Raw genomic sequence first — 56540 nt, forward strand, 5'->3', positions numbered from 1 at the left:
CACCCAGCGGGGCGCGCGGGGTTCTCCGGGGGTGCTGGGTGCCGCCGCCCCCGACTGCCCAGCGTGTGGGGTGGGTTGCGGGGGGGCGGGGGGGGTTTACCCCATCGGCGGGTTCTAAACCCGGCCCTCTTTCCGTCTCCAGCCTTCCGGTCGGCTTACGAGGACCTTCCACGGTGGAAATCCTCTCGTAATGCCAGCCGTGTCTACTGACATGCAACGATGATTCATCACAATGGACATCCTGTTGTGACCAGGGCGGGCCCCATGACGACCGAACCCGAAGCAGGCGCCCCCGATCTCGCCGAACTGGTGCGGGCCGACGGCGTCGACTTCGTCCTCGCCGTCTTCGTCGACCTGACCGGCAAACCCTGAGCCAAGCTCGTCCCCGCCCAGGCCGTCGGCGAACTGCGCGACGAGGGCGTGGGCTTCGCCGGATACGCGGCCGGCGCGCTCGGCCGACAGCCCAGCGACCCTGACGTCATCGCCCGCCCCGACGCCTCCTCGTACACCCCGCTCCCCTTCGTGAAGCCCGGCCTTGCGCTGGTCCACTGCGACCCGTACGTCGAGGGTGAGCCCTGGCCGTACGCCCCGCGGGTCATCCTGCGCACGCAGCTGGAGCGGGCCGCCGCGCAGGGGCTCTCCCTGGCCGTCGGTGCGGAGGTCGAGTACTTCCTGGTCAACCGCGACGAGCACGGTGTGCTAAGGGTCGCCGACGGCAAGGACACCGCGTCGCAGCGGTGTTACGACGCGCGTGGCCTGACCCGGATGTACGACCACCTCACCGCCGTCTCCAGCGCGATGAACGCCCTCGGCTGGGGCAACTACGCCAACGACCACGAGGACGGCAACGGCCAGTTCGAGCAGAACTTCAGGCACGCCGACGCCCTCACCACCGCAGACCGTGTCATCACCATGCGCTACCTGGTGTCGGTACTGGCCGAACAGCGTGGCATGACGGCCACGTTCATGCCGAAGCCGTTCACCGACCGCACCGGCACGGGCATGCATCTGCACATGTCGTTGTGGCGAGGGAGCGAGCCGGCCTTCCCGGACGCGGCGGACGGGCGCGGGCTCGGACTCTCCCCGCTCGCCTACTCCTTCGTCGCCGGGATCGTCGAGCACGCGCGGGCCCTCCAGGCCGTCATCGCGCCCACCGTCAACTCCTACAAGCGGACCGGCGCCGTCTCCACCCGCTCCGGGGCCACCTGGTCGCCGCGCGTGGCGAGTTACGGCGGCAACGACCGCACCCACTTCGTCCGCGTCCCCGACGGCAACCGCATCGAACTGCGCGGCGGGGACGGCGCGGCCAACCCGTACCTCGCCGCCGCGGCGGCGCTCGCCGCCGGGCTCGACGGCATCGAGCGCGGCCTCGACCCGGGGGAGCCGGGCGGCGCGGGCAAGGGCCCGGAACTCCCGCCGACCCTGCTGCACGCCGTCGAAGCCCTCCAGGCCGACGACGTGATCAGCGGCACCCTCGACGCGGCCGGACCGGGAGTGAGCCGGTACTTCGCCGACCTCAAGCGCGAGGAGTTCTTCGACTGGCACTCCACGGTCGGCGCCTGGGAGCTGGACCGCTATCTGACCGCCTTCTGACGGGACTTGGGAAGGGAGGACCTGCCATGTGCGGAATCGTCGGGCTCCATCTGCGCGAGCCCTCACTGGAACCACGCCTCGGGGAACTGCTCACCGCGATGCTCGGCCAGGTCGTCGAGCGGGGCCCGGACTCGGCGGGGGTCGCCGTCTACGGGGATCCCCGGCTGTCCCCGCCGGGACGGGCCGTCGTCTCGCTGCTCGGGGTCACGCCGGCCGAGGCGGAGGCCGCGCTGCCGGGCGCGGTGGCCGTCGCCGCCGACGTCACGACGGTCGTGCACGCGCACGGCTCCGTCGTCGCGCTGCTCGCGGCCGTCGCCGACGCGCTGCCGCACGCCACCGTGATCGGCTCCGGCACGGACATGGCCGTGCTCAAGGGCACCGGGAATCCGGTGGAGTTGGCGGACTCCTTCGGGCTTGCCGGCGTGACCGGCTGGCAGGGCGTCGGACACACCCGGATGGCCACCGAGTCGGCGGTCACCCCCGAGGGCGCGCACCCCTTCTCCGTGGGGCCCGGTCAGTGCCTGGTGCACAACGGCTCCTTCGCCAACCACGCCACCATCCGCCGCGAACTGCGCGCCCAGGGCGTGGAGTTCGACAGCGAGAACGACTCCGAGGTCGGCGCCCGCTTCGTCGCCCACCAACTCGCCCAGGGTGCCGACCCGGAGAAGGCGCTGAAGCTGCTGTGCGAGCGGTTCGACGGCTTCTACACGCTGCTGGTGTCCACCGGCGACTCCTTCGCGGTCGTCCGGGACGCGATCGCCTGCAAGCCCGCGATGGTCGCGGAGACCGCCGACTGGGTGGCGATGGCCTCCGAGTACCGGGCGCTGGACGTCCTGCCGGGCATCGAGAACGCCCGCATCTTCGAACCCGAGCCGGAAGAGGTGTACGTATGGCGACGCTGATCGACCTGGCCGAGACGCCGGTCCGGGATCTGAACGCGGCGCTGCACGCGCCGGTCGTCTCCGCCGACACGTGGCGGGTGCTGAACCCGCGCGGTGCGCATGCCGTCGCCTGCGGTATCCGGGACGACCTCAGCGTCGACATCGAGGGCCACGTCGGCTACTACTGCGCCGGCATGAACCAGCACGCCACGGTCACCGTGCACGGCAACGCGGGGACCGGGGTCGCCGAGAACATGATGTCCGGCACGGTCCGGGTGCGGGGCAACGCCTCCCAGTCGGCGGGGGCCACCGCCCACGGCGGGCTGCTGGTGATCGACGGGGACGCGTCGGCGCGGTGCGGGATCTCCATGAAGGGGGTGGACATCGTGGTGGGCGGCAACGTAGGTCACATGAGTGCGTTCATGGGGCAGGCCGGGCGGCTGGTCGTCTGCGGTGACGCCGGGGACGCGCTGGGGGACTCGTTGTACGAGGCGCGGATCTATGTGCGGGGAGCGGTGAGGTCGCTGGGGGCGGACTGCGTGGAGAAGGAGATGCGGGGTGAGCATCTCGCGGAGCTGGCCGAGCTGTTGAAGGCGGCGGAACGGGACGAGGATCCGGGGGAGTTCCGGCGGTACGGATCGGCGCGGACGCTTTATCACTTCAAGGTCGACAATTCGACGGCCTACTAGCGCCGTTGTCGACTGCGGGCCGTCGTGGCCGGTCGCGCAGTTCCCCGCGCCCCTGACGGGGCGCTACAACCCTGCCTTGTTTAGGAGCTGAACCTTGGAACCCGCATCCCACGGCCTCCGTGAGTCCGCCACCTTCGACCGTGCCACCATCCATGCCATCCAGCGCGCCGCCGACACCGGCATCTACGACATCCGGGGATGGGGCGCCAAGCGCAGACTCCCCCACTTCGACGACCTCTTGCTGCTCGGCGCCTCCATGTCCCGCTATCCCTTGGAGGGTTATCGCGAGCGGTGTGACACGGACGTCGTCCTCGGTACCCGGCACGCGAGGAACCCGCTCCGGCTGGCCACCCCCGTGACCATCGCCGGCATGAGCTTCGGCGCCCTCTCCGCGCAGGCCAAGGAGGCCCTCGGGCGGGGGGCCAGCGAGGTCGGTACCTCCACGACCACCGGCGACGGCGGGATGACCCCCGAGGAACGCGGGCACTCCAAGCACCTCGTGTACCAGTACCTGCCGTCCCGGTACGGCATGAACCCCGACGACCTGCGGGCCGCCGACGCCATCGAGGTCGTTCTCGGGCAGGGTGCCAAGCCCGGTGGCGGTGGCATGCTGCTCGGGCAGAAGGTCACCGAACGGGTCGCCGGCATGCGGACGCTGCCCGTCGGCATCGACCAGCGCAGCGCCTGCCGGCACCCCGACTGGACCGGGCCCGACGACCTCGCCATCAAGATCCTCGAACTGCGGGAGATCACCGACTGGGAGAAGCCGGTCTATGTGAAGGTCGGCGCGACCCGGACGTACTACGACGTGAAACTGGCCGTGCACGCGGGCGCGGACGTCGTCGTGGTCGACGGCATGCAGGGCGGCACGGCGGCCACCCAGGACGTCTTCATCGAGCACGTCGGCATCCCGACCCTCGCGGCCCTGCCCCAGGCGGTCCGGGCGCTCCAGGAGCTGGGCGTCCACCGCGAGGTCCAGCTGGTCGTCTCCGGCGGCATCCGCTCCGGCGCCGACATGGCCAAGGCCCTGGCGCTGGGAGCGGACGCGGTCGCCATCGGTACGGCGGCGCTCGTCGCGCTCGGCGACAACCACCCCCGGTACGACGCCGAGTACCGGCAACTGGGCTCCGCCGCGGGCTACTTCGACGACTACCAGGACGGGCGCGACCCGGCCGGGATCTCCACCCAGGACCCGGAACTCGCCGCCCGGCTCGATCCCGTCGAGGGCGGCCGGCGGCTCGCCAACTTCCTGCGGGTGATGACCATGGAGGCCCAGACCCTCGCCCGCGCCTGCGGCAAGGCCCACCTTCTGCACCTCGAACCCGAGGACCTGGTCGCCCTCACCATCGAGTCCGCCGCCATGGCCCGCGTCCCGCTCGCCGGCACGGACTGGATCCCGGGAGCCGGGCTGTGATCGCGGTCGTCGGCGCCGGACTCATGGGCGCCGCCACGGCCTGGCAGCTCGCCCGGCGCGGCCACCCGGTCACCCTGGTCGAGGCGTACGGCATCGGCCACAGGCGGGGCAGCTCGCACGGCAGTTCGCGGATCTTCCGGCGGGCGTACGCCGACCCCTTGTACGTCGGGCTCACGGGCCGTGCGTACGAGGAGTGGCGGGCGCTGGAGGAGGACGCCTCGACTTCCCTGCTGCGGACGACCGGTGGGCTCGACCTGGGGGAGGGGCGGGGCCCCGAGGGGCTCGCCGAGGTGCTGGCGGCGGCCGGAGTGCCGTACGAACTCCTCGGTGCCGAAGCGGCCGGCGAGCGCTGGCCGTACATCCGCTTCACCGGACCGGCCCTCCACCACCCGGGCGCCGGTGTGATCGACGCCGACGCGACGGTCGCGGCCTGTGTGCGGCGAGCCGCCGAGCACGGGGCGGAGGTATGGAGCGGGGTGCGGGTCACCGGCTTCGACGTACGGCAGAAGGTGCTGCTGCGCACCGCCGACGGCCGCGAGCTGACCGCCGACACGGCCGTGATCGCCGCCGGCGCCTGGCTGCCGGAACTCGGGCTGCCCGTCGCCCTCCCGTCGTTGACGGTGACCCAGCAGCAGGTCTTCCACTTCCGGCAGCACGATCCGTCCGTCGCATGGCCGATCCTGGTCTTCAAGGACCAGACGATGCAGACGTACGGCCTGCCCTCCGGCACGGACGGCGGCCCGCTCCCCGCGATGAAGGTCGCCGAACACGACCGCGGCACCCCCACCACGGCCACCACCCGCACCGGTGTCGTCGACCCGTCCTCACGCACCCGCGTGGGCGGGTTCGTCCGTGACCGGCTCCCGGGACTCGACCCCGAACCGGTCGCCGAGGCGACCTGCCTCTACACCACCACGTCCGACGAGGACTTCGTCCTCGACCGGCACGGCCCGCTCGTCATCGCCTCCCCGTGCTCCGGACACGGCGCCAAGTTCGCCCCGCTCATCGGCGCGATGGCCGCCGACCTCGCGACCGGCCGGGCCGAACCCCACCCCCGCTTCCGCCTGGACCGCTCGGCATAGGATGCGCCGGTGACCGAGCACCCCGAACCCGCAGCGGACACCGGCGACACCGGCGACACCGGTGACACCGACGACAGGGCGCTGGAGCGCGTCATCGCGGTCCGCACCCGTGAGTACCGGCAGGCGGCCGGGCTCTCGGTCGGTGAGATGGCGCAGCGCGTCGGCATCTCCAAGGCCATGCTGTCGAAGATCGAGAACGCCCAGACGGCGTGCAGCCTCACCACCCTCTCGCGCCTCGCGCGCGGCCTCGACGTCCCGGTCACGGCCCTGTTCCGGGGTCTGGACGACGAGCGCGAAGCGGTCTTCGTCCCCGCCGGGCACGGCGCCCGGATCGTGCGGCGCGGTACCCGGGTCGGCCACGAGTACGCCCAGCTCGGCTCGTTGCGGGGCGCCCACAAGCGGATGGACGCCCTGCTGGTCACCCTCACCGAACAGAGCGAGGTGTTCCCGCTCTTCCAGCACGCCGGCACCGAACTCCTCTACATGCTGGAGGGCGTCATGGTCTACGGCCACGGCAAGTCCAGCTACACCCTGCGCCCCGGCGACGCCCTCCAGTTCGACGGCGAGGCCCCGCACGGCCCCGAGAGCCTCGTCGAGTTGCCGATCCGCTTCCTCACGGTGACGGCCTTCGGGGACAGCCCCCAGCACTGAAACCCGGCCTTAATCGGACACGGACGGGTCTTGTAACGCACACCAAGTCTACTGAGATGAAACGAAGTTTCTCCCTGTTGGACTTCTCCGCGGAGTGTGCGCATGGACACCGGAAGCACCGCCTGGATGCTCGCGAGCACAGCGCTCGTCTGTCTGATGGTGCCGGGACTGGCCCTCTTCTACGGCGGCATGGTCGCCGCCAAGAGCGTGCTCAACATGATCATGATGACCTTCGGCGCCGTCGCCCTGGTCGGCTGCATCTGGGTCGTCTACGGCTTCTCGGCCTCGTTCGGCGACTCGATCGGCGGCGCCGGCCTGCTCGGTGACGTCACCGAGTACTTCGGGATGAGCGGTGTCATGAAGGACGACCCGAAGGCCGTCATCCCGCTCTCGGTCTTCGCCGCCTTCCAGGCGTTGTTCGCCGCCCTCACCGCCGCCCTCATCTGCGGCGCGATCTCGGACCGTATCAAGTTCGGCTCCTGGATGACCTTCACGGGCATCTGGGTGACCCTGGTCTACCTGCCCGTCGCGCACTGGGTGTTCGCCTTCGACGGCAAGGGCGTGGTCGGCGGCTGGATCGTCAACAGACTCGGCGCCATCGACTTCGCGGGCGGCACCGCCGTCCACATCAACTCCGGCGCGGCGGCCCTGGCCGTGATCCTCGTCCTCGGCAAGCGCATCGGCTGGCAGAAGGACGGCGGCACCGAACGCCCCCACAACCTGCCGCTCGTCATGCTCGGTGCGGGCCTGCTGTGGTTCGGCTGGTTCGGCTTCAACGGCGGATCGGCACTGACGTCGAGCAACGCCGCCTCCGTCGTCGTCCTCAACACCTTCGTCGCCACCTGCTCCGCGATGCTCGGCTGGCTGCTGGTCGAGAAGCTCCGCGACGGCCACTCCACCAGCCTCGGCGCCGCCTCCGGAGCGATCGCCGGCCTCGTGGCCATCACCCCCGCCTGCGGTGCCGTCTCCCCGTCCGGCGCCCTCCTCCTCGGCGCCATCGGCGGAGCCGTCTGCGCCCTCGCCGTGGGCCTCAAGTACCGGCTCGGCTACGACGACTCGCTCGACGTGGTCGGCATCCACCTCGTCGGAGGCCTCACCGGCACCCTGCTGGTCGGCGTCCTCGCCACCTCCGAGGCGCCGAACGGAGTCGACGGCCTCCTCTACGGCGGCGGTCTCTCCCTCCTCGGCAAGCAGGCCGTCGGTGCCTTCGCCGTCCTGGCGTACTCCTTCGGCGTGACCTGGCTGATCGCCAAGGCACTCGACAAGACGATGGGCCTCCGGGTCCGCCCCGAGGTCGAACAGGAGGGCGTGGACGCCCACCTGCACGCGGAGAGCGCCTACGACCTCACCCACGCGCCGATCACCGGCGCCCCGGCCCCGCAGCCCGCCGCCGCGGGATAGGTTCCGGCACCGGTCGGGCCCGCCCGCGGGCACCGGCCGTGCCGTGCGGTCAGCCGGCCGGGGTGCGCCGCACCACCGTGCCGTGCTGGTCCGCCTCCAGCGACGCCGTGCCCTCGCGGCCGGTCACCGTGACCCTGATGGTCAGGGGGCCGGTGAGGCGCTCGGCGGTGAGCTGCCAGGTCTGCGGGGAGCCGGCCCCGAGGGTGGTGCGGGCCTTCTCGACGAGGGCGGGGATCCGGTCGTAGGGCAGGGAGCGCGGGTCGAACCGTCCCGCCTGTATGCCGGTGGGGGCGAACACGACGGACAGCTGGCGCTCCTGTACGACGACGGTGAGCGCCTGGCGCCCGGTCTCGTCCCGGGTGAGCGAGGCGACGGCCCGGCGCAGTTCGCCCTTGTCGAGCATCGACTGGCCCGGGCCCAGGGTGACCGTGCCGGTCGCGGAGGTCACGACGGTGGTGGACGACGAGGACGTGGTGGAGACGGACGGGTGCGACGAGGGCGGCCGCGCGTCGTCGTCCGCGGCGGACAGGTCGGCGCGGAAGAGCAGGACCACGACGGCCGCGCCGAGCAGCAGACCGAGGAGGGCGAGGAAGCCACCGGCACCGCCCTCGGACGGCTTGCTCACCAGAGCCGACCCGGGAGCCGAGTCGAGGCTCGCCCCCGCCACCCGCTCCTTCCACTCCGGCGTCGGCCGCTGCAGGATCCGCGAGCGCCACGGCCGGTCCGGAGGGTACTCGACCACCAGGACGCCGCGCGGCCGGTAGTCGGGCAGGTCGACGAGATTGATGCTCTCCGCGACCACGACGCGGAACGCCGGTCCGTCGTCCGGCGCGACGGTGAGGTCGAACCGCACCGACACGTCGCTCGACCCGTCCCCGACGGCACGCAGGCTCTCGATCATCGCGAGTGCCGTGACGGGTACGACGGCCGCCTCCCGGGCACGCCGGGGCGCACCGGCGAGGAGGACCAGCAGGCCGTACCCGACGGGCAGTGCCATGCCCGTGACGAGCAGCGGCACGCTCTCGATGACGACGGCGACCACGAAGGCGGCCAGGGACGCCCCGATCACACCGCCCGTCAGGAATCTCCGGGCAAGGACCAGGGGAGCGCTGCGCGTGGGCAGCGGTGCGCCCTCGATGATCGTCATGACGCCGATTGTGCCCGTTCGGGGTGACGACCGGCAGATCGGGACGGTATCGCCTTGATCTTCTGCCAACTGCCCCGACGAGGAACAGGGTTCGCCCGGTACGACAAGCGATACCACCACATGTCCGGGAGCGGCCGCGGACCCGACCCGGAGGCCTCCGAGGACCACGCGCGGGAAGATCTCCGGAAAACGGTGACGCCTTCTGTCACCTTTGGCGGGCACCGTGGTGCCATGGACAAGGACATCAACACCCGGGACGCCGGCCGGGAAGACCCGCTCGCCGGCCGGATCGCCCTCGTCGCCGGGGCCACCCGCGGCGCCGGACGTGCCCTCGCCGTCGAACTCGGCCGGGCCGGCGCCACCGTCTACGTCACCGGCCGCACCACCCGCGGGCACGCCAGCGAGGTCGGCCGGACCACGGAGACGATCGAGGAGACCGCGGAACTGGTCACAGCGGCCGGCGGCACCGGCATCGCCGTACCCACCGACCATCTGGACGCGGACCAGGTCCGAGTCCTCGTCGAGCGGATCGACCGCGAACAGGGGCGGCTCGACATCCTCGTCAACGACCTCTGGGGCGGCGAACACCTGCTCGTCGGCTCCGTCTTCGGCAAGAAGAGCTGGGAGACACCGCTCGCCGACGGCCTGCGCATCCTGGACCTCGGCGTGCGCTCGCACGTGATCACCGCGGCACTCGCCCTCCCGCTCCTGATCCGCTCGGACGCACCGCTGCACGTGGAGGTCACCGACGGCACGGCGGCCTTCAACCGCCGTTACCGCGAGAACCTCTACTACGACCTCGCGAAGAACGCCCCGATCCGCATCGCCTTCGGACTGGGCGAGGAACTGGCGGAGTACGGGGGCACGGCGGTCGCCGTCACGCCGGGCTTCCTGCGCTCGGAGCAGATGCTCGCCCACTTCGGCGTGGCCGAGGAGAACTGGCGCGACGCCGTCGCCGGGGAACCCGACTTCGCCATCGCCGAGTCGCCGCACTACCTCGCCCGCGGGGTCGCCGCGCTCGCCGCCGACCCGGACCGGGCCGCCCGCTGGAACGGCAGGTCCGCTTCCAGCGCGGAGCTCGCCAGGGCCTATGGCGTACGGGACGTGGACGGCAGCCGGCCGGACGCCCTGGCGTACTTCGAGGAGGTCACCTACGGCGGGAAGAAGGGCACGCCGGACGACTACCGCTGATCCTCCGGCTCCGCGCCGTACACGGCGGCAAGGGCCTTTGCATGCTCGCGGAAGCGGGCGCGCAGGCCCGCCGGGGCCAGCACCTCCACCTCCGCGCCCAGCCCGGTCAGCTGCCCGAAGGCGACGTCCTGCGACTCCACCGGCAGGTCGAGCACGACCTTCCCGGCGGCGTCCGGCGCGGTCGCGGACGCCAGTGCCCCGGCCACGCCGGCCGGGTCCGCCACGGACGGCAGACGCCGCAGACCGCGCTCGGTCAGCCGCACGGTGACGGTCTCGCGCAGCAGCGCGCGGGCGAAACCGGCGGCCTGGGCCTGCCAGTGCCCGGCCAGGTCGAAGGACGGGTCACGGACGAAGGACTCGCCGGCGCCGGGAGCAGGGCGGAGCGCCGTGACACGGTCGACGCGGTAGGTACGCCAGGCGCCGTCCCGGCCCGCCGTCCGCTCGGCGGGGACGCGGCCCACGACGTACCAGACGCCCGCCTTCAGGACGAGCCCGTACGGTTCCAGCAGGCGCGTCACCGCGCGGGACGGCGCGCCGTCCCGGCCCGGCCGCGCGTAGTCCAGCTCGACGGTGCGGTCGGACCACACGGCGCGGGCCAGCGCCGGGAGCAGCTCCGGCGCCGCCGGCTCACGGAACCAGGCCGGGGCGTCCAGGTGGAAGCGGCGCACCGACGACTCGGCCGCCGCACGCAGCGAGGGCAGCAGGGTGGCCGACAGCTTCAGCCGGGCCGTGTCGGCCGCGGCCGACAGCCCCAGGTCGCGCAGGGCGGTGGGCAGACCGGAGAGGTAGAGCGTCTCCGCCTCGGTGGGGTGGAGCGTGGTGAGCCGGGTCCGGTGGCCCGGCGCCAGGTGATAGCCGCCCGCACGGCCGCGCTCCGACCGGATGGGAACGCCTGCCTCCTGCAGAGCCTGGGCATCGCGGATCACCGTACGCCGGGAGACGTCCAGCTCGCGGGCGAGGGCGAGGGCGACGGCGGTCAGGCCGGGGCTCGACTGGACGAGGAGCGCCATGCGGATCAGACGGGCGGCACGCATGGCTCAAGGATCGAGGACCGCCACACCGGCGTCACCTCGCTGTACGAGAGCCCCCTGCACGTCAGGACCGTCACCACTCGTAGGGGTTCGAGGGGGCGCCGTACGGGTCCTGCGGGGCGGACCTGGGGCGACGGGCGGTGCCCGGCCGGCCGGTGGCGCCGGGTGCCGGCTGGGTGGGGATGCCGAACTGGCCGGTCCCGCCGGGTGCCGGGTGGTTCCGGGTGCCGTACCGGTCCGTCGCGGACGGTGCGGTGTGCGGCGCCGTGCCGTACCGGTCCGCACCGCCGGGTACCGGGCGGCCGTGGCGGCTCCGGGGTGTGCGCCCGCTGCTCCGGCCCGGTGGGCGTGAGCGCGCCTTCCGGGCCGACGCCGCAGGCGGACCGTTTCTCCCCGGTGCCCGGCGGTTCCAGTCCCCTTCGCCCAGGACCAGCAGCGGGTCGAACATCACCACCACCCCGGCCAGCAGCAGGAAGACGACCGGGCCGAGCAGCATGGGCAGCAGCAGCGAGGTCGGTGACGTGCTCGACCAGGACGTGGCGGACGCCGCGTGCACGTCGACGCTCACGGCCGCCATGGCGGTGAAGTGCATGCCCGACACCGCCAGGCCCATCACCAGACTCGCGCCCAGACTCGCCGTGAAGCCCCGCACCGACACGGCCGCCCACAGCGCCGCCGTCGCCGCGGCGATCGCGATCAGGACGGAGAGGGCGACCGTCGCCCGGTCGTAGTGAATCGTTCCGTCAAGGCGGAGCGCGGCCATGCCCAGGTAGTGCATGGCGGCCACGCCCAGACCGGTGATGACACCCGCCGTCCAGAGCGTTCCGGTGGTCGCGCCCCGGTAGCCGACCGCGAAGACGCCGATGCCGACGACCAGGACCGCCACCGCGAGACTGAGCAGGGTCAGTCCCACGTCGTAGCGGATCGTGGTCTCCCGGACATGGAAGCCGATCATCGCGATGAAGTGCATCGTCCAGATGCCGCAGCCGATCGAGGCCGCCCCCAGGGCGAGCCAGCCGGGCCGCCACGACTCCCCGTGGTGGTACAGCGACCTGACGATGCAGCGCAGCCCCAGTGCCCCGCCCAGACAGGCCATCAGATAGGCCGCGACCGGAGTCACCGCGCCGTAGTGGAAACCGTCCGTCGTGCCGTGCATGTGTGCAACTCCCCCCAGAGTCACGGCTGTTGTGGGGGAAGGTACTACGCGCCGGGGGCGTTCGCCGGGACTTCGCCCGGCTCTGGGGTACTACGCGTCGACACAACTGCCGCAGAGGCATCCCCCGGCAGGGGCACAGGCGGGGCTCAGGGTGCGACGATTTTGATCGCGCTCATCCAGCCGTGCCCCTCGGGCCGCGTCTGCAGGGCCATGTGCAGCAGCTGGATGCCCTCCAGCTCCCGGGCGTGTCGCAGGCCGCCGACGACCACCGGGTTGAGTCCGCCGGAGGCGACCAGCTCGGCCACCTGGTCGCGGGCCGCCGCGTCGTCGCCGGCGATGAACACGTCCAGCGGCAGACCGCCCACCTCGCCTGCGACCAGCGAGCCCGCGAACGTGGTGTTGAACGCCTTCACCATGCGCGTGCCCGGCGCGGCGGCCTCGGCCAGCTGCTGGGCGCCGGAGCTGTCCGCGGGCACCGTGAGCGAGTCGAAGGTCGAGAAGTCCACCGGGTTCGAGATGTCGACGACCGTCTTCCCGGCGAGCTGGTCCCCGTACTCGGTGACGACCTGTCTGGCCGCGTCGAACGGCACGGCGAGCACCACCACGTCGGCCGACCCGACCGCGTCCGGCACGGCGGGCGCCACGTCCGCCCCCGGTGTCCGCTCGCCCAGGGCGTCGGCGAGTGTGGCGGCCTTGGCGGGATCCGTGCCGACCAGCCGGACCGTGTGCCCGCCCGCCAGGGCCCGGGTGGCGATACCGCCCGCCATGTTGCCTGTGCCGACGATGAAGACCCGCATGGGTGAGTCCCTTCCGTGGGGTGGGAGCTGCCGACGCCCGGTCCGGGGCGCGAAGCCGCCTCACTCCGGCTGAACAAGGATAAATCGGTCGTCTTCGGCTGTCCTCGGCTGTCCCCGGTCCGTCGGCCGGGCCGGGTTCCTCACCCCGGTCCTTCGGCGGCCGGCCGCCGCGGATAGCGTGGCGATCATGGCGGACTGGAAGACACGTCCGGCGTCGGACGCGGACGTCGAGGCGGTGGCCGAACTGCGTGCCGTCGTGCTGCGGGAGGACCTGGAGCGGCTCGGCCGGTACGACGCGCGGCGGGTCCGGCAACGGCTGCGGGACGGGTTCGACGCGGCCCACACCCGGGTGATCGAGGTGGGCGGCGCCTTCGCCGGCTGTGTGGCGCTCAGGCCGGCCGAGGGCGTCCGCCGGCTGGAGCACTTCTACCTGGCCCCGCACGTCCAGGGCGGCGGCATCGGCTCGGCCGTGCTGCGCGAGCTGCTGGAGCGGTGCGACCGCGACGGCGTCCCCGTCCGGCTGAACGTCCTGCGGGGCAGCGCGGCCCGGCGGCTGTACGAGCGGCACGGATTCCTGGTCGAGACCGAGGGCCCGGTGGACGTGTTCATGGTCCGCCCGCCCTCCCCTCGTCCGCCCTCCCCGTGCCCGCCCTCCCCCTGATCGCCGGTCCTTCCCGGCCGCCCCGCCCTGCATAGGGAAAACCCTCGACTGGCCTCGACGTGAATGACATGCGCGGGTCAAATCTGGAATCCTCGCTCAGCACACGCTTTCTCCGTTTCTCCATGGCGTGTCCACGGATCACGGACCACGCACGCCGGTCCCGGATCCCGGTTTCCCGCACAGCTCAGCTCTTCCCGGACAGCACATCCCCGTCTGCCCGGTCTGTCACCGGCCGCGACCCGGCGGCCGCAGCAGGAGGAGTACGAGTGAGACGTCTTCCCCACAGACGGGCCACGGTAGGAGCCGCACTGGTCTCCACCGCCGCCTTCCTCGCCGTCGGCATCCAGTCGGTCCCGGCGAACGCCAAGCCCGCCACCCCCCACCCCAGCCCCGTCCGCACCGGCGGCCTGGAGGCGAAGCTCACCCCCGCCCAGCACACCGCGCTGATCAAGGGCGCCCAGCAGAAGACCACCACGACCGCCCGCACCCTCGGCCTCGGCGCCAAGGAGAAGCTGGTCGTCAAGGACGTCACCAAGGACAACGACGGCACCCTGCACACTCGTTACGAGCGCACCTACGACGGCCTCCCCGTCCTCGGCGGCGACCTGATCGTGCACACCCCGCCCGCCTCCCTCGCGGCCGGAACGGTGAGCACCACCTTCAACAACAAGCACACCATCACCGTCCCCACGGTCAGCGCGGCCTACAGCAAGTCCGCCGCCCAGACCAAGGCGCTCAAGGCGGCCAAGGCCCTCGACGCGCAGAAGCCGGTCGCCGACAGCGCCCGCAAGGTGATCTGGGCCGGCAACGGCACCCCGAAGCTCGCCTGGGAGACCGTGATCGGCGGCTTCCAGGACGACGGCACGCCCAGCAAGCTGCACGTCGTCACGGACGCCACCACCGGCAAGGAGCTCTACCGGTACCAGGCCGTCCAGACCGGCACCGGCAACACCCAGTACAGCGGCACGGTCACCCTGAACACCACGCTGTCGGGTTCGACGTACCAGCTGTACGACACCACGCGCGGCGGCCACAAGACGTACAGCCTCAACAACGGCACGTCGGGCACCGGCACCCTGATGACCGACAGCGACGACGTCTGGGGCACCGGATCCGGCTCCAACACCCAGACCGCCGGCGCCGACGCCGCCTACGGCGCCCAGATGACCTGGGACTTCTACAAGAACACCTTCGGCCGCAGCGGCATCAAGAACGACGGTGTCGCCGCCTACAGCCGCGTCCACTACAGCACGGCGTACGTCAACGCCTTCTGGGACGACGACTGCTTCTGCATGACCTACGGCGACGGCACGAGCAGCACCCACGCCCTCACCTCCCTCGACGTGGCCGGCCACGAGATGAGCCACGGCGTCACGTCGAACACGGCCGGGCTCAACTACACCGGTGAGTCCGGCGGGTTGAACGAGGCGACCTCAGACATCTTCGGCACCGGCGTGGAGTTCTACGCGGCCAACTCCTCCGACGTCGGCGACTACCTCATCGGCGAGAAGATCGACATCAACGGCGACGGCACGCCGCTGCGTTACATGGACGAGCCGGACAAGGACGGCGCGTCGGCCGACAGCTGGTACTCCGGGGTCGGCAACCTCGACGTGCACTACTCCTCGGGTCCCGCGAACCACATGTTCTACCTGCTGTCCGAGGGCAGCGGCAGCAAGACCATCAACGGCGTCACGTACAACAGCCCGACCTCCGACGGCGTCGCCGTCGCCGGCATCGGCCGGGCCGCGGCCCTGCAGATCTGGTACAAGGCGCTGACGACGTACATGACGTCCAGCACCAACTACGCCGCCGCCCGCACCGCCGCCCTGAACGCGGCAGCGGCGCTGTACGGCACCAGCTCCACCCAGTACGCGGGTGTCGGCAACGCCTTCGCCGGCATCAACGTCGGCAGCCACATCACCGTGCCCACCTCGGGCGTCACGGTCACCAACCCGGGCAGCCAGTCCTCGACCGTCGGTACCGCGGTGAGCCTGCAGATATCGGCGAGCAGCACCAACAGCGGCTCGCTGACCTACGCGGCGACCGGCCTGCCGACCGGCCTGTCGATCAGCAGCTCCACCGGCGCCATCACCGGCACCCCGACGACGGCGGGCACCTACAGCACCACCGTCACGGTGACCGACTCGACGGGCGCCACCGGCACGGCCTCCTTCACCTGGACCGTCAGTTCCAGCGGAGGCGGCGGCACCTGCACCTCCTCGCAACTGCTCGGCAACCCGGGCTTCGAGTCGGGCAACACCACCTGGACGGCGACCAGCGGTGTGATCACCAACTCCAGCAGTGAGGCGGCCCGTACCGGTTCCTACAAGGCGTGGCTCGACGGCTACGGATCGACCCACACCGACACGCTGTCCCAGTCGGTGACGATCCCGTCCGGCTGCACCGCCACCACGTTCACCTTCTACCTGCACATCGACACGGCCGAGACCACCACCAGCACCCAGTACGACAAGCTGACGGTCACCGCCGGTTCGACCACCCTGGCCACGTACTCCAACCTCAACGCGGCCTCCGGATACGTGCAGAAGTCCTTCAGCCTCGGGTCCTACGCGGGCTCGACCGTCACCCTGAAGTTCAGCGGTGTCGAGGACTCCTCGCTCCAGACCAGCTTCGTCGTCGACGACACCGCCGTCACGACCGGCTGACACAGCGCGGACAGGAGTCCCGCACCCGCGAGCCGGGTGCGGGACTCTCACGCGGGGTCAGCTCAGCGGGTCCAGCGTGAGGTACGCCTGCTGCGGGCTGCCGTCGTTGACCAGCGACTCCTGGTTGCCGACGTCGTCGAAGGCGAAGGCGTACGCCTTGCCGTCGGCCATCTGGGCGTGGACGGCGCGCGCGTACTGGTTGGTCACCGAATCCTTGTAGAAATCGGCCGGGTTGGTGTCGGGCTGGCTCGAACTCGTCAGCAGCGTCGACCGGTTGAAGCCCGCGCACAGGGTGCGCGATATCGGGCCGCGTACCAGGTCGTTGGGTGCGTCGAGCAGGTTGTGGCAGCCGAAGATGCTGCCCGCGTCGGGCTTCTGGAAGCTCGTCACCACCGCTCCGGCGGAGTTGGTGAAGTTCATGACGTTCCCCGAGACCCGGCCGTAGTACTTGGTGTTCGGCTGGTCGGCGAACGGTGTGACGGTCAGGGTCGACGTCGAGTACTTCGACCAGACCCGGTTCACGTAGTCGCTCATGACGGTCGACGCCAGCGCCCCGGTCTCCACCCCGTACAGCGGGGACAGTACCCGCAGCACGGTGCCGTCGGAGCGGGTCTGGACCAGGTTCGCCCAGCCGCCCGACTGTCCGCGCAGGGCGGTGAAGACACCGTTGTAGCCGCCCGACTTGAGGTGCCCGGTGCTGCTCACGCTGCCGTCGGCGCGCTGCACCCCGACCGCGTACGGCGCCGAGAACATGTCCACCTGGGTGCTGTTGAGCCACAGACCCGAGTCGTTGAGCGTGTACTCGGACCAGTTGAAGAGGATGTTGCGGTTGGGGTCGGTCGGGTTCTGCACCGCGGGCTGCACCAGACCGCCGGTGGTCAGTCGGAAGTCCAGCTTCTGGCCGTAGGAGAAGTAGATCCGGCCGGAGAACTTCGGGATCCGGATCGTCTTCGGCTGGCCCGCCGCCGGGCCCGTGATCGAGGCGTCCGGCGCCGGGGTCGGCGGGTTGCCGCCGGCCGGCCAGGCGTGGAAGGTGCCGTTGGCGTCGGCCCAGCCCTGCTGTCCCGTGGAGAGCTGGGTGCCGAGGTCGTAGACGTACACCTGGTCGGCGCGGCCCGAGTTGTTGGTGATCTTCAGCGGGATCGTGTCCGGTACGGCCGCGTCGGCCGGGTGCGGGGTGCCCAGGGTGAGCACTCCGCCGATCAGCGCCGCCGCGGCCGTCAGGAGCAGCGTCCGGCGTGCGAGTCCTGTGCGCACTCTCCACCTCCGTGTGGGGTCGGGGTCGTCGTACGGACATTGGTCCGTACCAGTTTGAGAGCGCTCTCAGGGTCTCGATGGGGCGGGTTCATGTCAATGAGTCGGACGAAAACGGGGCCCGTCGCTCGACGCGACGGGCCCCGGACTCACGGAGGTGTACGGATCAGAACGCGCGCTTGAGCAGATCCAGCAGCGCCGCCCAGTGCCGCTCGGCGGCCTCGGCGGAGTAGGCCGGGGTGTCGGCCTGTGTGTAGCCGTGGTCGGCGCCCCGGTAGATCTCGCAGGTGTTGCGGACCCCGGCGGCGTCGAGCGCCTCCTGGAAGGTGCGGATCTGGTCCTCGGTCATCGACTGGTCCTGGTCGGCGAAGCCGAAGTAGAGCTCCGCGGTGATGGGCCCGACTGTCAGGTGCGGGCTGTCCGGGGCGTCGGTGACGAGTCGGCCGCCGTGGAAACCGCCTGCGGCGGCGACCCGGTCCGGGAAGGTGGCGGCGGTCCCCACGGCCAGCCGGGCGCCCATGCAGTAACCGGTGACGCCGACCGGTCCGTCGGCCACCAGCGGGCTGTCGGCCAGCCAGTCCAGGTAGGCGCGGACGTCCCGCTCGACCCGCTCGGGCGTCAGCGACTGCATGGCCGGACCGATCCGCTGCCAGATGGTCGGGTCCGCGGCCGGGTCGATGAACTCGGGCAGGTCCACGACCGGGGCGTGGCCGTTGCGGTAGAAGACGTTCGGGATCAGCACCGTGTAGCCCGCACCCGCGAGCCGGTCCGCCATCGACTTCAGGTGCGGGCGGATCCCGTAGGCGTCCTGGAAGAACAGCACGCCCGGGTGGGGGAGTCCGTCGGCGGGGTGGGCCAGGTAGGCGTCGGCGACACCGTCCTCGGTGGTGATGTCGACGTCGGTTCCCTGTACGGCGGTCATGGCGCAAGTGCCTCTCTGTGGAGTCGGCGTCGGGGTGTGGGACACCCGGCGCGGCATGTCGTGATCATCGTGGCACGCCGGGGTGGGGGCGCCGTGGACGGGGGACCGTCGAGTTCACTCGAAGCGGGAGGTGTCGCCCGCGCCCCGGCGGACGATCTCAGCCTCACCGCTGGAGAAGTCGATGACCGTGGTCGGCTCGGTGCCGCACTCCCCGGAGTCGACCACCGCGTCCACCTGGTGGTCCAGCCGGTCCTTGATCTCCCAGCCCTGGGTCAGCGGCTCCTTCTCGTCCGGGAGCAGCAGGGTGCTGGAGAGCAGGGGCTCGCCGAGCTCCGCCAGCAGTGCCTGGGTGACCACGTGGTCGGGGATGCGGACGCCGACGGTCTTCTTCTTCGGGTGCAGCAGCTTGCGCGGCACCTCGCGGGTCGCCGGGAGGATGAAGGTGTAGCTGCCGGGCGTCGACGCCTTCACGGCCCGGAACACGTCGTTGTCCACGCGCACGAACTGGCCGAGCTGCGCGAAGTCCCGGCACATCAGGGTGAAGTGGTGCCGGTCGTCCAGGTGCCGGATGGAGCGGATCCGGTCGATGCCGTCCCGGCTGCCGAGCTGGCAGCCCAGCGCGTAGCAGGAGTCGGTCGGGTATGCGATGAGCGACCCCGACCGCACCGAGTCGGCGATCTGGGAGATGCTGCGCGGCTGCGGGTTGTCGGGGTGCACGTCGAAGTACTTCGCCATCCGCCGAGCTTATGCCGTACGGCGGGTATCGGCCGAGCGGGCCGGGCACACACCGGACGGCACCGGGTCGTACCTGCTTCGACATTCCGTTCACTGAATGGGCAATAAAAGGCATCGGCGGTCATCGACCGGCACTCCCATTTCAGAAATGTCAGTTTTACGAAATTCTTACTTATTTGTTCGGTTGGCCCCTAGAATCTCGGAACAGTCGCGTCGCAGTTGCCTGGAATCGGGGGAGTCATGGCATCTCATGTCGTTGCCGTTTCGGTGTCTCCGGGGGACGACGAGTCGGACGAGTTGCAGTCGCTGCGTTCCTGGATCGAGGACGAGGCGGAGCTCGCCGCGGCCGTTCGGGCAGGTGCGGGCAGTGAGGTCGCGGGCACGCTCGGCACGGTGACCGATGTCCTGCTCATCACGCTCGGGCCGGGCGGTGCGGCAGGGGCGCTCGCAGCGGTCCTGGTGACCTGGATCCGCTCGCGCAGGAAGGGCACGGTGATCGTCCGGGTCCGCAGACCGGACGGCGCGGAGTGGGAACTGGAGGCCGGTGGCCTGAGCGCGATGGGTGCGCAAGAGGTGCAGCAGATGACCCGGGCGCTGGCCGACTGGACCGGGACGCACGAGGGCACGGGGGCTACCGGTGGAACGCCGCGGCCCTGACCGAGGCCCCCGGGCGGCACTCGGGCACGGGGCGCAGGTGCTGCTGGCGGGAACGAGCCTTCACGTCGGAGGCTCCGCCCTGGTGGACGTACCTGCGGTGGCGCACACGCTCACCGGGATCCGGGACGTGCTCCTGGAACGGTGCGAGGTGCCCCGCACCTCGATCCGCACGGTGCTGGACGCCCCGAGCCCCGTGGACCTGGGCGATGCCCTGGCCGAGGTCACCGGTCAGGCGGCCGAGGACGGTGCCCTTCTGGTCTGCTTCGCCGGACACGGCCTCAAGAACGCCTCCGGAGAGCTGTACCTGGCCACGAGTGCCAGTCTCGGCGACGCCGCCGCGGGCCCCGTCGACCACCGTGCCCTGCCCTACTCGATGGTCCGTTCCTACGTCAGCCGAAGCCGGGCCCGCACCAGGGTCGTCATTCTGGACTGCTGCTACTCCGGCCGTGCTGCCGGGCGATTCGAGAACGCCGCCGAGTTCGCCGGCCTCACCGAGATCGCAGGCAGTTACGTCCTCACCTCCGCCGGGCACAACACGCTGGCCGTGGCCTCCGACGAGGCCGGGCACACGGCGTTCCTCGGCGCGCTGATCGACTGGATACGCGAGGGTGAGCCCGGAGGCTCGCAGGAACTGACCCTCGACGGCGCTTTCCGGCACCTCGCCGGGAGGCTGCCCGCCCTCGGCTGCCCCCGGCCCCAGCGCAGTGTGACCGGGCTGGCCGGAGACCTGGTCCTGGCCGCCAACCCGCTGTGGCGCCCGGCCCCCGAGACCCCGTCGACCAGCCCGCCACCGGCTCCCCGGGCGCCCGGGACCCGCTGCCCCTACCCGGGTCTTGCCGCGTTCACCGAGCGCGACATCGGAACCTTCTTCGGCCGTCAGCCCGTCGTCGCAGCGCTGCTGCGCCGGCTCGCCCTGCGCTGGGCCCAGCCTGCGGCCCTGGTGATGTACGGCGCCTCAGGGTGCGGCAAGACCTCGCTGCTGCGGGCCGGGCTGCTGCCCGCCGTGGCCCGCGGCGAGCTGGATCTCCCCGGATCGGCCGACTGGCCCCGGCTCGTGTTCACTCCGGCCACCGACCCGGTCCGGTCCGTCGCGACCGCGCTCGTCCCACTGCTGGCCACCACCGGTCGACCGGCGGACGTGGACACCCTGACCGAGGATCTGGAACGGGACCCGCGACGGCTGGCCGAACTGCTGGCGCGCGCGACCGATACCGATGGCAGGGTCCTCCTGGTGGCCGACCAGTTCGAGGAGGTCTTCACCCAGTGCACCGACGAGACGGCGCGCGACTGGCTGATCACCGCGCTCGATCACGCCGCCACCGGGAGCGGAGGTGCCCCGGCCGCCCTCGTCGTCCTGAGCGTCCGCGCCGACTTCAACGACCGTTTCGCGGACTACCCGCTCCTCCGTGCCGCCATGTCCGCGTCGCCTTTCATCGTCGGCCCCATGACGGCCGATCAGATCACCGAAGCCATCAGGTGTCCCGCCGATGCGGAGGGACTAGCCCTGCAGCCGGGCCTGGTGGACCTGATGCTCGACGACCTCGAAGTGGGCCGCGCAGGCAACGAAGCGGGCCGGCTGCCCCTGCTCGCGCACGCCCTGCGCGCCACCTGGCACCAACGCGACAACGGCGTGCTCACCCTCGACGGCTACCAGAGCACCGGACGGATCACCGGAGCGCTCGGGGCGACCGCCGACCGCGCCCTCGCCGCGCTCGGACCCCAGGCTGCCGATGACGCCCGACTGCTGCTGCTCCGGCTGGTGCGCATCGGCGACCACACCCGTGACACCCGCCGACACGTTCCCGAGGGCCAGCTCCTTGCCGAGCTTCCCGACCCCGACCTCGCCCACTCCATCCTCGACGCCTTCAGCGCGGAGGACACCCGCCTCGTCACCCGCGACGACGCCCGCGTCCAGATCACCCACGAAGCACTGCTGGACGCCTGGCCCCGGTTACGTGCCTGGCTGGACGAGGACCGCGCCGGCGAACTGCTCCGCCAGCACCTCGTGGACGCCGCCCACCAGTGGGACCAGGCCGGACGACGCGCCACCGACCTGCACCGCGGCAGCCGGCTGGACCTGGAACGCCGGTGGGCGGGCAACCCGGACCACCACCGCGCGCTCGACCCGGTCAGCCGCGCCTTTCTCGAGGCCGGCACAGAGCAGGAGGAGGCCGAACGGCGCACTGCTCGACGGCGCGTTCGTGTCCTGGCCGCCGGATCCCTCGTTCTGGCCGGTCTCCTGGTGTTCGCCCTCATCCAGTGGCGCAGCGCCGTCCACGAACGCGGGATCACCGCACAGCAGCGGCGCACAGCCGTGGCCCGCAGCCTCGTCTCCCGCGCCGACGTGATCCGAGCCGACACCCCGACCGCGGCCCTCCGCCTGGATCTCGCCGCCCAGCGCATCTGGCCCTCCGACGAAACACGGGCCGCGCTGTCCAGGGCCGTGGCCGGGTTCGGCGCCCAGCGAACCCTCGTCGGCCACGACGACGCCATTCGCAAGATCGCCGTCAGCCCCGATGGCACACTGCTGGCCTCCGGGGACAACGGCGGCAACATCCTGCTGTGGAACACGGCCCGTCCCGAGCGCCCGGCCCGCACTGCCGTCCTGCACGTCGGCAACACCCGGGTCAACGGCCTGTCGATCAGCCCGGACGGCCGGCTGCTGGCCGCCGTCGGACCCGACGGCGCGGTCGACCTGTGGTCCCTCGCCCGCCCCGCCCACCCCACCCGGGTCGCCGTACTGCATGGCCCCTTCGGGCCCGGCGGAGTCGTGACGTTCAACCCGCGCCACAACGTCCTGGCCGTCGATGGCGCTCGCGCCGACGGCAGCGGCACTGTGGAGCTCTGGGACGTGGCCCGCCCCACCGCCCCGCGCCGCCTGTCCTCCCTCACGGTCAGCCGACGCCAACAGGGCGTCTACACCGCAGCTTTCAGCCGGGACGGACGCACCCTCGCGGCCGGCAGCCGCGACGGCACCGTCAAACTGTGGGATGTCGCCGACCCGGCCCACCCCACCCGGACCGCCGAGTTCGACGCCCACAGCATCGTCACCTCGCTCGCGCTGAGCCCCGACGGTCGGCTGCTGGCCTCCGAGACCGGTGCGGCGACCAAGCCACAGCTATGGTCTCTGTCCGCCGGCCACGAGCCTCGACCGGTGGCCTCCCTGCCCGGGCACACCCAGGTGTCCACCGGCCTCGCCTTCAGCCCCGACGGCCGTGTCCTGGGCGCGACCGGGGCCGACCGGACCACCCTCCTGTGGGATGTCTCGAGCCCCTCGACACCGCGGCGACTGGCCACCCTCACCGGTCACGACCAGCCGGTCACCGACCTCGCGTTCACCCCCGACGGGCGGTGGTTGTTCACCGGCTCCTACGACCGCACCCTACGGATCTGGCCCTTGCGCGAGCGGTACAACCCTCATGCCGAGACCTCCCTCGTGGCCGGTCCGGCGAAGTCGACGACGGCCGAGGCCGTCGCACAGACGCCGGACGGTCACACACTCGTCGTCGGCGGCTACTCAGGGGATCTGACGCTGTGGACACGCGGCCGCACGGGCTCGGCGCCGCAGCTGAGCGCGACCTGGCCGTCCGGGCAGCAGGGCGTCGTCTCGGCCGCGTTCAGCCCCGACGGACAGATCCTGGCCACAGCCGGGCTGGATGCCACCGCACGGCTGTGGCGCATGACCCCCACCGGAGCCCCACGCCTGCTCGCTCGCGTCACCGGCCACACCGACTACGTCCAGGGCGTTGCATTCAGCCCCGACGGCCGCACCCTTGCGACCGCCGGCCACGACCGCAGGCTCACGCTGTGGGACCTGACCCGGCCCGGCCGCCCCGCCCGGCTCACCGACCTGTCGTTCTCCGCAGCCGTCGGATTCGCCGAATTCAGCCCGGACCGCCGCACCCTGCTGATCGGTACCGCCGACAACAAATACCCCCTGACGGCCTGGGACGTCACCACCAGGAGTACCCCCCGGCTCCTGTCGCGGTTCTCCGGCTTCTCCGGAAGCGTGTTCTCCGTCGCCCTCGACAAGCGGGGCCGCACCGTGGCCGCGGCCTCCGGCGACGGGAACGTCCTGTTGTGGAACCTGTCCGATCCACGCCGCCCGCAGCGCATCGCCACCGTTCAAGCCCACCATGGCATCGCCACCGCGGTCGCTCTGAGCCCGGACGGCCACCTGCTCTACAGCGGCGGCTACGAGGACGCCTCGGTCAAGGTGTGGAACCTCATGACCGCGGTCTCTCCCCGGCCGCTCACCACACTCCCGGCCCACGGAAACGTGACCGGCATGGCCATGAGCGCCGACGGGCTCTCCATCGCCACCGGGACAGAATCCGGACAGGCCGACTGGTGGAAGACCGGTGACTTCGCCGACTATCTCCGTCAGCCCGCCCTCCTCGCCTGCGGGTTCGCAGGACGCGGACTGACGACCACGGAGTGGGAAGCCGCCACCGGCGGCCTTGCCCGTCAAGCCACCTGCCCGGCCCCGTCGTCCGCCTGAGCGAGCCGTCCCGTTGCATCGGCATCACCGACCCGTACCGCGGCCCTGCCGGTGCGTCGATGCCGCCCCAGCGGGTGTCGGAATCGGTGTGCATGATCGGTGGATTCCCGGGCACCCGAGGATCGAGCCACCCCGGGGCCCTCCCCCCGGCCCCGGGTGAGGCTTTCTCCGCCGGTGGCCCTTCCCCCGAGGGCCGCCGGCGGAGCCGTGCCCGGTGGCCGGGACCTGGCCCCGTTCATCGGGTAACGTCCGTGGACCGAGGCGGACGCGAGGGACGAGGGGCAGGGCGAGATGGCAGGCCGAGCAGGCGAGGGCCCCCCGTACCCGGCAACCCTCGGCGAGGAGTGGGCCCTGCGGCTCCTCGACCATCTGCGTCCCGGCGCCCGCGACCCGCGCCGGGTGCTCGCCTGGCTCGCCGACGCGGTGCAGGGCACCGTCTGCCTCCAGGACGCCGACGGCAGGCTGCTCGCCGGGACCGCGATCCCCCTCGACTCCGGACTCGTCGCCGACGTGGTCGCCGGACGGATCTCCGCCGCGGCGGTCCAGGACGGCGACCGCCACCTGCGGCTCGTCGCCGTCCGCGCCCGCGTCCCGCGTCCCGCGGCCGCCGGACTGCTCGCCGTGGCCCGCGCGACCCCCTTCGACCGGCGCTCCGCCGAGATCGTCACCCACACCGCCGGAGTCGTCGAACTCCTGCTGCGCGAGCGGGAGCTGACGGCCGCCGGGCACCGGCTCACGCGGGCCGCCGCCGACCTGCGCCTCGCCATCCTGCAGCTCCTGATGGTGGAGGACACGGTCTCCGCCCGGCGGGTGGCCGCCGGCCTGTGGCCCGGCCTGCTCGACACCGACAGCGCCTGCGTGTACATCGTCGAGGGAGACCCGGCGGAACGCGACGGCCTGGCCGAGGACTGCCTCGACATGACCCGTGGCCAGGCCCTCGTCGTGCGCTGCCCCGCCATGGACGGCCACGTCATCGTCCTCAGCCCCGCACCCGCGACCGCGGAGCGGCTGCGCTCCCTGGTCGACGGCCGCCCCGGCACCTTCCTGGGCGGCAGCGTCCGGCAGAACCTGGCCCAGACGGCCACCGCCTACGGCCAGGCCGTCAGCGCCCTCGCCGTCGCCCACTTCCGCCCCGACCAGGCCGCCGTCTACGCCGAACGCACCCACCCGGAACGGCTGATGGACCCCACCGCGCTGCACGCCTGGGCCACCGCGGTGCTGCGGCCGCTCGACACCCTGCCCCACCACACCCGCGCGGAGCTCCTCGCCACCACCCGCCTCGGCCTGGAGTTCACCGCCGTCAGCGCGGCCAAGGTCCTCGGCGTCAGCCGCAACACCGTGCGCGCCCGCATGGACCGGGTCGAGGCGCTGCTCGGCGCCGACTTCTCCGACCTCACCGTGCGCGCCGCCGCCCATCTGGCCCTGAACACCCATGCGGCGCTGACGGAGGATCTCACCGCCACGGTGCCCGAGCCGTCCGGAGTCCGCCTGGACGGCCTGCTGACGAGTCCGGCGCTGCGGGCCTGGGCGCAGGACCTCCTGGACCGGCTGGTCCGGGACGGCCGCGACCTGCGCGGCACCCTGCGTGCCTGGATCGCCGCCGGCGGGAACGCCGAACGCGCCGCCCAGGACCTGGGCGTCCACGCCCAGACCGTCCGCGAACACGTCCGCACCGCCGAACCCGTCCTGGAACGCCAGCTGCTGGCCGCCGGCACCGACCTGTACGAGGTCGTCCTGGCCCATCTCGCCCTCGGGGACCTCACCGCACCCGTCCTGCTCCCGGCGAATCAGGGCCAACCGGACTCACCTGTGCACGGGTGAGTCCTCGGCGTCCCCGAACGGGCACCGGCGCGATACCCAACGGCCGGATCCGGACGTAGGTTCACATTGCGCGGGGGCACGACCGGAACGGGGGACCGGTCGCCGCCCCCGCGATCCCCGGCCGCCCCGTCGCGACCCCCGGTTCACACCTCCAGGCGTACCGGGATCTCCTGCCAGCCGAACGCGATGAACGACGGCACCTGCCGCAGCTCGTCCTCCCCGACCGCGAGCCGCAGCCCCGGGAACCGCTCGAACAGCGCGGGCAGCGCGGCGAGCGCCTCCGCCCGGGCGAGCGGCGCCCCGATGCAGCGGTGCACCCCGATCCCGAACGCCAGATGGTCGTCGGCACCCCGCGCGGCGTCGAAGGCGGCCGCGTCCGGCCCGTAGTGCGCCGGGTCCACGCCCGCCGCCGCGAACGTCGTGATGATCGCGTCCCCGGCCGGAATGGTGACGTCCCCGACCTTCAGATCGCTCACCGCGAACCGCAGCGGCAGCGAGGCGATCGACGGATGCACCCGCAGTGTCTCGTCGATCACCGCGTCCCAGCCGACCGTCCCGGACCGCACCGCCGCCAGCTGCGCCGGATCCGTCAGCAGCGCCACCGCGGCGTTGCCGATCAGGTTGACCGTGGTCTCGAAACCGGCGCCGATCACCAGCAGCAGCGTGTAGAGCAGTTCCTCGTCGCTGAGCCGGTCGCCGTCCTCGTCACGTACCCGGATGAGTTCCGTGGTCATGTCGTCGCCCGGGTTCTCCACCTTGTGCGCGATCAGCCCGCCGAGGACCGTGCCGATGCGCTCCTGCACGAACGCGGCGTGCTCGGGGGTCGGGTCGGAGGTGTCCATGATGGCCGCGATCAGCGCGCCGGTGTCGTCCCGCATCCCGTCGGGCACCCCGAACAGTTCGCAGATCATCCGCATGGGCAGCGGCTGCGCCAGTCCGGCCCGCAGGTCCACCACCGAGCCGTCGGCCCCCGCGGCCGCCAGCCCGTCGAGCAGTTCCGCGGCGATCGCCGCGACCCGCGGCCGCATCGCCTCGGTCCGCCGGTGCGTGAAGCTCGGCGCCACCAGCTTGCGCAGCCGGGTGTGGTCGGGCCCGTACGCGGAGAGCATGTTGAACACCCCGATCCAGCTCACCACCCAGCCCCAGGAGGGGTGTTCGCCGATCTCGGGCCAGAGCCGCCAGTGCTTGCGCGGGTCCTTGCTGACCTGGGGGTCCAGGATGAGGTCCTTGAGCACGTCGTAGCCGGTGGGTGCCCAGGCGGGAATGCCGCCGGGCAGTTCGACGGGCACGACGGGGCCGAGGGCGCGTAACCGTGCGCTCTCCGCCGGGATGTCGGAGCCGAACGGGTCGAGAGCGATGCGGTCGGTGACGGTCACGACGTCTCTCCAGGCAGGTCGGGGGAGCGGGGGCTGAACCGGACGGGCAGCGAGGTCAGCGAACGGTGGAAGGGGCCGGGCCGCCAGCTGAGCCGGTCGCGGGGCACGACCGGGTCGAGGTCGGGCAGCCACAGGGTGAGCTGCTCGATCGCCTCGGTCGCGATGAGCAGCGCGTGGTGCCGGACCGGGCAGGCGTGCGGACCGGCCCCCCAGGACAGGTGCGAGGCGTCCGCGGCACGCCGGCCGCCGGTGTCCTCGCGCTCGGCGAACAGCCCCACGGCGCCGAAGGAGACCACCACCGGGATCGCGGGCCGGACCCACGCCCCGTGGAAGGAGACCGGCCGACGCGCGTAGTAGATGCCGTAGTTGGCCAGCGGGGTCTCGTGGTGCAGCACCTCGACCACCGCGTCCATGACCGGGCGGGCGCCGCTGGTGAGCGTGGAGTAGTAGAGCGGGTTGCCGAGGATCCGGGAGAGCGCGTTGGAGACCAGGTTCGTGGTCGGCTCGTAGCCGGCGCCCAGGGTGAGGAACACCTGCCAGGTGACCTCCTCCGGGGTCAGCTGCGCGGGATGGTCCAGGAGCATGCTGGGCAGGTCCTCGCCGCGCTCCTCGACCTTGGCGGCGATCAGCCGCAGCACGTACTCGACGAAGTCCGCCTCGCCCTCGGCCGCCTGCGCGCCGCCCTCCATCATCTTCAGGAGGCCCTCGTTGAGCCGGTCGCCCTGGCTGTCCGGCAGCCCGAACAGGTTGTTGAACACCAGGGCCATGAGCGGCCGGGTGAAGTCGGTGACGAGGTCCGCCTCGCCCTGGGGCCCGAAGCGGCCGACCAGCAGCCGTACCGCCCGGTGCACCAGCTGGCGCAGGTCGTGCGGCTCGATCAGGTCGAACACGTCGATGAGGGTGGTCCGGTAGCGGATGTGCGCGTCGGCGTCGGAGAACAGGGCGTTGGGCCGCCAGCGCATCATGCCGAGCAGCGGGGAGTCCTCGGGGACGGTCGCCTCCCAGCCCCGCGGGTCGTGCGAGAAGGTCTCGACGTCCCGCAGCACGTCGAGGGCGGCGCGCCGCTCCGTGACCACGTACGCGGGCGTGCCCGGCGCGAGTTCCGCCCAGCCCACCGGACCTTGGGCGCGCAGCGCCGCGTAGTAGCCCTGCGGGTTGCGTGCGAAGCCGTCCTCCCACAGCCGTACCGGGCCGGAGACGGTGAAGGACTGCTGGGCGGTCATCGGGCCTCCGCCGGCCGGTCGTCGATCAGATGCTGGACGAGGGCGAGCAGCGCGTCCACCGAGGAGTGCGCGTCCCGGGCGTCACAGGTCACCATCGGGGTGCCGGGCTCCAGATCCAGGGCGGCGCGCAGCTGGTCGCCCGTGTAGTGGCTCGGCGCGTCGGGAAAGGCGTTGAAGGCGACCGCGTACGGCAGCCCCGCCTCCTCCACCAGGCCCAGCACGTCGAAGGAGGCGTCGATCCGGCGGCTGTCGACCAGGACCAGGGCACCGAGCGCCCCGTAGGAGATGTCGTCCCACAGCGTCCGGAACCGGTCCTGCCCGGGCGTCCCGAACAGGTACAGCACGATCCCGCCGGACAGGCTGATCCGCCCGAAGTCGATGGCGACGGTCGTCGTCTCCTTCTCCCGCACCCCGTCGAGGTCGTCGACATGGACGGAGGCCTCGGTGAGATGCTCCTCGGTGTGCAGCGGGCGGATCTCCGACACCGAGTCGATCAGGGTCGTCTTGCCCACCCCGAACGGCCCGGTGACCAGGATCTTCACCAGGTCGCGGGCGCCGTCGGGGAGATGGGTGCCGCCCGCGCGGGGCAGCTCACTGGTGCTTGAGGGCGCGGAGGCCATCGGCCACTCTCTTCAGCAGGTCGGGGTCGAACCGTTCGGCGGGCGGGATCGGCGCGCGGGCCTGGACCAGGTCCCGGTCGACGAGGTCGGCGGCCAGCACCCGCGCGGCGGAGAACGGCAGCCGCAGCAGCGCCGCCGCCTCCACCACCGTCAGCGCGCCGCCGGACAGCAGCTCCAGCAGGGCCAGTTCGGCGGCGGGCAGACCGGCGGGCAGGGGGGTCCCGTCACGGGTGAGGACCGTCAGCCGTTCCAGGTGCGGACGGCTGGGCCGGGCCACACCGCCGGTCGACAGGTACGCGGGGACCAGGGGACGGCCGCCACGGCGGCCGGTCATGCCGGTGCGCCGCCGTCGGAGCCTCTGGGCGCGGCCGCCATCGCCTTCTCACCCAACCGGGCCACCTGCGAGTGCACCCGGTGCGCCAGCAGGTCGAGCCGCACCTCCGGGTCCCCGTAGGCGGCCACACAGGTGCCGTGGTCGGTGGGCACGATCAGCACGTACCCGTGGTCCGACTCGATGACCACCTGCCGCACCTCGGCCCGGTCCCGGTCCGCGAACGCGGCCGCCGCGGCCCGGCAGGCGCCCTGCACGGTACTGGTGATCGCGGCCACCCGCTCGGCGCTCGCCTGGGACAGGCCGTCGGTGTAGCCGGTCGCCAGGCCGTCCCGGGTGAGCAGGACGGCGGCCAGTACATGCGGTACCTGCAGGACGGGGTCCAGCACCCATGCCGTCTCGCCCGCATCGCGGCTGCTCATCTGGCCGCTCCTCCTTCGTCGTCGGTCCGGTGGGGATCGGGCGTGCTCGCCCGCTTGGGGGCCCGCGCCGCCGCGGTGCCGTACTGCAGGGCCGCGAGCGCCGCGGCCGCCTCCTCGGGGCGGCGCGCGGCCGGCTGCGGTTCGGGCGCGCCGGGGGCGGCGGCACGGTGCCGACGGCGCCGCTGCGGCAGACCGCCCAGGTCACCCGGCTCCTCGTGGCCGGGTGCGGGGGCGCGTTCGTGCTCGGCAGCCGACCCGGCCGGTGCCGGTGTGGCGGGCATCGGGGACTCGGCCGGCGCGATCTCGGGCACGGCCGTTTCCGGCACGGCGGCCGCCTCGTGTACGGCCGCCTCGTGTACGGCGGTCTGAGGCAAGGGCGTCTCACGCACCGCCGTCTCGCGCACCGCCGTCTCACGCCCGGCCCGCTCACGCACCGCCTCCCTGCGCGCCGCGCGCTCCCGGGTCGAGCGGGGCGCGCTGACCGACGGCGGCCGTTCGCCCGGGTCGATGCGGCCGAGCAGGTGGGTGTCCACCCGCAGCACCGCGCGCACCCCGCCGTAGGGCGAGGGGGACGAGACGTCGACGTTCAGGTCGAACTGGCGGGTGAGCTGGCCGATCGCGGCCAGGCCCATGCGCGGCGGGTCGCCCAGGTCGGTCAGCAGGATCGGGTCGCTGCCCGCCACCAGCCGCTGGGCGCGGGCCCGTTCGTCCTGCGTCATGCCGAGACCCGCGTCGTCGACGGTGACGCACACCCCGTGGTGGACGTGCTCCAGATTGACCACGACGTCGGTGTCCGGCGCCGAGTGGCGCAGCGCGTTGTCGAGGAGCTCGGCGACGATGATGGCGACCGGCTCGACCGCGTGGGACACCAGGGCGGTGCCCGGCTCCAGATGGTTGTTGACCTCGACCCGGTGGTAGCCCGAGAGCCGGGCCTGGCCGCCGGTGACGGCGTCCACCACGTGGGACTCCTCGCGGGCCAGTCCCACCCAGGCCCCGCACACCACGGCCGCGACCTGCGCCCGCCGCAGCGACTGCTCGTTCTCGTGGTCCAGCGCGAACAGCGTCTGCGCCAACTCGGGATCGTCGTAGCGTTGTTGGAGCCCCCGCAGGGCGTCCTGCAGGCGGTACAGGGCGGCCTGGATCTCCCGGGTGGCGCCCCGGAGGCCGGCCTGCGCGGCCGCGTCGATCCGGTTGCGCTGCGCGGTCAGCTCCTCGCGCAGCGCGGTGAGCACGTACTCCAGCGCGATCCCGGTGGGGGTCCCGGGCGTGTGCTGCCGGGCCGGGCCCGGCACCCGCAGGTGCGGATGTGCGAGCTGGGCCGCGGCCGCGGGCATCCGGCGGGCCGCGAGATGCTCGACCTCGGTGATGAACGCGCCCTCGGCGCCCTCCAGTTGGGCGCGCAACTCCGTCACCTCGGCCCGCAGCGCCGCCTTCTGGCGCCGGGACCTGACCAGGCTGCCGCCGAGGGCGAGCGCGGAGAGCGTTCCGGCGGCGAGACCGCCGGCCACCAGTTCCGGTAATTCGATCATGGAATCGGTTTCCAGGGGAAGTAGGGCAGCAGACGGCAGGGAGAGCCCGGGGCCCTCCCATGTGGCGCTCGCAGCACAGTACACACCGTCATTGACCGGCCCCGCACGGTGAATCGTTACATCACTTCGAATCCGCCCGGCGACTGTTCGCTTCTGTGTCAAGTGTCGGAAATGCCAGGCGGGGGCGGTGAGTTGGGTTTGTGCGCGGGCCGGTCGTCACCGCGTGGCGGAGGCCGGCACCGGCAGGTTGAAGACGTGGTCCGGGGAGACGACCCGGGTGATCGCCTGTCCGAACAGGGTGCTGGGCTCGATGTCGCCCTTGTAGCTGATGTCGGTGTTGAGGAGCACCACCACGGTCGTCCGGGTCGACGGCAGGTAGACGGTCAGGGACTCGTAGCCCGGCAGCGAGCCGTTGTGCCCGATCCAGCCCTGCACGTCGAAGATGCCGAGGCCGTACCCGGCGCCCTGGATGCCGGTCGAGGGGGTGGTCAGCCGCTGCTTCTGGACGACGGGTCCGACCATCGTGGCGCCGTCGGGGAAGACGCCGGTGGCCACGGTGCGCGCCCAGGTGCGCAGGTCGTCCAGGTTCGAGATCATCGCGCCGGCGGCCCAGCCCCAGGACGGGTTCCAGCCGGCGGTCTCCTGGACCTTCCCGGTCGCCGTCTGGTTCGTGTAGCCCTGTGCGTGCGGGGCGGGGAACTCGTTCCCGGTCGGGAACAGGGTGTGGCTCATGCCCGCCGGCTTCAGGACGTGCTGTTCGAGGTAGTCGCCGAGCGGCTGTCCGCTCTCCTTCTCGACGAGCAGGCCGAGCAGGATCAGGTTGGTGTTGGAGTAGGAGAACTTCTCCCCGGGCTGGAACATCACCGGATGCCGGAAGGAGTAGGCGAGCAGCTGCTGCGGGGTGAAGGCGCGCTGCGGATCCGACGTCAGCGCCTTGAAGAAGCCCGCGTCCTCGGAGTAGTTGAACAGCCCGCTGCGCATTCCGGCCAGGTCCCGGAGCGTGATCCGGTCGCCGCCCGGCACACCGTCGACGTACTTGCCGATGGGGTCGTCCAGGCCCACCCTGCCCTCGTCGACCAGCTGGAGCAGCGCGGTCACGGTGAACGTCTTGGTCTCGCTGCCGATCCGCATGTACAGGTCGGGTGACATCTTCTGCCCGGTGGCCTTGTTCGCGACCCCGAAGGAGCGAACGTAGTCGCTCTGGCCGGGCGTCCAGACGCCGACGGTCACGCCGGGCACGTCCGCCTCGCGCATGACGTGCTGAACGACCGCGTCGAGCTGGCGGGCCACCGCCGGGGTCATGTCACGGACGTCCGGACTGCCGGACGGCGACGGGGTGGGCGAGCGCTCGGCGAACGCGGCCGGTGCGGCGGCGAGTGCTCCGGCGGGTGCTCCGGCGAGGGGCACGGTGAGCGCCCCCAGTACGACGGCGATCGCGGCCGTCCGGCGCAGCATGGCGGACGTGTACGGCATGGGCTGACTCCAAGCACGTGAGAGCGAACGTGCGGTGGGGTCGGACGTCAGAACCCTGACTTCACAGAATACGAGCGAGGGCCCGACGCCGCCTGCCGACCACGGGCCGCCGGAATGCTTGTAGGACGGGCGGCCGGGCCCGATCGGGGGGGGTGCGCTCACCCGACCCGGTGAGCGCGCCGTACGGCGCGTACCACCAGCGCGTCCCGGGCGTTGCCCCGGCATGGACGGAACCCCTCGCACGCCCTGGCGCACGGTCGAGGAGCCGCGCGCCCTCCGCTCCCGTGAGCCGATCTACGCCCAACTCGTCAGGGAATGGCGGGAGCAGGGCCGTACGGTGCCGGCCGAACCGGAGAGCCGCTGGGCCGCCGTCCTCATCCTGCTGCCCCGCCGCTGACCGCTGCCCGCACCGCTCGACGGCCGCCCGCACCGCTCGACCGGTGCCCGCACTGCTCGACCGCCGCCCTCACTGCTCGTCGCACACCGGCCGCAGCACCGCCAGCGTGCCGTTGGCCTCCCGCAGCGCCAGTTCCAGCGTGACCGGCGAGTGCAGGGCGCCGCTGCCGTCGGGCGGCACCAGCCACTCCAGGAAACGCGCGGGCCGGTAGGGCGGCGGCACGGACACCCACGCGCCCTTGCTCGTGTACCGCAGTCCGGACCCGATCCAGCCGCCGTCGGGGTCGGGGGGCAGGAAGAACCCGACCCGGCCCGCCGCGGTGTCCACCAGGGTCGGCCCGGGCACCGGCAGGGACGGCCGCCACAGCAGGTCCAGCGTGAGCAGACCGAGCCGGTCGGGCACGCTCAGCACATCCCAGAAGCGGCCCGCCTCCAGCAGTGAGACGCCTTCACCGTGGTCCCACTCCCACTTGCACGCCCGGGGGTCCGCCGAGGCCGCCGCGAGCCATTCCACACCCTGCATCCACATCGTGTTCGTCATGCACTGCTCCGGGAGATATCCGCTCACCTGTTTCGGGTGCAGGGAACGACCGACACCGGGCAGTCGGCGCGTCCGCACGCCAACCCGGCATATGCATGCTGGTAGATATTTCTAACTGGCGGAAGGGGTGGCGAACCATGGCGTTTGAGGGCGGATGTTCGAACACTGCGCATTGGTGCGGATGTTGCGCAGAACGGAAGATCTTCCGTTGTTGACGATCTCACTCGATTCCACTGTCTCGGCAATCGATTCAAGTGTCACGCCTTGATGTGGGAGCTGTATCGGTCGTACGCTCCCGTCGTTCCGTCGCCGCCGCATCCGACCAGGGGTACTCCATGGACCGCACCCGACTGCACGCCCTCCTGGTCCGCGAGAGCGCCGAGGCCGAACGGCGGAACCCCCGCTCCCGGGCGGCATATGCTGACGCCGGCCATCTCTTCGGCCGCGTCCCCATGACGTGGATGAACAAGACCGCCGGAGCCTTCCCCCGGTACCTGGCGACCGCCCGCGGCGCCCGGGTCACCGACGTCGACGGGCACACGTACATCGACTTCTGCCTCGGCGACACCGGCGCGATGGCCGGTCACTCCCCGGCCCCCGTGACGGAGGCGGTGCAGCGCCGGTTCGCCGAGCTGGGCGGGGCCACCGCGATGCTGCCGACGGAGGACGCGGAATGGGTCGGCGCCGAGCTGACCCGCCGCTTCGGGCTCGCCCGCTGGAGCTTCTCGCTCACCGCGACGGACGCCAACCGGTGGGCGATCCGGCTCGCCCGCGCCGTCACCGGACGCCCGAAGATCCTGGTGAACAGCTACAGCTACCACGGCAGCGTCGACGAGTCCCTCATCGTCGTGGGCCCCGACGGCAAGGGCGCGCCCCGCCCCGGGAACGTCGGCGCGCCCTGCGACGTCACCCTGACCAGCCGGGTCGCCGAGTTCAACGACCTGGAGCAGCTGGAGCGCGAACTCGCCCACGGCGACGTGGCCGCCGTCCTCATGGAACCCGCCCTCACCAACATCGGCATCGTCCTGCCCGAGCCCGGCTACCTGGACGGCGTGCGTGCCCTCACCCGGCAGTACGGCACGCTGCTCGTCAACGACGAGACGCACACCTTCTCCGCCGGGCCCGGCGGCTGCACCGCCGCCTGGAACCTGGAACCCGACCTGCTGACCATCGGCAAGGCCATCGGCGGCGGCATCCCGGCCGGCGCCTACGGCCTCTCCGCCGACCTCGCCGAGCGGCTCCTCGCCCGCGCCGACCTGGACCTGGTGGACATGGGCGGGGTCGGCGGCACCCTCGCCGGCAACGCGCTCTCGGTGGCGGCGACCCGGGCCACCCTGGAGCACGTGCTCACCGACGAGGCGTTCGACCACATGGACCGGCTCTCCGCACGCTTCGAGACCGGCGTCCGGTCCGCCGTCGAGGCGCACGGCCTGCCCTGGTCGGTCAGCCGCCTCGGCGCCCGCACCGAGTACCGCTTCGCCGCCCCGGCCCCGCGCACCGGCACCGCGTCCGAGGCCGCCGCCGACCCCGAGCTGGAGGACTTCCTGCACCTCTACCTCGCCAACCGGGGCATCCTCCTCACCCCGTTCCACAACATGGCCCTGATGTGCCCCGACACCACCGAGCAGGACGTCGACACCCACACCGCGGTGTTCGGCGCCGCACTGCTCGAACTGGCCGGCTGAGGCGACGGCGGGGGAGGGGACGTGGTGCACATGGACGACATCGACCGGGCCATCCTGCGCGAGCTCCAGGCCGACGGCCGTATCGCCTACGCCGACCTGGGCCCGAAGGTCGGCCTCTCCGCCTCGGCGGCCCGGCAGCGGCTGCAGCGACTGCTGGACTCCCGGGCCGTACAGGTCGTCGGCGTCACCGACCCGATGGCCATGGGCGGGCAGGCGATGGCCCTGCTCGGCATCGGCGTGGACGGCGACCCCCGTGCCGTGGCCGACGCGCTCGCCGGACACCCCGAGGTGGTGTACTCCGTGTTCACCTCCGGCGGCTTCGACCTGTTCGCCGAGGTCGTCACGCCCGGCCCGAAGGACCTCCTCGACTTCGTCAACGACGTGGTCCGGCCGATCGAGGGCGTACGCGAGGTCCGGCCCTTCCCGTACTTCGGCATCCACACCCACCGGTTCCTGTGGGACGTGGGCTGAGAGCCCGGCGGTGCGGCGGGGCCGGACCTCAGTCGATGGCCGGCGTCAGGACGAGCATGGTGGCGTCGTCCCGCACCTCGTAGTGCCCGGCCAGGTCCGCCCACACCTGTTCGGTGAGCGCGACCGCGTCCACGCCCGCGAACCCGGCGAGCCGCTCCGGGAGCGGATAGAGGCCGCCGGCCCCGTCACGTGCCTCCCAGACCCCGTCCGAGGCGAGGAACAGCCGGTCGCGGCGGTCCAGCTCCACGGTGATCTCCTTCGCCGGGTCCACTCCCACCAGCCCCAGCCCGAGCGGGGCCCCCGGTGCGACGGCCACCTCCTGGGCCCGCCCGTCCCGCAGCAGCACCGGCGCCGGATGACCGCAGGCCACGATCCGCACCGACCGCAGATCGGCGGAGAACTCCAGCAGCAGGGCCGTCGCGAACAGCTCGGCGTGCGGGACGTCGGCCGAGTCCACCGCCAGCCTCCGGTCCATCCGCGTCGCCACCGACTCCAGGTCCGGAAGGTCGAGCACCGCCTCCCGGAACGCGCCGAGCAGCGACACCACCGTGGCGACGGCGGCCAGCCCGTGCCCCCGTACGTCCCCCATCACCGCCCGGACCCCGTACGGGCCGTCGCGCACGTCGAAGAAGTCCCCGCCGACCAGCGTGCCGTGCTGTGCCGCCCGGTACAGCCCCACGCACCCCACCGCGCCGACCCGCTCCGGCAGCGGCGGCAGCACCGCCCGCTGCACCGCCTCGCCCACCGCCCGCTCGGTGAGGAGCTGGGCGTCCCGGTGACTGCGCACGTAGGACACGAACACGCTCAGTAGCGCCACGAAGGTGACCGTGAGGAGGTCGGTGTCGCCGGGGTGGTTCAGATGGGTGGCGGGCACGTTGAGCAGGAGCACCACCAGGCAGCTCAGCACGGCCGTCGCCAGCGGGCCGTAGGAGAGCACGGCCAGCGGCGGGATGGCCCCGAGGAGGAAACCGAAGTCGTGTCCGTCGGGGCTGATCAGCGTGGCCGCCGTCACCACCGCGAGCAGGGCGACGGGCAGCACCCGCACCCAGCGTGGCGGCGGCGCACCCTGCAACCAGCCACGACCGTCCCGGTGGCCGCGCGACGACCAGCCGCGCACCGAAGTCACATCCCTAAGCTACGCCCGTGACCGGTCACGGGACCCGCTCTGATCTTGAAAAGCCGCCTGCGGAAAACCCGTGGACGCGTCCGGGCCGGTCCCCTAACGTATGAGCGCACGCCCGAGACCGGACGGAAGGAGGCGAGTGCGATGTACATCACACCCATTCCGCGCTCCCTCCCCGTTTCCCGGACGTGACAGGTCAGAGCTGACCCGGGAGCGCTCTCGTAGCACCTATCCCGGAGGAATCCGTGACCGATCCGGTCATCCGCACGCTCGACGACAGCACCGCCCACCTCTTCGACACCCTGCCCGACCCGCTGCGCCTGCGGGAGAAGCATCAGCGCACCCTGTTCCGCCCCGACTGGCAGCGCGTCGCCCTTCGCGACGGGCGCGTGGTCGCCCGGGCCGCCTGGTGGGGTGCCCCCGACGCCACCGAGCCGCTCCTGATCAACTGGTTCGACGTGGCCGAGGGCGAGGAGGAGGCCGGCGCGGAGCTGCTGCGCGGCGCGCCCTGGCAGGTCGAGGAACTGGAACTCGACCTGCCCACGGGCTGGCACGACGACCCCGCCCTGCGCACCGCCGCCGAGACCCGCTTCACCGCCGCCCGCAAGGCGGGCTTCGAACTCCTTGTCGAGCGTTACAACTACCGCTGGACACCCGAGTGCGGCCTGCCCGAACGGCCGGGCCGCCTCGTCTTCACCCCGGAACCCGACGACCGGGTGTTCTTCGACGCCCTGCGCCGCATCCACTCCGTCACCCTGGACGCCCACTCCCGGCGCGCCATCGAGCAGGGCGGAGTGGACCAGGCGGCCCAGGAGGAGATGGACTTCTTCCACTGGATGCCCTCGCCCCGCGAGTGGTGGCAGATCGCCCGCACCCCCGACGGCGACCCGGTCGGCATCCACATCCCGGGGCGCAATCCGGGCGGGCCCTGCGTCGGGTTCATCGGCGTCCTGCCCGAACGGCGCGGGCACGGGTACGCCTACGACCTGCTCGTGGAGTGCACGCACTTCCTCGTCGAGCACGGCGCCGAGTTCGTCGCCGCCGCCACCGACCAGGGCAACACCCCCATGGCCGCGCACTTCGCCCGGGCCGGATACCCCGTCGTCCGGGAGCGGGTGAGCTTCTGGGCGGCGGCCGCTGTCAGTGCCGGGTGACATGCTGACGGCAGGGTGACCGACAGCTGACGGGAGGGGCCGGCATGGGGCTCGAGGGTGGCGTCTGGCAGGTGCGGGGCGGGCGGGGGCCGGTCGGCGAGATCGTCGTCGACGAGGCCGACTTCCCCTGGCTGCACGGCACCTTCACCCCCGGCCCCGGCTTCGCCGGCGTCCAGGACCTCTTCGCCCGGGAGCTGGCGCTGGCCGACGACGAGGACTGGGAGGCCTGGGAGGAGGTCCACGACGAGATCCACCGCCAGGTCTCCCTGATCTCGCCGGACGGCCCGGTCCCCGAGTTCCTGCTGCACATCGAGGGGGACCGGGCCTGGTTCAGATGGAGCGACGAGCCGTTCGACAAGGAGTAGCCGAACCGCCGCTCCCCCTGACCGACGTCCTGCGCTCCTGCTAGCCGATGTCCTTGCCCAGCACGGTCTCCGCCTCCGCGAGGATCTCGGTCACCCGCAGGCCGAACGCCGCGTCGCACGGGTGCGCCCGGCCCGTGCGCGCGGCGGTGATCAGGGCGTCGGCGGCCCGGGTCAGGGCCGGGACCGCTCCTTCCGCACTCCTCGGAAGGAGCGTGACCCCCGCCTCGCCCCGCAGCTCCACGTCGGCCCCGGCCGCCGCCGGGGGCGCGGTGAGGCTCAAGGTCACCGTGCTCGACGCGCCGTCGACGTGGTCGAGGACGAGATGAACGGTGTCCGCGGGACCGTGCACGGCGGCCGCCACCCGCCGTACGTCGCCCAGGACCGGCAGCAGCACGGACAGGGCGTGCGGACCCACGTCCCACAGCGCGCCCTTCTCCCGCCGCCACGGCGAGTCGGCGAACGGGTTCTCACCGGTGAACAGCGACCCCAGCCAGTGCGCCCGGGCCGTGAACCACCCTCCCGTGGCGGCCTGTTCACCGATCCACGCCTCCGGCTCCGGCTGGAACCGGGTGGTGAAGAACACCACGGAGGCGACCCGGGCCCGCTCCGCCGCCTCCACCACCGCCCGCCCCTCGGCGACGCCGATCGCGAGCGGCTTGTCCAGCAGCAGATGCCGGCCCGCCTCCGCGGCCCGCACCGCCAGCTCCGCCTGGACGACCGGCGGCAGCGCCACGGCCACCGCGTCCACATCGCCGAGCAGCGTGTCCACGTCCTCGTACGCCCGGACGCCGTACTCCCCGGCGAGTTCCGCGGCGGCCTCGGGGCGGCGGCCCCACACCCCGGCGAAGTCCAGCGAACCGTGCCCCGCCAGCGCGGGGGCGTATGCCGCCCGCGCCCACGGCCCGGTGCCCAGCAGTGCGATGCGCATCTCCCGTTCCTTTCTCCGTACCCGGTTCCACGTCGTCGCCCAGCCCGTCAAGGCGTCGTGCTCCGCCCGCCGTTGACGTACGACCGGCACCGGTCGGTGCCGTGCGCCAGCCAGTCGGCGATGGTCTCGGCGATCGGCTGACCGGTGTCCATCTCGACGAACCCGAACTGGCCCGACTGGTTGCACTCCAGGAACCACCAGATGCCGTCGGCGTCCTCCGCGAAGTCGAAGGCACCGTAGGCCAGCTCGGCGTCCTTCATATACGTGCGGACGGCCTCGGCGACTCGCGGGGGTACCTCCGCCTCCCGCCAGGGGGAGTCGGACGGCGCGAACCTGACGTCCACGTCGTCGGGGTGGGCGTCCGGGCTCACCGGCTTGCGGGCGGCCAGCAGCCGCTCGCCGACCACCGTCAGCCGGATGTCGGCGCGCTTGGTGACCCGGCGCTGCAACAGCGTCGGACCGAACGCCACCGCCGCGAAGTCGGCGTCCGGCGCCACCCGGCTGGTCGGCACCGCCCGCGGCGGCTCCTGCGGATGCGCGCCCGACACCGGCTTGACCACGAGGTCCGGGAACCGCTCCGCGAACTCCCGGGCCGCCTGCGGAAACGTCGTGATCAGCGTCGCGGGCACGGCGAGCCCGCTGCGCTGCGCCAGCCGCAGCTGCCACGGCTTGTGGCGGGCCCGGCCGGCCGCGTCCGGATGGTTCATCCAGCGCGCGTCGGTCCCGCGCAGCATGCCGTACAGCGCCTGCGCGGACTCCTCGGTCAGCCAGTCCGACGGCTGGGCGGCCCGGGCGGCCGCCGCCCCCGGCCTGCGTACCCAGATGGAGCGCAGGCCGTTCATGCTCACCAGGCGCCCGTTCACGGACAGATGTCCGCGGCTGACGCCCTGCACATACTCGCCCGACAGGGCCACACCGCTGGTCAGATCGGCAGGATCGAGACGGACGACGGGCACTCCGGCCTCGTGCAGCCGGAGGACCACCATGTCCGCCGTCACGTCCTCGTCACTGGTCAGGATGAGCACGGTCATCGTGAGGGTCCGCGATCAGTCGTCGAAGTGCGTCTTGGAGCCCGCGGTGGAGGTCGTGGTCCCCAGGGCTCTGAGCGTTGCGTGATCGGTGGCTGCGATCCGGCCATCGTGGAGAACGTTCAACTGCAGTCCGGAGTCATACGCGTACGGAGTGGTGACGTCCAACTGCACTGCGGGGCGTGCGTAGTTGAGCGCGAACGGTTGCATGGTCTCTCCCTGTTTCGTTCTTCCATGCACTTATACGATTCGAACGCGTGGTTGGTTTCCTTACTCTGCGTAATCTCAGCCCGAATTAAGAGCTTGTTAAGGGAGAAGCGGCGAATCGCTCCTGCACGTGGCCGATTTCACATTCCCGTCCGGCACATGACGGTGTCACATGTCCGCGAAATTCCGGGATGTCGTCAAAGCCTGTTCGGCGTAGCTCCGTCCGAAGAGCACGGCATGCACCAGCAGCGGGAACAGTTGGTGCAACCCGATCCGCTCCGCCCAGCCGTCGGCCAGTGGAGCCGCCTCCCGATAACCCTCCACAATCCGGTCCAGATACGGGCAGCCGAACAGCCGGAGCATCGCGAGGTCGGTCTCGCGGTGCCCGCCGTGCGCGGCCGGGTCGATCAGCCGGACCCTGCCGTCGGCGCCCCACAGGACATTCCCGTTCCACAGGTCGCCGTGCAGCCGGGCGGGCGGCTCGGGCGGCCCCGCGAGCTCCGGCAGCCGCTCGCAGACCCGCTCGATCACGGCGGCCTCGCCCGGCCGCAGGGTCCCCCGGTCGACCGCCGCCCGCAGGTACGGCAGCACCCGTTGCTCGGCGTACCAGCGCGGCCACTCGGTGCCGGGCTCGTTGCGCATCGGGGCGAGCCCGATCCAGGCGTCGCGCGGGCCGTCCGGCGGCGCCGCCCCGAAGGCCGGGGCGCCCGAGGCGTGCAGGGCGGCCAGGGCGCGGCCGAAACGCGTCGCCGCCTCGGCGCCCGGACTCCCGGTGGGGACCAGCTCCGTCACCATCCACCGCTCGTCGTGACCGAGCACCTCCGGTACCGGCACCGCGCGGGCGGCGGCCAGCCAGTGCAGCCCGGCCACCTCGGCCCGTACCGCCCCGGGACCGTCGCCGCGCTTGACCACGGCAGCGGGACCGCCCTCGAACGTCACCTCCCACAGGCCGCCCGACCGCGCCCGCTCGGCAGCGACCCGCCGGCCGGTGAGCCGGACGGCCGCCGCGCCCGGCCCCTCACCGCAGTCGGCCACGGCCACCGGCGTACGGGCCGTCCTCGATCGCCCGGCCTGTGGCGGCCGGGATCCCGGAAGTCGTGCACATACGGTTCACTGCGGTGATACCTCCCCTGCGGTACTCATCGGGCCGTAGCGAAGAATCCCATCCTCCTCGCCCGCAAGCAGCTGAATTTCCACGGAGCCTCCATCGACGCCTCGACGGGTTCCGGCCAACATCCGGCAGCCACTACCCCCCGTCGACCCGACGCGGCTGACTTGAGCCTCGCCGCAGCGCCACAAACCAGGGCACAAGGCCCGGCCGGGACGCGCACGGCGGAGGGTACCCCCCCTTGACCACGGCATCCGTGCTGGTGGCCGACGCCTTCGAGATCCGGCCCTACACCTCCCACTGCCGCGTCATCCACGACGAGGGCGCGCACGCGGTGATCGGCGTGTCGGTGGGCAACGGCTACTTCTCCGCCCGGCGCCCGCACGGCCTCGCCCGGTGGGGACTGGAGCACTTCGACAGGGTCGACTTCGTCTACACCGACCTGTGCGTGGCCGAGATGTACGAGGCCTTCGGCTGTCCGCCCGGCGAGGCCCGGCGCAAAGCGGTGAAGGGCGTGCGCGGGGTGCGCGCCAAGGTCCGCAACGCGGCCGCGGAGGCCGATCCGGGAGGCGCACGGCTGCGCCGGCAGCCGATGTCCCACTTCCGGGCCAACGCCGCGTACCAGGAGATACACCGGCGGCTGCAGCGGCAGCCGGGCGAGGACGACGACTTCCGCGCCGTCTGCGACGACCTGGTCGGCCGCTTCCTCGCCACCCGCGGAGAGCCGGCCGACGCGCGGCAGCGCGCGGTCCTCCTGGAGTACGACGGGCCATGTGTACCCGTACCGGGCCCCGTCGGGTGGGTCGTCTCGCGTCCGTCGCCGCGGCTCCCGGTCTGCGGCCCCCGGGCTGCGGTCTGCGGCCGCCATGCTCCCGGCGTACACAGCGAATTCCCAGTAACTCCCTTGTTACGCAAGCATTGACGCGCCTCACGCGTCCCTCTAGTTTCTGATCGGTTTTCCGAACCGTGTCCGAAATCCCGGACAATCCCCCTCGTCTGGAGCGCACATGAACGGCACCCCCCTGTCGCGCCGCCACTTCCTCGGTGCGGCCGCGACCGTCCCCCTCGCCGCCACCGGCGCCCTCGCCCTCGGCGCCGGAGCCGCCCAGGCCGCGACCAACTCGGCCTACGTGATGTGCTACTTCACCGAGTCCCCGGACATGCTGGCCGCCAACTACGGCCTGCACCTCGCCGTCAGCACCGACGGCCTCCAGTGGACCCCGCTCAACCAGAACGCCCCCGTCGCCACCCCCACCGCGGGCTCCCTCGGCCTGCGCGACCCGTTCATCCTGCGCAAGCAGGACGGCACCTTCGTGGTCCTCGCCACCGACCTGTACGGCACCGACTGGACGTACGTCAGCCAGTACATCCACGTCTGGGACTCCACCGACCTGCGCACCTTCACCGGGTACCGGCGGATGAAGCTGCACGACATGGACACCCATGCCTGGGCCCCCGAGGCCTTCTGGGACGCGGGGCGCGGCACGTACGGCGTCATCTACTCCGCCGTCAACGGCAGCGGTCACAACGTCATCATGATCAACTACACCGCCGACTTCATCACCGCCGGCGACCCGCAGGTCTTCTTCGACCCCGGCTACGACGTCATCGACGGCGACCTCGCGGTCGGCGTCAGCGGCGTCAACTACCTCTACTTCAAGAAGAACTCGACGCTCGTCGGCGCCCGCTCCACCTCGCTGGACCCCGGCAGCTTCACGGAGTTCTCCACGGCCGTCTCGCACAACGGCACCGAGGCCCCGACCCTGGTCAAGTCCCTGACGTCGAGCTCGACCTGGTACCTCTGGGGCGACACCTGGGACCCCAACGGCGTCTTCTACGCGTGGCAGACCAGCGCCCTGTCCGCCGGCACCTGGACCGCCCTCGACCAGAAGACCTACACCCAGCCGCTCAACTCCAAGCACTGCGGCATCCAGCCCATCACCACGGCCGAGTACAACAACCTCGTCGCCAAGTGGGGCACCCCCACCTGGAACCGGCTGAAGTCCTACAACTACCCGGCCAGATACGTCCGGCACAGCAACTTCGTCGGCCGGATCGACGAGTACGCCTTCGACCCGTACACCGACGGCATGTGGACGCTGGTCCCCGGTCTCGCCGACAGCAGCGGCGTGTCCTTCCAGTCGGTGAACTACCCGACCCGCTATCTGCGCCACTACAACTACCAGCTGCAGCTCGACGAGAACGACAGCACCACGGCGTTCGCCCAGGACGCCACGTTCTACCGGACGGCCGGCCTCGCCGACTCCTCCTGGTCCTCGTTCCGCTCGTACAACTACCCGACGCGCTACATCCGCCATTCCGACTACGTGCTGCGCATCGACCCCATCTCCACGAGCACGGCCCAGGCCGACGCCACCTTCTACGTCGGCTACTGACGCCCCCGCGGGCCCGTCGTGCGGCGACACGCCGACGGCGGGCCCACGACCGCCCGAATGGCGGTGCGTCCTCGCGCGTGATTGACCCAGCCGGGCGGTGTTGGGCGTGTCGTCACCACGGATGGGCGGCCTGGATGGTGTGAGCCGGGGGGCTGGCTGACGGTGGTTCATGTCGGGGCCGGGTCGTTACAGCTGATGGAGTATCGGCGCCCGGCCACGGCGGAAGGACATCGAGATGCGTTCTGCCCGCATGATCCTCGCGACGACGGCCGCCACCGCGGCCCTCGCGTTTTCCGCCCCCGCAGCCCAGGCCGCGATCGCGGGGGACTGGGACGACGGAGGCCGTGACGACTCTTCCTACAGCAGCAACGACAGCAAGTACGACTCCGACAGCAATCAGGGCAACGACGACGAGCAGGGAGGCAAGGGGGACCAGGGAGGCAAGGGGGATCAGGGAGGCAAGGGGGACCAGGGTGGCAAGGACGACCAGGGGGGCAAGGGGAAGGACGAGGGCGGCTCGTCGTGGGGTGACGACGAGGAGAGCGACCGCCCGCACGGCGGCGTGCACACCGGCGGTGGCGGCCTCGCCACGCCCGGCGTCACCGCCGGCGGACTGGCCGTCCTCGGCGTAGCGGCCACCGGTGCCTACGCGCTGCGGCGCAGGAGGGTCCCCGGGCCCGTGTCCTGAGGGGCCGACACATACGGGGACCGCGGTGCCGTCGGCGCTCCACACGCCGACGGGACCGCGGCCCCCGTCCCGCCCTCCCGCTGCCGTGCCCCAGAAAGGTGACCTCCGATGGCAGCTGGCCCCGCCACCCCGAACACCGCCACCCCGAACCCTGCCTCGCAGAACCCCGACGACCCCGACGGCCCGGACGACCAGGACAGCCCCGGCAACGGCCCGCGCGGCGGCCGGCTGCCCGTGTGGGGCATCGCCGTCCTGCTCCTGGCCGTGGCGCTGATCGGCGGACACACCAAAGGCTCCGACACCACCGGCACCACCCGGCCCGGGACCACCGATGCCGTCCCCTCCGCCGACCCGCGCCAGGCCGGTGCGGCGCTGCCCCGGTCCACGCCGACCCGCCTGCTCATCCCGAAGATCTCCGTCGACGCCCCCTTCACCGTCCTCACCATCGGCTCCACGGGCCAGCTCCAGCCCCCGCCGGCCGACAACACCAACCTCGTCGGCTGGTACTCCAGGGGCGCGGCGCCCGGCGAGGCCGGCACCGCGATCATCGCGGGCCACGTCGACACCAGGACCTCGGCGGCCGTCTTCGTCAGGCTGGACGAACTGCAGCGGGGCGACCGCTTCACGGTGAGCCGGGCCGACGGCACGGACGCGAACTTCGTGGTCGACGACGCCGACACCTTCGCGAAGGACGACTTCCCCAGCGAGCGCGTCTACGCGGACACCCGCCGCCCCGAGGTGCGCCTGATCACCTGCGCCGGCGACTACGACCACGACGTCAAGGACTACACGGAGAACCTGGTGGTCTTCGGCCACCTGGTCTGACAGCGCACCGGGGGACGCGCGGTCAGCCGCCCGTGGACTCCCGCACCACCAGGCGGAACGGTCCGGTGAACTCCTCCCGCCCCGGTCCCGGCCCGCCCCGGTCGATGCGCGCCGCCAGCAGGGCGACCGCGCGTTCGGCCATCAGGTCGTGGTCCGGGTCGACGGTGGACAGGGAGGGCACGAGATACGCGCTCTCGTCGACGTTGTCGAAGCCGATCACCCTGACCTGCTCCGGCACCCGGACCCCGGCGTCGGCGAGGGCGCGCAGCACGCCCATGGCCACCGTGTCCGTCACACCGAACACCCCGTCGAAGCGCAGGCCGTCCGCCATCCGCCCCCGGATGCCGCGGGCGGCGTCCTGCATGGTGAGCGACCCGGTGGTCACCACCAGCTCCGGGGCCGCCGGCAGCCCCGCGGCGGCCAGCGCCCGCAGATACCCGGTGTGCCGCAGGCTCGACACGTCGGCCTCGCCGCCCAGCGGCCCGCACACGATCGCGATCCGCCGGCAGCCCCGCTCGACGAGATGGCGGGTCGCGGCCTCGGAGGCGGCCTCGTTCGGCATGGCGACATGGTCGACGGGCCCGCCGAAGATCCGCTCGCCCAGGATCACCACCGGATGGTCGACGTCGAGCGCCCCGACGTCGGCCGGGCCCATGCCGACCGTGCTCAGGATGAGGCCGTCGTAGAGCCGGTTGCGGGACAGGGACAGGGCCGCCAGCTCGTTCTCCCGGCGGGCGCCGGTCTGCTCGATGCTCACCCGCAGGCCGTGCCGGGCGGCCGCCGCGATGATCGAGGCGGCCAGCCGGCCGTAGTAGGGGCGGTTGATCTCGGGCACGGCCAGGCCGATGGTGCCGGTACGGCCCCTGCGCAGGTTGCGGGCGGCCACGTTGACCCGGTAGCCGAGCCGGTCCACCGCCTCCAGGACGCGTTCCCGGGTGGCCGGGCGGACGTTGGGGTGTCCGTTGATCACGTTGGAGACGGTCATCGCCGACACCCCGGCGGCCTTCGCCACGTCCTGGATCGTCGCCACACTCACTCCCGCCGGCCGTCCTCGGCAAGACGATAGAGGGCGGCACCGTGGGCGGGCAGCACGGCCACCAGCCGCCGGCCGTCGTGCGCGGTGTCGGTGTGGGTCCACAGCTCCCGGACGCGGTCGTGCGGGGTCCCTCCGACCGACCCCAGCGGCACCTCGAAGCGCCGCTCCTCGTCGGCGAGCGAGAACACCGCCGCGTACCGGGTGTGCCCGTCGGTGTCCCGGGCGGTCCACAGCACCAGGTCCCGCTCCCGGAGCACCTCCTGGTTGCCGGTGCTGTGCCACAGGACGCCGAGGGCCTCGTCGTTGGTGAGCAGCCCGATGGTCTCGGGCGGGGAGGTGGGCAGGTCGCCGCCCATCATCAGCGGGGAGCGGGAGATCAGCCAGAGGGTGAGCAGGCTGACCTGCTCGGGCCGGGTGAGGGCCGACTGGCGGTCCGCGCCGCGCTCGGCGCGGATCCCGATGTGCCCGAGCGGCAGCATGTCGGCGTCCGCCCAGCCCTGCCCGCCCTGCCAGGGGGCCCAGCGCGCCATCCGCGCGAACTGCGCCTCGACGTCCTCCCAGCGGTCCCACAGGTCGTCGCAGACCCGCCACATGGTGGCGTGCTCCCGCAGGTGGTCCAGGCGGGCGAGGGACATGTCGGTACCGGGGGAGAGGCTCAGTTCGATGGCCCGCCCGCTGCGTTCGATCGCCCGCGCGTAGGCGGCGATCTCCCGCTCGTGGTACGGGAAGAGCATGTCGTCGGCCTTGACGAAGTCGACGCCCCAGGCGGCGAACTGGGCGACCTGGGAGTCGTAGTAGGCCTGCGCGCCGGGGTGGTCGTGGTCCAGGCCGTAGTTGTCGGAGTTCCAGGGGCACACGGAGTCCGTGTCGGCCACCTCCGCGGCGGTGAACCCCGTTCCGAGCACGGGCAGTGCGGCCTCCACCGCGCGGCGTGGGATGCCCCGCATGATGTGCAGGCCGAACCGCAGGCCCATGCCGTGCACCCGCGCGGCCAGCGGGCCGAACCCCGCCCCGCCCGCGGCCGACGGGAACCTGTTGGGGGCGGGGAGCTGGCGGCCGTGGCCGTCGAGGACGAGTGGGGCGTCCGGGTTGTAGCCGTGGGCGCGGGCGGTGGGCTCGTACCACTGGATGTCGACGACGACGGTGTCCCAGCCGTGCGGGAGCAGGTGCTCGCGCATGAACTCGGCGTTGGCGAGGACCTCCTCCTCGGTGACCGTGGTGCCGTAGCAGTCCCAGCTGTTCCAGCCCATCGGCGGCCGCAGGTGACGGGCGGGCAGCGGACGTGCGGGTCGGGTCATGTGCGCACTCCTGCCGGTCAGCGCTGGTTCAGGGGAGCCTGGACGGTCACGAACGAGTGCGGTGGGAGGGTGAGCCGCAGTCCGCCGCCGGTCACCGACACGCCGTCGAACGCCCGGGGGGCGACGGCCGTCGACGCCTCGGGGGTGTTGTGGGCCTGGAGCTTGTCGGCGGTGAGGATCCGGGCGGCCGGCTTGCCGAGGGTGCCGCCACGCAGGTCGAGGGTGACCTCGGTGGGTTCCTCGGCGTCCAGGTTGCTCAGCGAGATCAGGACGGTGCCGTCCTTGACGCTGGCGGAGGCGGACACCGTCTCCAGCTCTCCGTCCCCGACCGTGCGCCGCGTGCCTTCGCCGCGCAGGTGCACGGGGAGCGAGGTGGCGTCCTGGTGGCCCTTGTTCATCTCGAAGACGTGGTACGTCGGGGTCAGGACCAGGGCGTCGCCGTCGGTGAGGAGCATGGCCTGCAGGACGTTGACGGTCTGGGCGATGTTGGCCATGTGCAGGCGGGCGGCGTGCCGGTGGAAGATGTCGAAGTGGGTGCTCGCCACCAGCGCGTCGCGCAGGGTGTTCTGCTGGAAGAGGAAGCCGGGGTTGGTGCCGGGCTCCACGTCCCACCAGGTGCCCCACTCGTCCAGGACCAGGCCGACGGTACGCCCCGGGTCGTAGACGTCCATGACCGTGGAGTGGCCGGTGAGGATGCGGTCGATGCGGCGGGCCGACAGCATCGTGCGGTAGTGGTCGTCGGCGGTGAAATCGGTGGCGCTGCCCTTGGCCTCCCAGGGGCCGGACAGCGTGTAGTAGTGGACGGAGAGGCCCTGGAAGAAGTTCTTCGGGGTGGCCTCGCAGCCGAAGCAGCTGATCTGCTGCATCAGCGTCTCGGTCCACTTGTAGTCGGCGTCGGAGGCGCCCGAGGCGATCCGGTAGAGCTTGTTGTCGCCGTGGTCGCGGCAGTAGGTGGCGTACTGGCGGGCCAGGTCGGCGGAGTACTCGGCGCGCATGTTGCCGCCGCAGCCCCAGGTCTCGTTGCCGATGCCCCAGTACTTGACCCGCCAGGGCTCCTCGCGGCCGTTCTCCTTGCGCAGCCGCACCATCGGGCTGTCGCCGTCCCGGGTGAGGTACTCCACCCACTCGCTCATCTCCCGGACGGTGCCGGAGCCGACGTTGCCGCTGATGTAGGGCTCGGCGCCGAGGAGTTCGCACAGGGCCATGAACTCGTGGGTGCCGAAGTGGTTGTTCTCCTCGACGTTGCCCCAGTGTGTGTTGACCATCCGGGGGCGCTGCTCGCGCGGGCCGATGCCGTCCTGCCAGTGGTACTCGTCGGCGAAACAGCCGCCGGGCCAGCGCAGGTTGGGGATGTGCAGGGCGCGCAGCGCCTCGACGACGTCCAGGCGGATGCCGCCCTCGTGGGGGATCGGGGAGTCCTCGCCGACCCAGAAGCCGCCGTAGACGCAGCGGCCGAGGTGTTCGGCGAAGTGGCCGTAGAGGTGGCGGCTGATCGTCGGGCCCTCGATGTCGAGGTTGATGATCGCGGTGGCGGTGGGCACGCGGGCACTCCTGACCGGATGGCGTTGTTCGATATATGGAACAGAGTTCGTGAAATCGGTTGTATCGATAAAAAGCTGCCATCGGGCCGTGATCGCGTCAAGAGTGCGGACGGTGAGTGCGGACAGCCCGGCCCCCTCTGCGTGCAGCAGAGGGGGCCGGGCTGTCGGGGACGCGGTGGGTCAGACCGCCGTGGCCGGGAACGTCGGGTACTCGACGCCGGAGACGTACTGGACGACCCGGACCACCTGGCAGGAGTAGCCGAACTCGTTGTCGTACCAGAGGTAGAGGATCGCGTTGTCGCCCTCCACCTTGAGCGCGCCGGCGTCGACGATCGACGCGTGGCGGGAGCCGATGAAGTCGCTGGAGACCGCGTCCGGGGCGGTGATGAAGTCGATCTGGCGCTTCAGCGGCGAGGTCAGCGACACCTCGCGGAGGTAGTCGAGGACCTCCTCGCGGGAGGCCTCGCGGGCCAGCTGCAGGTTGAGGATGGCGATGGACACGTCCGGCACCGGGACCCGGATGGAGCTGCCGGTGATCCGCGCCTTGAGGTCGGGCAGCGCCTTCGCGACGGCGGAGGCGGCGCCGGTCTCGGTGATGACCATGTTGAGCGGCGCGGACCGGCCGCGGCGCTCCGACTTGTGGTAGTTGTCCAGCAGGTTCTGGTCGTTGGTGAACGAGTGCACGGTCTCCACGTGCCCGCGCAGCACCCCGTACTCGTCGGCCATCGCCTTCAGCGGCGGCACGATCGCGTTGGTGGTGCAGGACGCGCAGGACAGGATCTGCTCGTCCGGCTTGACGGTGTCGTGGTTCACGCCGTGCACGATGTTCGGGACGTCGCCCTTGCCCGGCGCGGTCAGGACGACCTTCTCGATACCGGGGCGCAGGTGCTTGGAGAGGCCCTCGCGGTCCCGCCACTTGCCCGTGTTGTCGATGAGGATCGCGTTCCGGATGCCGTACGTCGTGTAGTCGACCTGGGACGGGTCGTCGGCGTAGATCACCTTGATCTCGTTGCCGTTGGCGAGGATCGTGCTGTTCTCCTCGTCCACGGTGATCGTGCCCTGGAACTGGCCGTGGATGGAGTCGCGGCGCAGCAGCGAGGCGCGCTTGACGATGTCCTCGCCGCCCGCGCCGCGCACCACGATGGCTCGCAGGCGCAGGCCGTTGCCCGAGCCGGCCTTCTCGATGAGCAGCCGGGCGACCAGCCGGCCGATGCGGCCGAAGCCGTACAGGACGACGTCCCGCGGCTCCCGGCGTTCGATCTTGTTGGCGCCGGTGGCCCCGGCGACCTCCTCGGCGGTGAACGCCTCGACGCTCAGGCCCCGGTCGTCGGCCTTGTAGGTCGCGGCGAGCATGCCGATGTCGATCTGGGAGGGGCCGAGGTCGAGCGTGGTGAGCGCCTGCAGGAACGGCATCGTCTCCGTGACCGAGAGCTCGGCCCCGTCGATCTGGCGGGCGAAGCGGTGGGTCTTGAGGATGCTGACCACCGACTTGTTCACCAGGGAGCGGCTGTGGAGGAGGACCGTCACGTCCTGCTCCCGGTGCAGCTTCCCGATGAGCGGGATCATCGACTCCGCGATCTCCTCGCGGTTCTTCCAGTTGGTGAACGAGTCGTCGTTGACAGTCACAGACCTGAATCTCTCGATCGAGCTGGGTGGCGCTCATATGCTAAACCGGCCGGTCAATGATCGATCAAGGGGGTCCGGGTGTGATGCGGGTCGCGAAGTTCTGAACCCGTGCGGAAGACCGCGCGAAACCTCCGTGCCGCGGCGCGGCCCCTGCCATGGCCCTCGCGCGCTCACCCCGGTGACGACCAGGCGCCCCTCAGATCGGCGGCCACGTCGAGCAGCAGGGTCCGGAAGACGTCCGCCAGCGGGGTCAGCGTGGTGTCGGACCGGGTCACGGCGTGCAGGTCGCGGTGGAGCACCGGGTCGGCCAGCGGGCGGTGCGTGGTCCCGGGCACCCGGGTCAGGGCCAGCCGGGAGACGAGCGCGACGCCGTAGCCGGTGCCGACGAGGGCCTGGGCCAGGTCGTACGACGCCGTCTGGAACCGGATCCTGGGGGTGAACCCGGCGCCCGTCGCCGCCCGGTCGAGCTGCTCCCGGGCGGCGTGTCCGGCGAGGATGGTCACCCAGGACTCGTCCCGGAGCTGCTCCAGGCGCAGCGGCGTGCCGTCGGGGGAGCCGGTGACCAGGGGGTGGTCGTCGGGCAGGACGATGACCATGGGGTCCCGCAGCAGCGTGTGCACGGTGATGCTCGGGGGCGGCTCCGGGGGGAGCGCCCAGGACGCGATCACCGCGACGTCGAGTTCGCCCGTCGTGACCCGCTCGACGCCGCGGTCGGACAACAGGTCCTCCACCGAGACGTCGGCGTTCGGGTACCGGTGGCGCAGCGCGGTCAGGGCCGGCGGGAGCAGATGCAGGGCGGCGGCCAGGAAGGCGCCCACCCGCAGTCGCAGCGACAGGCGGCCGAGGAGTGCGGCGAGCCGCTCCCCGGCCTGTTCCGTCTGCTCGTCGACGACCCGTCCGTGCTCCGCGAGCAGCGCGCCGGCCGCCGTGAGCGACGCACCGCGCGGTCCGCGCACCACCAGCGGCGCGTTCCAGTCCCGCTCCGCCCGGGCCACCTGCTGCGTCACCGCGGCCGGGGTCACGCCGAGGGCGTGGGCGGCACCGGCGAGCGAACCGTGGCGGTCGATCATGGCGAGCAGACGCAGCTGTCCCGGATCCGAGGTCACTAAATAATCTTAATGCTGGCTGCAGCTGCTCTGACTTCTCTTCACGCACCCCTCGCGCCAGCCTGGTGGTGGATCATCCACCACGCCCCAGTGAGAAGGTCGGCGACCCGTGCCCATCCACCTGCCCCTGTTCGTGATCACCACCTGGCTGCTGGCCATGCTCCCGGGCGCCGGACAGGCCCTGATGATCCGGCAGATCCTGACGTCCGGCCCACGACCCGCCCTGGCCACCATCGCGGGCAACGCCACCGGGCTGCTCGTCTGGTCGACCGCCGCCGCCGTGGGCCTGTCCGCGGTGCTCCTGGCCAACCCGCACGCCTATCTGGTGGTGCGCATCGCGGGTGGAGCGGTGCTGTTCGCGCTGGGGGTCACCACCCTCCGCGCGGCGACGAAGGACGGCGTCGCCGAGACCGGTCCGGGTGACGGTACCGGCGGCCCCGGCGGCCTCAGGGGCGCGTACGGTGCCGGGCTGGGCACGACGCTGGGCAATCCGAAGGCCGGGGTGTTCGCCGTGTCGGTGCTGCCCCAGTTCGTCACGGCCGACGGTCCCGTCCTGCTGAGCAGCATCGCGCTGGGCGTCCTCTGGGCCGTCGTCAACGTCTGCTGGTACCTGCTCTTCACCTGGGCCGTCGGCCGGGGCCGGGCCCTGGTGTCCCGGCCGACGGTGCGGCGCGCCCTGAACATCGTCACCGGGGTGGTGCTGTGCGGGCTCGGCGTGGCGGTGGCCGGGGGAGTCTGACCGGAACCGGTGGATGCCGTGCCGGAGAGCAGCGCCGGACGCACCCGCACAGACCGGTGGCGCCGATCACCCCGCCGTGAGCGGCGCCACCGGAGGGCTGAACGGGCTTCGTCCTAGCGGGGGTTGAACACCACGCTGGCGAAGTGGACGCTGCCGGAGGCCGAGTGTCCGGGGGCGACCCGGTGGGTGGCGCCCTTGCACTTCGGCTTGCTGTAGACGACGAGCGCCTTCTTCGTGGCGTTCTGCGGCCCGCGCGCCTCCTGCGCCATGTCGAGGCACTTGCGGTCCGGCGGGTTCTGGATGGCGTACGCCTTGCCCTTCGGCCCCACCCAGACGAACGTCCCTTGGGCGGCGGCCGCCGGACCCACGGTGATGACGGTGAGGGCAAGCCCGCCGAGAGCGACGGCGAGCGGACGGAGCAGACGCATCGTGAAGTCCTTCGTGAAGTTCGACAACGGTGAAAACGGAGACATCGGTGACAACGGTGAGAACAGGCCGCGGAAACCCCGAGACCCGACGTCATCACACACCGTCATCGCCCCCGGATGCCCCGGCGACACGGAAACGTCCCACTTCCGGGCGATATCCACCGGCGTGTCGTGACACCGGGTTCATGGCCGGTGTGGCCTTCGTCTCGCCGCGCCGCTCTCGACGACGCCGCGCGTCATACTGACGATATGCCCGGTGACGACCTCGACAGCAACGAGCCATCGACACTGGAACCCTTCGTGAGCTGGCTCGACCGGTACGGCGACGACCGTTTCGCGGGCCTCGCCGATCAACTGTGCGCGGACATACCCGAGCTGAGCGGCGACCCCGACACCCACGACTCGCTCCGCGACGCGATCGTCTCCCACCTGCCCGTACTGCGGTCCGTGCTCGCCGGCGACGAGGAAAACGACGAGATGCTGTCCTTCTACTCGAAGACGCCTTCCGGCTTCCAGGTCGAGTACGGCTACGGCGGCAAGCTCATCGACGACTCCGTCTGGACTCCGGCCGTCGCCGTCGACCGTGATCCTCTTGTGGATGCCGGGGGGCTCACACGAAGGCCACCACCAGGGCGACCGCGACGGTGAGCGCCGACAGCCCGACCATCGCGGTCCGCCACGCGAAGCCCGGCGCCGGAGCCCGGGGCGCCGGGTCGGGGACGCGCCCGCCCAGGTGGGGACTGTCCAGCCAGTAGGCGTCGGACAGCTGGGCGAAGGAGGGATCGTCGCTGTGGCCCATGCCTGTTCCAACGTCCTTGACGGGCGCGGGAGTCGGCATGGCCGGTGCCGTCACACCTTCGGGGCAATCCGTTCCCCGAACGGCCGCTCCCGCGGACCGGGCGGTGGCCGGGTGGCGGCGGGGTGGCTCAGAACAGCGCCTTGTAGCCGTAACCGCCGTCGTTGACCAGCACCCGGGCGCCGAACGTGCCCTTCCCGGTGCCGTTCTGCCGGTAGAGGCGGTTCGCCGTGTCCCGGGCGACCAGGTCGGCCTTGCCGTCTCCGGTGACGTCGCCGATCCCGAGGACCACGTTGTACGAGGCACCCCAGTCGGCGGCGATCTTCACGCGTGCGGAGAAGGTGCCGTCGCCCTTGCCGTAGTAGCGGTACAGGTTGTTCGACCTGTCCTGGGCCAGCAGGTCGCCGATGCCGTCGCCGTTGAGGTCCCCGGCGCCGACGACCTTCTTGTAGGTCTTCCAGTCGGCGAACAGCTTCACGCGTGCCGACAGCTTTCCGGCGCTGGTCCCCTTGTAGAGGTAGACGGCGCCGGTGGCCGCGCTCCGGGCGATGAGGTCCGGGCGGCCGTCCTTCGTGAGGTCGCCCGGGGAGGTGAGGACGTCGTACTGGTTCCAGCCGCCGGTGGCCAGGGTGGTGTGCGACGTCGTCGGGTTGAGGGCGCCGCCGCAGGCCGGCTTGTAGAGGCGCACCGCGCCGCTGCTCAGCCTGACGAGGACGTCGTTGCAGCCGTCGCCGCTCAGGTCGCCGAGGGCGACCGGCCGGACGGTGACGGGCCAGCCGCTGCCCATCTGCCGCACGTGGTTGAGCGTGCCGTAGTGGAGCCAGATCCGGCCGCTGCCGTCGAGGGTGAGCAGGTCGCCGCTGCCGTCGGGGAGGCCGCCGGATCCGTCGCCGTAGTCGTGGCGGGCGGGGACCGAGCCGGTCACCTTCAGGACGCCGCTCGCCACGGTCGCCGTACCCGAGTAGCCCGGCTGGGTGGCGGTCAGGGTCCAGGTCACGTCGCCGTTGACAGCCCGGGCGCCGGATGTGGTGCGGCCGTTCCAGGAGGCGGCGACCGTGCTGCTGCCGGGGGTGCCCGTGAGGGTGCGCACGGTGCGTCCGGCCGGGTCGGTGAGGGTGATCTGCCATGCGGTGACCGGGCCGTTGAGCTGCCACTTCGGCGCCCAGGACGAGGTGGTCCGGAAGTTCGCCGTCGCGGGCACGGACGACGAGTCGACCGTGAGCCTGGGGAACGTGGTGCGGGCTGCCGACAGGCCGGCCGACCCGGTCCACACCGCGGTGGCGTCGGTGAGCGAGGCAGCCGCGATCCGGGCGCGGTTGACGGCCGTGAGCGGGCCCTGGACCGTGCGGGCGGCCGTCCAGATGTTCCGCTCGCCGTCGAATGTGGCCTCCATCAGCCGCTTGGTGGCAGCGGTCGCGCCGTTCTCGCGCCACACCGCGTGGACCGACCCGTCCGCCGCCATGGCGGTACGGACCTCGTAGGCGTCGGAGACGGGGCCGGTGGAGAGGGTCGAGGAGGCCGTCCACGTCGAGCCGGCGTAGCGCGTCACGGTGCGCACCGCGCCCGCTTCCGGGTCGGCCCAGACGACGGTCGCGTTCCCGTTCGGTGCGACCAGCGGTTCGGGATCCCCCTCGGCACCGACACCGCTCACGAGCGAGGTCGCGGCCCCCCACGCGGAGTTCGCGTCCTGGCGGCGTACCAGCTCGAAGGTCTGGGCCGTGGCCGTGCCGAACCGCCACAGCAGGTCGACCGAGCCGGACGCGTCGGTGGCCAGGGTCGGATGGGCGGAGGCGGCGAGCGGGGTGTTGCTCAGCTGGGCCGGGGTCTG

51 protein-coding genes and 1 pseudogene (1 of these 52 running past the window's edge) are annotated in these 56540 nt (G+C 72.0%); 24 read left to right on the forward strand and 28 right to left on the reverse strand.

Annotated features, from left to right (window positions below; translation table 11 throughout):
* Positions 1-384: 384 nt before the first annotated feature.
* The 7 genes and pseudogenes from glnT to ACFWPQ_RS43980 all read left to right on the forward strand — a co-directional run.
* A pseudogene (glnT, locus tag ACFWPQ_RS43950) lies at positions 385-1593 on the forward strand (type III glutamate--ammonia ligase); the annotation flags it as partial.
* A 26-nt stretch (positions 1594-1619) separates the two neighbouring features.
* Positions 1620-2495, forward strand: coding sequence for a glutamine amidotransferase family protein (locus ACFWPQ_RS43955; protein ID WP_384048411.1), 876 nt, complete (start codon positions 1620-1622; stop codon positions 2493-2495).
* Positions 2483-3163 carry a glutamate synthase gene (locus ACFWPQ_RS43960; protein ID WP_384048414.1) on the forward strand — a complete coding sequence of 227 codons (681 nt, stop codon included), beginning with the start codon at positions 2483-2485 and terminating at the stop codon, positions 3161-3163. The genes ACFWPQ_RS43955 and ACFWPQ_RS43960 overlap by 13 nt, the downstream gene beginning before the upstream one ends.
* Before the next feature lie 94 nt (positions 3164-3257).
* Positions 3258-4577: an FMN-binding glutamate synthase family protein gene (locus tag ACFWPQ_RS43965; RefSeq protein ID WP_361298486.1), complete on the forward strand. Its 1320-nt coding sequence runs from the start codon at positions 3258-3260 to the stop codon at positions 4575-4577.
* Positions 4574-5659: an FAD-dependent oxidoreductase gene (locus ACFWPQ_RS43970; protein WP_384048417.1), complete on the forward strand. Its 1086-nt coding sequence runs from the start codon at positions 4574-4576 to the stop codon at positions 5657-5659. The genes ACFWPQ_RS43965 and ACFWPQ_RS43970 overlap by 4 nt, the downstream gene beginning before the upstream one ends.
* Before the next feature lie 9 nt (positions 5660-5668).
* The gene (locus ACFWPQ_RS43975) at positions 5669-6310 is read left to right on the forward strand and encodes a helix-turn-helix domain-containing protein (protein ID WP_384048420.1); all 642 of its coding nucleotides are present in this window, start codon (positions 5669-5671) and stop codon (positions 6308-6310) included.
* A 102-nt stretch (positions 6311-6412) separates the two neighbouring features.
* On the forward strand, positions 6413-7711 hold the full coding sequence (locus ACFWPQ_RS43980) for an ammonium transporter (protein ID WP_384048423.1): 1299 nt from the start codon (positions 6413-6415) through the stop codon (positions 7709-7711).
* Between the two features lie 49 nt (positions 7712-7760).
* Here the strand turns inward: ACFWPQ_RS43980 and ACFWPQ_RS43985 are convergent, their stop codons facing one another.
* On the reverse strand, positions 7761-8858 hold the full coding sequence (locus ACFWPQ_RS43985; protein WP_384048426.1) for a hypothetical protein: 1098 nt from the start codon (positions 8856-8858) through the stop codon (positions 7761-7763).
* Positions 8859-9089: 231 nt separating this feature from the next.
* Here ACFWPQ_RS43985 and ACFWPQ_RS43990 point away from each other — a divergent pair, with 231 nt between their 5' ends.
* Entirely contained in the window at positions 9090-10049 is a 960-nt protein-coding gene (locus ACFWPQ_RS43990; protein ID WP_384048429.1) for an SDR family oxidoreductase, read from the forward strand.
* Here the strand turns inward: ACFWPQ_RS43990 and ACFWPQ_RS43995 are convergent.
* From ACFWPQ_RS43995 to ACFWPQ_RS44005, 3 genes are all read right to left on the reverse strand, one after another.
* On the reverse strand, positions 10040-11083 hold the full coding sequence (locus tag ACFWPQ_RS43995; RefSeq protein WP_384048432.1) for a helix-turn-helix transcriptional regulator: 1044 nt from the start codon (positions 11081-11083) through the stop codon (positions 10040-10042). The genes ACFWPQ_RS43990 and ACFWPQ_RS43995 overlap by 10 nt on opposite strands.
* 70 nt (positions 11084-11153) lie before the next feature.
* The gene (locus ACFWPQ_RS44000; RefSeq protein WP_384048434.1) at positions 11154-12236 is read right to left on the reverse strand and encodes an MHYT domain-containing protein; all 1083 of its coding nucleotides are present in this window, start codon (positions 12234-12236) and stop codon (positions 11154-11156) included.
* Between the two features lie 146 nt (positions 12237-12382).
* Complete coding sequence (locus tag ACFWPQ_RS44005) at positions 12383-13033, reverse strand: NADPH-dependent F420 reductase (RefSeq protein ID WP_384048437.1); 651 nt, start codon at positions 13031-13033, stop codon at positions 12383-12385.
* 187 nt (positions 13034-13220) lie between these two features.
* On the opposite strand from ACFWPQ_RS44005, the gene ACFWPQ_RS44010 reads away from it, so the two are divergent.
* A complete protein-coding gene (locus ACFWPQ_RS44010) occupies positions 13221-13694 on the forward strand; it encodes a GNAT family N-acetyltransferase (protein ID WP_384048440.1) in 474 nt (157 codons plus the stop codon).
* A gap of 266 nt (positions 13695-13960) precedes the next feature.
* Positions 13961-16363: a M4 family metallopeptidase gene (locus ACFWPQ_RS44015; RefSeq protein WP_384048443.1), complete on the forward strand. Its 2403-nt coding sequence runs from the start codon at positions 13961-13963 to the stop codon at positions 16361-16363.
* A 57-nt stretch (positions 16364-16420) separates the two neighbouring features.
* Here ACFWPQ_RS44015 and ACFWPQ_RS44020 read toward each other — a convergent pair whose 3' ends face one another.
* From ACFWPQ_RS44020 to ACFWPQ_RS44030, 3 genes are all read right to left on the reverse strand, one after another.
* A complete protein-coding gene (locus ACFWPQ_RS44020) occupies positions 16421-17620 on the reverse strand; it encodes a glycoside hydrolase family 64 protein (protein WP_384048446.1) in 1200 nt (399 codons plus the stop codon).
* 163 nt (positions 17621-17783) lie between these two features.
* On the reverse strand, positions 17784-18539 hold the full coding sequence (locus tag ACFWPQ_RS44025) for a dienelactone hydrolase family protein (protein ID WP_384048449.1): 756 nt from the start codon (positions 18537-18539) through the stop codon (positions 17784-17786).
* A 114-nt stretch (positions 18540-18653) separates the two neighbouring features.
* Positions 18654-19274 carry an L-threonylcarbamoyladenylate synthase gene (locus ACFWPQ_RS44030; RefSeq protein ID WP_361298446.1) on the reverse strand — a complete coding sequence of 207 codons (621 nt, stop codon included), beginning with the start codon at positions 19272-19274 and terminating at the stop codon, positions 18654-18656.
* A 240-nt stretch (positions 19275-19514) separates the two neighbouring features.
* Between ACFWPQ_RS44030 and ACFWPQ_RS44035 the strand changes: the two genes are divergently transcribed.
* From ACFWPQ_RS44035 to ACFWPQ_RS44045, 3 genes are all read left to right on the forward strand, one after another.
* The gene (locus tag ACFWPQ_RS44035) at positions 19515-19931 is read left to right on the forward strand and encodes a hypothetical protein (RefSeq protein ID WP_384048452.1); all 417 of its coding nucleotides are present in this window, start codon (positions 19515-19517) and stop codon (positions 19929-19931) included.
* A gap of 82 nt (positions 19932-20013) precedes the next feature.
* Positions 20014-24432, forward strand: coding sequence for a hypothetical protein (locus ACFWPQ_RS44040; RefSeq protein ID WP_384048455.1), 4419 nt, complete (start codon positions 20014-20016; stop codon positions 24430-24432).
* A gap of 291 nt (positions 24433-24723) precedes the next feature.
* Positions 24724-26253, forward strand: a complete 1530-nt coding sequence (locus tag ACFWPQ_RS44045; RefSeq protein WP_384048458.1) for a helix-turn-helix domain-containing protein — start codon at positions 24724-24726, stop codon at positions 26251-26253.
* A gap of 143 nt (positions 26254-26396) precedes the next feature.
* Here the strand turns inward: ACFWPQ_RS44045 and ACFWPQ_RS44050 are convergent, their stop codons facing one another.
* The 7 genes from ACFWPQ_RS44050 to ACFWPQ_RS44080 all read right to left on the reverse strand — a co-directional run bounded on the left by ACFWPQ_RS44050 (position 26397) and on the right by ACFWPQ_RS44080 (position 33227).
* Positions 26397-27629, reverse strand: a complete 1233-nt coding sequence (locus ACFWPQ_RS44050) for a cytochrome P450 (RefSeq protein ID WP_384048461.1) — start codon at positions 27627-27629, stop codon at positions 26397-26399.
* The gene (locus ACFWPQ_RS44055; protein ID WP_384048464.1) at positions 27626-28852 is read right to left on the reverse strand and encodes a cytochrome P450; all 1227 of its coding nucleotides are present in this window, start codon (positions 28850-28852) and stop codon (positions 27626-27628) included. The genes ACFWPQ_RS44050 and ACFWPQ_RS44055 overlap by 4 nt, the downstream gene beginning before the upstream one ends.
* Positions 28849-29472 (reverse strand): ATP/GTP-binding protein, encoded by a 624-nt coding sequence (locus ACFWPQ_RS44060; RefSeq protein WP_217548429.1) that lies wholly within the window; start codon positions 29470-29472, stop codon positions 28849-28851. Before ACFWPQ_RS44060 ends, ACFWPQ_RS44055 begins: the two co-directional genes overlap by 4 nt.
* A complete protein-coding gene (locus ACFWPQ_RS44065; RefSeq protein ID WP_361298425.1) occupies positions 29444-29806 on the reverse strand; it encodes a DUF742 domain-containing protein in 363 nt (120 codons plus the stop codon). Before ACFWPQ_RS44065 ends, ACFWPQ_RS44060 begins: the two co-directional genes overlap by 29 nt.
* Entirely contained in the window at positions 29803-30225 is a 423-nt protein-coding gene (locus ACFWPQ_RS44070; RefSeq protein WP_217548432.1) for a roadblock/LC7 domain-containing protein, read from the reverse strand. Before ACFWPQ_RS44070 ends, ACFWPQ_RS44065 begins: the two co-directional genes overlap by 4 nt.
* Positions 30222-31754 carry an ATP-binding protein gene (locus ACFWPQ_RS44075; protein ID WP_384048467.1) on the reverse strand — a complete coding sequence of 511 codons (1533 nt, stop codon included), beginning with the start codon at positions 31752-31754 and terminating at the stop codon, positions 30222-30224. Before ACFWPQ_RS44075 ends, ACFWPQ_RS44070 begins: the two co-directional genes overlap by 4 nt.
* A gap of 216 nt (positions 31755-31970) precedes the next feature.
* Positions 31971-33227, reverse strand: a complete 1257-nt coding sequence (locus ACFWPQ_RS44080; protein WP_384048470.1) for a serine hydrolase domain-containing protein — start codon at positions 33225-33227, stop codon at positions 31971-31973.
* A 223-nt stretch (positions 33228-33450) separates the two neighbouring features.
* Here ACFWPQ_RS44080 and ACFWPQ_RS44085 point away from each other — a divergent pair, with 223 nt between their 5' ends.
* Positions 33451-33624: a hypothetical protein gene (locus ACFWPQ_RS44085; protein ID WP_384048473.1), complete on the forward strand. Its 174-nt coding sequence runs from the start codon at positions 33451-33453 to the stop codon at positions 33622-33624.
* A gap of 69 nt (positions 33625-33693) precedes the next feature.
* Here the strand turns inward: ACFWPQ_RS44085 and ACFWPQ_RS44090 are convergent, their stop codons facing one another.
* Positions 33694-34164: a hypothetical protein gene (locus ACFWPQ_RS44090; RefSeq protein ID WP_384048476.1), complete on the reverse strand. Its 471-nt coding sequence runs from the start codon at positions 34162-34164 to the stop codon at positions 33694-33696.
* 335 nt (positions 34165-34499) lie between these two features.
* On the opposite strand from ACFWPQ_RS44090, the gene ACFWPQ_RS44095 reads away from it, so the two are divergent.
* Both ACFWPQ_RS44095 and ACFWPQ_RS44100 read left to right on the forward strand, forming a co-directional pair.
* Positions 34500-35849, forward strand: a complete 1350-nt coding sequence (locus ACFWPQ_RS44095) for a transaminase (protein WP_384048478.1) — start codon at positions 34500-34502, stop codon at positions 35847-35849.
* A gap of 30 nt (positions 35850-35879) precedes the next feature.
* Positions 35880-36320 (forward strand): Lrp/AsnC family transcriptional regulator, encoded by a 441-nt coding sequence (locus ACFWPQ_RS44100; RefSeq protein WP_384048579.1) that lies wholly within the window; start codon positions 35880-35882, stop codon positions 36318-36320.
* A gap of 28 nt (positions 36321-36348) precedes the next feature.
* On the opposite strand, the gene ACFWPQ_RS44105 is transcribed toward ACFWPQ_RS44100, so the two are convergent.
* Positions 36349-37446: a PP2C family protein-serine/threonine phosphatase gene (locus tag ACFWPQ_RS44105; protein WP_384048481.1), complete on the reverse strand. Its 1098-nt coding sequence runs from the start codon at positions 37444-37446 to the stop codon at positions 36349-36351.
* Positions 37447-37688: 242 nt separating this feature from the next.
* Between ACFWPQ_RS44105 and ACFWPQ_RS44110 the strand changes: the two genes are divergently transcribed.
* Together ACFWPQ_RS44110 and ACFWPQ_RS44115 are read left to right on the forward strand one after the other, a co-directional pair.
* Positions 37689-38597, forward strand: coding sequence for a GNAT family N-acetyltransferase (locus tag ACFWPQ_RS44110; protein WP_384048484.1), 909 nt, complete (start codon positions 37689-37691; stop codon positions 38595-38597).
* Between the two features lie 44 nt (positions 38598-38641).
* Positions 38642-38962: a hypothetical protein gene (locus ACFWPQ_RS44115; RefSeq protein ID WP_384048487.1), complete on the forward strand. Its 321-nt coding sequence runs from the start codon at positions 38642-38644 to the stop codon at positions 38960-38962.
* Positions 38963-39002: 40 nt separating this feature from the next.
* Here ACFWPQ_RS44115 and ACFWPQ_RS44120 read toward each other — a convergent pair whose 3' ends face one another.
* From ACFWPQ_RS44120 to ACFWPQ_RS44135, 4 genes are all read right to left on the reverse strand, one after another.
* Entirely contained in the window at positions 39003-39890 is an 888-nt protein-coding gene (locus ACFWPQ_RS44120) for a Gfo/Idh/MocA family protein (RefSeq protein ID WP_384048490.1), read from the reverse strand.
* Between the two features lie 47 nt (positions 39891-39937).
* Positions 39938-40921 carry an ATP-grasp ribosomal peptide maturase gene (gene tgmB, locus ACFWPQ_RS44125; RefSeq protein ID WP_384048494.1) on the reverse strand — a complete coding sequence of 328 codons (984 nt, stop codon included), beginning with the start codon at positions 40919-40921 and terminating at the stop codon, positions 39938-39940.
* Positions 40922-40936: 15 nt separating this feature from the next.
* Positions 40937-41128: a putative ATP-grasp-modified RiPP gene (gene tgmA / locus ACFWPQ_RS44130; RefSeq protein ID WP_089102565.1), complete on the reverse strand. Its 192-nt coding sequence runs from the start codon at positions 41126-41128 to the stop codon at positions 40937-40939.
* A gap of 165 nt (positions 41129-41293) precedes the next feature.
* On the reverse strand, positions 41294-42160 hold the full coding sequence (locus ACFWPQ_RS44135; protein WP_384048497.1) for a fructosamine kinase family protein: 867 nt from the start codon (positions 42158-42160) through the stop codon (positions 41294-41296).
* 314 nt (positions 42161-42474) lie between these two features.
* Here ACFWPQ_RS44135 and ACFWPQ_RS44140 point away from each other — a divergent pair, with 314 nt between their 5' ends.
* The 4 genes from ACFWPQ_RS44140 (at position 42475) to ACFWPQ_RS44155 (ending at position 46142) form a co-directional block, all read left to right on the forward strand.
* On the forward strand, positions 42475-43155 hold the full coding sequence (locus tag ACFWPQ_RS44140) for a tRNA-dependent cyclodipeptide synthase (protein WP_384048500.1): 681 nt from the start codon (positions 42475-42477) through the stop codon (positions 43153-43155).
* Positions 43156-43240: 85 nt separating this feature from the next.
* Complete coding sequence (locus ACFWPQ_RS44145) at positions 43241-44629, forward strand: glycoside hydrolase family 43 protein (protein WP_384048502.1); 1389 nt, start codon at positions 43241-43243, stop codon at positions 44627-44629.
* 235 nt (positions 44630-44864) lie between these two features.
* The gene (locus tag ACFWPQ_RS44150) at positions 44865-45317 is read left to right on the forward strand and encodes a hypothetical protein (protein WP_384048506.1); all 453 of its coding nucleotides are present in this window, start codon (positions 44865-44867) and stop codon (positions 45315-45317) included.
* Between the two features lie 108 nt (positions 45318-45425).
* Positions 45426-46142: a class F sortase gene (locus ACFWPQ_RS44155; protein ID WP_384048509.1), complete on the forward strand. Its 717-nt coding sequence runs from the start codon at positions 45426-45428 to the stop codon at positions 46140-46142.
* Positions 46143-46164: 22 nt separating this feature from the next.
* Here ACFWPQ_RS44155 and ACFWPQ_RS44160 read toward each other — a convergent pair whose 3' ends face one another.
* From ACFWPQ_RS44160 to ACFWPQ_RS44180, 5 genes are all read right to left on the reverse strand, one after another.
* Entirely contained in the window at positions 46165-47172 is a 1008-nt protein-coding gene (locus tag ACFWPQ_RS44160; RefSeq protein ID WP_384048512.1) for a LacI family DNA-binding transcriptional regulator, read from the reverse strand.
* Between the two features lie 2 nt (positions 47173-47174).
* Positions 47175-48476: a glycoside hydrolase family 27 protein gene (locus ACFWPQ_RS44165; RefSeq protein ID WP_384048515.1), complete on the reverse strand. Its 1302-nt coding sequence runs from the start codon at positions 48474-48476 to the stop codon at positions 47175-47177.
* Between the two features lie 17 nt (positions 48477-48493).
* A complete protein-coding gene (locus tag ACFWPQ_RS44170; protein WP_384048518.1) occupies positions 48494-50017 on the reverse strand; it encodes an alpha-N-arabinofuranosidase in 1524 nt (507 codons plus the stop codon).
* Positions 50018-50197: 180 nt separating this feature from the next.
* A complete protein-coding gene (locus ACFWPQ_RS44175) occupies positions 50198-51643 on the reverse strand; it encodes a glyceraldehyde-3-phosphate dehydrogenase (protein WP_384048521.1) in 1446 nt (481 codons plus the stop codon).
* Positions 51644-51813: 170 nt separating this feature from the next.
* Positions 51814-52749 (reverse strand): LysR family transcriptional regulator, encoded by a 936-nt coding sequence (locus ACFWPQ_RS44180; RefSeq protein WP_384048524.1) that lies wholly within the window; start codon positions 52747-52749, stop codon positions 51814-51816.
* A 109-nt stretch (positions 52750-52858) separates the two neighbouring features.
* Here ACFWPQ_RS44180 and ACFWPQ_RS44185 point away from each other — a divergent pair, with 109 nt between their 5' ends.
* Entirely contained in the window at positions 52859-53488 is a 630-nt protein-coding gene (locus ACFWPQ_RS44185; protein ID WP_384048527.1) for a LysE family translocator, read from the forward strand.
* Positions 53489-53601: 113 nt separating this feature from the next.
* Here the strand turns inward: ACFWPQ_RS44185 and ACFWPQ_RS44190 are convergent, their stop codons facing one another.
* The gene (locus tag ACFWPQ_RS44190) at positions 53602-53916 is read right to left on the reverse strand and encodes a hypothetical protein (RefSeq protein WP_384048530.1); all 315 of its coding nucleotides are present in this window, start codon (positions 53914-53916) and stop codon (positions 53602-53604) included.
* Positions 53917-54165: 249 nt separating this feature from the next.
* On the opposite strand from ACFWPQ_RS44190, the gene ACFWPQ_RS44195 reads away from it, so the two are divergent.
* The gene (locus ACFWPQ_RS44195; protein WP_384048533.1) at positions 54166-54564 is read left to right on the forward strand and encodes a hypothetical protein; all 399 of its coding nucleotides are present in this window, start codon (positions 54166-54168) and stop codon (positions 54562-54564) included.
* Here the strand turns inward: ACFWPQ_RS44195 and ACFWPQ_RS44200 are convergent.
* Positions 54527-54715 (reverse strand): hypothetical protein, encoded by a 189-nt coding sequence (locus tag ACFWPQ_RS44200; RefSeq protein WP_384048536.1) that lies wholly within the window; start codon positions 54713-54715, stop codon positions 54527-54529. The two genes, ACFWPQ_RS44195 and ACFWPQ_RS44200, sit on opposite strands and share 38 nt — an antisense overlap.
* A 127-nt stretch (positions 54716-54842) precedes the next feature.
* Positions 54843-56540 carry the 3' portion of an FG-GAP-like repeat-containing protein gene (locus tag ACFWPQ_RS44205; protein WP_384048539.1) on the reverse strand. The gene runs 756 nt beyond the window's last position, so the window shows 1698 of its 2454 coding nt (coding positions 757-2454); its start codon lies beyond the right edge, outside the window; its stop codon occupies positions 54843-54845.

The sequence above is a fragment of the Streptomyces sp. NPDC058464 genome (genome assembly GCF_042721035.1).
Classification (GTDB): domain Bacteria; phylum Actinomycetota; class Actinomycetes; order Streptomycetales; family Streptomycetaceae; genus Streptomyces.

Bases quoted from the DNA above. Each gene is read 5' to 3' on its own strand.
- ACFWPQ_RS43955 (WP_384048411.1), top strand. From the start codon at position 1,620: ATGTGCGGAATCGTCGGGCTCCATCTGCGCGAGCCCTCACTGGAACCA.
- ACFWPQ_RS43960 (WP_384048414.1), top strand. From the start codon at position 2,483: ATGGCGACGCTGATCGACCTGGCCGAGACGCCGGTCCGGGATCTGAAC.
- ACFWPQ_RS43980 (WP_384048423.1), top strand. From the start codon at position 6,413: ATGGACACCGGAAGCACCGCCTGGATGCTCGCGAGCACAGCGCTCGTC.
- ACFWPQ_RS43985 (WP_384048426.1), bottom strand. From the start codon at position 8,858: ATGACGATCATCGAGGGCGCACCGCTGCCCACGCGCAGCGCTCCCCTG.
- ACFWPQ_RS43990 (WP_384048429.1), top strand. From the start codon at position 9,090: ATGGACAAGGACATCAACACCCGGGACGCCGGCCGGGAAGACCCGCTC.
- ACFWPQ_RS43995 (WP_384048432.1), bottom strand. From the start codon at position 11,083: ATGCGTGCCGCCCGTCTGATCCGCATGGCGCTCCTCGTCCAGTCGAGC.
- ACFWPQ_RS44000 (WP_384048434.1), bottom strand. From the start codon at position 12,236: ATGCACGGCACGACGGACGGTTTCCACTACGGCGCGGTGACTCCGGTC.
- ACFWPQ_RS44005 (WP_384048437.1), bottom strand. From the start codon at position 13,033: ATGCGGGTCTTCATCGTCGGCACAGGCAACATGGCGGGCGGTATCGCC.
- ACFWPQ_RS44010 (WP_384048440.1), top strand. From the start codon at position 13,221: ATGGCGGACTGGAAGACACGTCCGGCGTCGGACGCGGACGTCGAGGCG.
- ACFWPQ_RS44025 (WP_384048449.1), bottom strand. From the start codon at position 18,539: ATGACCGCCGTACAGGGAACCGACGTCGACATCACCACCGAGGACGGT.
- ACFWPQ_RS44030 (WP_361298446.1), bottom strand. From the start codon at position 19,274: ATGGCGAAGTACTTCGACGTGCACCCCGACAACCCGCAGCCGCGCAGC.
- ACFWPQ_RS44035 (WP_384048452.1), top strand. From the start codon at position 19,515: ATGGCATCTCATGTCGTTGCCGTTTCGGTGTCTCCGGGGGACGACGAG.
- ACFWPQ_RS44045 (WP_384048458.1), top strand. From the start codon at position 24,724: ATGGCAGGCCGAGCAGGCGAGGGCCCCCCGTACCCGGCAACCCTCGGC.
- ACFWPQ_RS44055 (WP_384048464.1), bottom strand. From the start codon at position 28,852: ATGACCGCCCAGCAGTCCTTCACCGTCTCCGGCCCGGTACGGCTGTGG.
- ACFWPQ_RS44060 (WP_217548429.1), bottom strand. From the start codon at position 29,472: ATGGCCTCCGCGCCCTCAAGCACCAGTGAGCTGCCCCGCGCGGGCGGC.
- ACFWPQ_RS44065 (WP_361298425.1), bottom strand. From the start codon at position 29,806: ATGACCGGCCGCCGTGGCGGCCGTCCCCTGGTCCCCGCGTACCTGTCG.
- ACFWPQ_RS44070 (WP_217548432.1), bottom strand. From the start codon at position 30,225: ATGAGCAGCCGCGATGCGGGCGAGACGGCATGGGTGCTGGACCCCGTC.
- ACFWPQ_RS44075 (WP_384048467.1), bottom strand. From the start codon at position 31,754: ATGATCGAATTACCGGAACTGGTGGCCGGCGGTCTCGCCGCCGGAACG.
- ACFWPQ_RS44080 (WP_384048470.1), bottom strand. From the start codon at position 33,227: ATGCCGTACACGTCCGCCATGCTGCGCCGGACGGCCGCGATCGCCGTC.
- ACFWPQ_RS44085 (WP_384048473.1), top strand. From the start codon at position 33,451: ATGGACGGAACCCCTCGCACGCCCTGGCGCACGGTCGAGGAGCCGCGC.
- ACFWPQ_RS44090 (WP_384048476.1), bottom strand. From the start codon at position 34,164: ATGACGAACACGATGTGGATGCAGGGTGTGGAATGGCTCGCGGCGGCC.
- ACFWPQ_RS44095 (WP_384048478.1), top strand. From the start codon at position 34,500: ATGGACCGCACCCGACTGCACGCCCTCCTGGTCCGCGAGAGCGCCGAG.
- ACFWPQ_RS44100 (WP_384048579.1), top strand. From the start codon at position 35,880: ATGGACGACATCGACCGGGCCATCCTGCGCGAGCTCCAGGCCGACGGC.
- ACFWPQ_RS44115 (WP_384048487.1), top strand. From the start codon at position 38,642: ATGGGGCTCGAGGGTGGCGTCTGGCAGGTGCGGGGCGGGCGGGGGCCG.
- ACFWPQ_RS44120 (WP_384048490.1), bottom strand. From the start codon at position 39,890: ATGCGCATCGCACTGCTGGGCACCGGGCCGTGGGCGCGGGCGGCATAC.
- tgmB (WP_384048494.1), bottom strand. From the start codon at position 40,921: ATGACCGTGCTCATCCTGACCAGTGACGAGGACGTGACGGCGGACATG.
- tgmA (WP_089102565.1), bottom strand. From the start codon at position 41,128: ATGCAACCGTTCGCGCTCAACTACGCACGCCCCGCAGTGCAGTTGGAC.
- ACFWPQ_RS44145 (WP_384048502.1), top strand. From the start codon at position 43,241: ATGAACGGCACCCCCCTGTCGCGCCGCCACTTCCTCGGTGCGGCCGCG.
- ACFWPQ_RS44150 (WP_384048506.1), top strand. From the start codon at position 44,865: ATGCGTTCTGCCCGCATGATCCTCGCGACGACGGCCGCCACCGCGGCC.
- ACFWPQ_RS44155 (WP_384048509.1), top strand. From the start codon at position 45,426: ATGGCAGCTGGCCCCGCCACCCCGAACACCGCCACCCCGAACCCTGCC.
- ACFWPQ_RS44165 (WP_384048515.1), bottom strand. From the start codon at position 48,476: ATGACCCGACCCGCACGTCCGCTGCCCGCCCGTCACCTGCGGCCGCCG.
- ACFWPQ_RS44190 (WP_384048530.1), bottom strand. From the start codon at position 53,916: ATGCGTCTGCTCCGTCCGCTCGCCGTCGCTCTCGGCGGGCTTGCCCTC.
- ACFWPQ_RS44195 (WP_384048533.1), top strand. From the start codon at position 54,166: ATGCCCGGTGACGACCTCGACAGCAACGAGCCATCGACACTGGAACCC.
- ACFWPQ_RS44200 (WP_384048536.1), bottom strand. From the start codon at position 54,715: ATGGGCCACAGCGACGATCCCTCCTTCGCCCAGCTGTCCGACGCCTAC.